At 65.8% G+C, this 55,446-nt stretch carries 55 protein-coding genes (2 of these 55 only partly in view); 30 read left to right on the top strand and 25 right to left on the bottom strand.

The features are described 5' to 3' along the window. The 4 genes from AC07YR_RS12045 to AC07YR_RS12030 all read left to right on the top strand — a co-directional run. A protein-coding gene (locus tag AC07YR_RS12045; RefSeq protein ID WP_494734062.1) for an MFS transporter crosses the window boundary here: on the top strand, window positions 1-648 show its final stretch. It extends 690 nt beyond the left edge of the window; 648 of the gene's 1,338 nt are visible here — the last part of the coding sequence; its start codon lies beyond the left edge, outside the window; it ends in the stop codon at window positions 646-648. 66 nt (window positions 649-714) lie between these two features. Further along, the gene (locus AC07YR_RS12040; RefSeq protein ID WP_494734061.1) at window positions 715-2,427 is read left to right on the top strand and encodes a 5-oxoprolinase subunit B/C family protein; all 1,713 of its coding nucleotides are present in this window, start codon (window positions 715-717) and stop codon (window positions 2,425-2,427) included. Beyond that, complete coding sequence (locus AC07YR_RS12035; RefSeq protein ID WP_494734060.1) at window positions 2,427-4,190, top strand: acetyl/propionyl/methylcrotonyl-CoA carboxylase subunit alpha; 1,764 nt, start codon at window positions 2,427-2,429, stop codon at window positions 4,188-4,190. Before AC07YR_RS12040 ends, AC07YR_RS12035 begins: the two co-directional genes overlap by 1 nt. Before the next feature lie 101 nt (window positions 4,191-4,291). Then, a complete protein-coding gene (locus AC07YR_RS12030; protein WP_055802096.1) occupies window positions 4,292-4,672 on the top strand; it encodes a nuclear transport factor 2 family protein in 381 nt (126 codons plus the stop codon). Window positions 4,673-4,698: 26 nt separating this feature from the next. On the opposite strand, the gene AC07YR_RS12025 is transcribed toward AC07YR_RS12030, so the two are convergent. Continuing rightward, the gene (locus tag AC07YR_RS12025; RefSeq protein ID WP_055802093.1) at window positions 4,699-5,175 is read right to left on the bottom strand and encodes a hypothetical protein; all 477 of its coding nucleotides are present in this window, start codon (window positions 5,173-5,175) and stop codon (window positions 4,699-4,701) included. 145 nt (window positions 5,176-5,320) lie between these two features. Then, window positions 5,321-5,686 carry an ArsR/SmtB family transcription factor gene (locus tag AC07YR_RS12020; protein WP_436056274.1) on the bottom strand — a complete coding sequence of 122 codons (366 nt, stop codon included), beginning with the start codon at window positions 5,684-5,686 and terminating at the stop codon, window positions 5,321-5,323. Window positions 5,687-6,017: 331 nt separating this feature from the next. Between AC07YR_RS12020 and AC07YR_RS12015 the strand changes: the two genes are divergently transcribed. The 3 genes from AC07YR_RS12015 to AC07YR_RS12005 are packed head-to-tail and all read left to right on the top strand — an operon-like array spanning window position 6,018 to window position 7,679. Continuing rightward, a complete protein-coding gene (locus AC07YR_RS12015) occupies window positions 6,018-6,338 on the top strand; it encodes a YegP family protein (RefSeq protein ID WP_055802087.1) in 321 nt (106 codons plus the stop codon). A 5-nt stretch (window positions 6,339-6,343) separates the two neighbouring features. Then, window positions 6,344-7,051, top strand: coding sequence for a PAS and ANTAR domain-containing protein (locus AC07YR_RS12010; RefSeq protein ID WP_494734059.1), 708 nt, complete (start codon window positions 6,344-6,346; stop codon window positions 7,049-7,051). Between the two features lie 13 nt (window positions 7,052-7,064). After that, window positions 7,065-7,679 (top strand): TetR/AcrR family transcriptional regulator, encoded by a 615-nt coding sequence (locus AC07YR_RS12005; protein ID WP_055802081.1) that lies wholly within the window; start codon window positions 7,065-7,067, stop codon window positions 7,677-7,679. Between the two features lie 3 nt (window positions 7,680-7,682). On the opposite strand, the gene AC07YR_RS12000 is transcribed toward AC07YR_RS12005, so the two are convergent. The 4 genes from AC07YR_RS12000 to AC07YR_RS11985 all read right to left on the bottom strand — a co-directional run bounded on the left by AC07YR_RS12000 (window position 7,683) and on the right by AC07YR_RS11985 (window position 11,829). After that, entirely contained in the window at window positions 7,683-8,741 is a 1,059-nt protein-coding gene (locus tag AC07YR_RS12000; protein ID WP_494734058.1) for a bile acid:sodium symporter family protein, read from the bottom strand. A gap of 122 nt (window positions 8,742-8,863) precedes the next feature. Further along, window positions 8,864-9,058, bottom strand: coding sequence for a YegP family protein (locus AC07YR_RS11995; protein WP_494734057.1), 195 nt, complete (start codon window positions 9,056-9,058; stop codon window positions 8,864-8,866). A gap of 155 nt (window positions 9,059-9,213) precedes the next feature. Next, window positions 9,214-10,716, bottom strand: a complete 1,503-nt coding sequence (locus AC07YR_RS11990; protein WP_494734056.1) for a SulP family inorganic anion transporter — start codon at window positions 10,714-10,716, stop codon at window positions 9,214-9,216. Window positions 10,717-10,722: 6 nt separating this feature from the next. Next, entirely contained in the window at window positions 10,723-11,829 is a 1,107-nt protein-coding gene (locus tag AC07YR_RS11985; RefSeq protein ID WP_436056278.1) for a GTP pyrophosphokinase, read from the bottom strand. A gap of 268 nt (window positions 11,830-12,097) precedes the next feature. Between AC07YR_RS11985 and AC07YR_RS11980 the strand changes: the two genes are divergently transcribed. From AC07YR_RS11980 to AC07YR_RS11950, 7 genes are all read left to right on the top strand, one after another. Then, window positions 12,098-12,895, top strand: coding sequence for an alpha/beta hydrolase (locus AC07YR_RS11980; protein ID WP_494734081.1), 798 nt, complete (start codon window positions 12,098-12,100; stop codon window positions 12,893-12,895). Window positions 12,896-13,009: 114 nt separating this feature from the next. Next, window positions 13,010-14,365 carry a Na+/H+ antiporter NhaA gene (gene nhaA, locus AC07YR_RS11975; protein WP_494734055.1) on the top strand — a complete coding sequence of 452 codons (1,356 nt, stop codon included), beginning with the start codon at window positions 13,010-13,012 and terminating at the stop codon, window positions 14,363-14,365. A 101-nt stretch (window positions 14,366-14,466) separates the two neighbouring features. Next, window positions 14,467-15,831, top strand: coding sequence for an MBL fold metallo-hydrolase (locus AC07YR_RS11970; protein ID WP_494734054.1), 1,365 nt, complete (start codon window positions 14,467-14,469; stop codon window positions 15,829-15,831). Window positions 15,832-15,870: 39 nt separating this feature from the next. Continuing rightward, window positions 15,871-16,896, top strand: coding sequence for a carbohydrate kinase family protein (locus AC07YR_RS11965; RefSeq protein WP_494734053.1), 1,026 nt, complete (start codon window positions 15,871-15,873; stop codon window positions 16,894-16,896). Between the two features lie 10 nt (window positions 16,897-16,906). Further along, window positions 16,907-17,416 (top strand): YbhB/YbcL family Raf kinase inhibitor-like protein, encoded by a 510-nt coding sequence (locus AC07YR_RS11960; RefSeq protein WP_494734052.1) that lies wholly within the window; start codon window positions 16,907-16,909, stop codon window positions 17,414-17,416. 178 nt (window positions 17,417-17,594) lie between these two features. Continuing rightward, entirely contained in the window at window positions 17,595-18,413 is an 819-nt protein-coding gene (locus AC07YR_RS11955; RefSeq protein WP_436056283.1) for an HAD family hydrolase, read from the top strand. Window positions 18,414-18,426: 13 nt separating this feature from the next. Further along, window positions 18,427-19,209, top strand: a complete 783-nt coding sequence (locus tag AC07YR_RS11950; protein WP_494734051.1) for a glycerophosphodiester phosphodiesterase family protein — start codon at window positions 18,427-18,429, stop codon at window positions 19,207-19,209. On the opposite strand, the gene AC07YR_RS11945 is transcribed toward AC07YR_RS11950, so the two are convergent. The 3 genes from AC07YR_RS11945 to AC07YR_RS11935 all read right to left on the bottom strand — a co-directional run bounded on the left by AC07YR_RS11945 (window position 19,206) and on the right by AC07YR_RS11935 (window position 22,229). Further along, window positions 19,206-20,744: a putative bifunctional diguanylate cyclase/phosphodiesterase gene (locus AC07YR_RS11945; RefSeq protein WP_494734050.1), complete on the bottom strand. Its 1,539-nt coding sequence runs from the start codon at window positions 20,742-20,744 to the stop codon at window positions 19,206-19,208. The two genes, AC07YR_RS11950 and AC07YR_RS11945, sit on opposite strands and share 4 nt — an antisense overlap. Beyond that, complete coding sequence (locus AC07YR_RS11940) at window positions 20,734-21,072, bottom strand: DUF7793 family protein (protein ID WP_436056286.1); 339 nt, start codon at window positions 21,070-21,072, stop codon at window positions 20,734-20,736. The genes AC07YR_RS11945 and AC07YR_RS11940 overlap by 11 nt, the downstream gene beginning before the upstream one ends. Before the next feature lie 128 nt (window positions 21,073-21,200). Further along, the gene (locus AC07YR_RS11935; RefSeq protein ID WP_494734049.1) at window positions 21,201-22,229 is read right to left on the bottom strand and encodes a hypothetical protein; all 1,029 of its coding nucleotides are present in this window, start codon (window positions 22,227-22,229) and stop codon (window positions 21,201-21,203) included. A 145-nt stretch (window positions 22,230-22,374) separates the two neighbouring features. On the opposite strand from AC07YR_RS11935, the gene AC07YR_RS11930 reads away from it, so the two are divergent. Then, window positions 22,375-22,530 (top strand): hypothetical protein, encoded by a 156-nt coding sequence (locus AC07YR_RS11930; RefSeq protein WP_156037087.1) that lies wholly within the window; start codon window positions 22,375-22,377, stop codon window positions 22,528-22,530. Between the two features lie 51 nt (window positions 22,531-22,581). Here the strand turns inward: AC07YR_RS11930 and AC07YR_RS11925 are convergent, their stop codons facing one another. Beyond that, on the bottom strand, window positions 22,582-24,225 hold the full coding sequence (locus tag AC07YR_RS11925) for an ATP-binding protein (protein ID WP_494734048.1): 1,644 nt from the start codon (window positions 24,223-24,225) through the stop codon (window positions 22,582-22,584). 94 nt (window positions 24,226-24,319) lie between these two features. On the opposite strand from AC07YR_RS11925, the gene AC07YR_RS11920 reads away from it, so the two are divergent. From AC07YR_RS11920 to AC07YR_RS11905, 4 genes are all read left to right on the top strand, one after another. Next, window positions 24,320-24,691, top strand: a complete 372-nt coding sequence (locus AC07YR_RS11920; RefSeq protein ID WP_436056289.1) for a DUF7793 family protein — start codon at window positions 24,320-24,322, stop codon at window positions 24,689-24,691. Window positions 24,692-24,743: 52 nt separating this feature from the next. After that, window positions 24,744-25,565 carry a class I SAM-dependent methyltransferase gene (locus tag AC07YR_RS11915; protein ID WP_494734047.1) on the top strand — a complete coding sequence of 274 codons (822 nt, stop codon included), beginning with the start codon at window positions 24,744-24,746 and terminating at the stop codon, window positions 25,563-25,565. Window positions 25,566-25,609: 44 nt separating this feature from the next. After that, on the top strand, window positions 25,610-26,422 hold the full coding sequence (locus tag AC07YR_RS11910; RefSeq protein WP_494734046.1) for an alpha/beta fold hydrolase: 813 nt from the start codon (window positions 25,610-25,612) through the stop codon (window positions 26,420-26,422). Window positions 26,423-26,518: 96 nt separating this feature from the next. Then, the gene (locus AC07YR_RS11905; protein ID WP_436056292.1) at window positions 26,519-27,643 is read left to right on the top strand and encodes a glycerate kinase; all 1,125 of its coding nucleotides are present in this window, start codon (window positions 26,519-26,521) and stop codon (window positions 27,641-27,643) included. Between the two features lie 9 nt (window positions 27,644-27,652). Here the strand turns inward: AC07YR_RS11905 and AC07YR_RS11900 are convergent, their stop codons facing one another. After that, a complete protein-coding gene (locus AC07YR_RS11900) occupies window positions 27,653-28,315 on the bottom strand; it encodes a DUF6766 family protein (RefSeq protein WP_494734045.1) in 663 nt (220 codons plus the stop codon). A gap of 48 nt (window positions 28,316-28,363) precedes the next feature. Continuing rightward, window positions 28,364-28,855, bottom strand: a complete 492-nt coding sequence (locus tag AC07YR_RS11895) for a DUF6328 family protein (RefSeq protein WP_494734044.1) — start codon at window positions 28,853-28,855, stop codon at window positions 28,364-28,366. Window positions 28,856-29,058: 203 nt separating this feature from the next. Here AC07YR_RS11895 and AC07YR_RS11890 point away from each other — a divergent pair, with 203 nt between their 5' ends. After that, window positions 29,059-29,955: an SDR family oxidoreductase gene (locus AC07YR_RS11890; RefSeq protein ID WP_494734043.1), complete on the top strand. Its 897-nt coding sequence runs from the start codon at window positions 29,059-29,061 to the stop codon at window positions 29,953-29,955. 72 nt (window positions 29,956-30,027) lie between these two features. Beyond that, window positions 30,028-30,531 carry a hypothetical protein gene (locus AC07YR_RS11885; protein ID WP_436056296.1) on the top strand — a complete coding sequence of 168 codons (504 nt, stop codon included), beginning with the start codon at window positions 30,028-30,030 and terminating at the stop codon, window positions 30,529-30,531. A gap of 61 nt (window positions 30,532-30,592) precedes the next feature. Here the strand turns inward: AC07YR_RS11885 and AC07YR_RS11880 are convergent, their stop codons facing one another. After that, entirely contained in the window at window positions 30,593-31,948 is a 1,356-nt protein-coding gene (locus tag AC07YR_RS11880) for a uracil-xanthine permease family protein (protein WP_055802020.1), read from the bottom strand. 265 nt (window positions 31,949-32,213) lie between these two features. Here AC07YR_RS11880 and AC07YR_RS11875 point away from each other — a divergent pair, with 265 nt between their 5' ends. Next, a complete protein-coding gene (locus tag AC07YR_RS11875; RefSeq protein ID WP_494734042.1) occupies window positions 32,214-32,819 on the top strand; it encodes a malonic semialdehyde reductase in 606 nt (201 codons plus the stop codon). 235 nt (window positions 32,820-33,054) lie between these two features. Then, window positions 33,055-33,546: a 2'-5' RNA ligase family protein gene (locus AC07YR_RS11870; protein WP_494734041.1), complete on the top strand. Its 492-nt coding sequence runs from the start codon at window positions 33,055-33,057 to the stop codon at window positions 33,544-33,546. Here the strand turns inward: AC07YR_RS11870 and pgm are convergent. Beyond that, window positions 33,536-35,185, bottom strand: a complete 1,650-nt coding sequence (gene pgm / locus AC07YR_RS11865; protein WP_055802011.1) for a phosphoglucomutase (alpha-D-glucose-1,6-bisphosphate-dependent) — start codon at window positions 35,183-35,185, stop codon at window positions 33,536-33,538. The genes AC07YR_RS11870 and pgm overlap by 11 nt on opposite strands. A gap of 308 nt (window positions 35,186-35,493) precedes the next feature. On the opposite strand from pgm, the gene AC07YR_RS11860 reads away from it, so the two are divergent. After that, window positions 35,494-36,321: a nuclease-related domain-containing protein gene (locus AC07YR_RS11860; RefSeq protein ID WP_494734040.1), complete on the top strand. Its 828-nt coding sequence runs from the start codon at window positions 35,494-35,496 to the stop codon at window positions 36,319-36,321. Window positions 36,322-36,417: 96 nt separating this feature from the next. Beyond that, on the top strand, window positions 36,418-36,810 hold the full coding sequence (locus tag AC07YR_RS11855; protein WP_494734039.1) for a DUF4190 domain-containing protein: 393 nt from the start codon (window positions 36,418-36,420) through the stop codon (window positions 36,808-36,810). Window positions 36,811-36,935: 125 nt separating this feature from the next. Here AC07YR_RS11855 and AC07YR_RS11850 read toward each other — a convergent pair whose 3' ends face one another. From AC07YR_RS11850 to AC07YR_RS11835, 4 genes are all read right to left on the bottom strand, one after another. Further along, window positions 36,936-39,107, bottom strand: coding sequence for a polysaccharide deacetylase family protein (locus AC07YR_RS11850; protein ID WP_436056300.1), 2,172 nt, complete (start codon window positions 39,105-39,107; stop codon window positions 36,936-36,938). 498 nt (window positions 39,108-39,605) lie between these two features. Then, entirely contained in the window at window positions 39,606-41,075 is a 1,470-nt protein-coding gene (locus tag AC07YR_RS11845) for a peptide MFS transporter (protein WP_494734038.1), read from the bottom strand. Window positions 41,076-41,159: 84 nt separating this feature from the next. Beyond that, complete coding sequence (locus AC07YR_RS11840; protein WP_494734037.1) at window positions 41,160-42,569, bottom strand: amidase; 1,410 nt, start codon at window positions 42,567-42,569, stop codon at window positions 41,160-41,162. After that, the gene (locus AC07YR_RS11835) at window positions 42,562-43,299 is read right to left on the bottom strand and encodes a Type 1 glutamine amidotransferase-like domain-containing protein (RefSeq protein WP_494734036.1); all 738 of its coding nucleotides are present in this window, start codon (window positions 43,297-43,299) and stop codon (window positions 42,562-42,564) included. The genes AC07YR_RS11840 and AC07YR_RS11835 overlap by 8 nt, the downstream gene beginning before the upstream one ends. A gap of 115 nt (window positions 43,300-43,414) precedes the next feature. Between AC07YR_RS11835 and AC07YR_RS11830 the strand changes: the two genes are divergently transcribed. The 3 genes from AC07YR_RS11830 to AC07YR_RS11820 all read left to right on the top strand — a co-directional run bounded on the left by AC07YR_RS11830 (window position 43,415) and on the right by AC07YR_RS11820 (window position 45,110). Beyond that, window positions 43,415-43,741 (top strand): rhodanese-like domain-containing protein, encoded by a 327-nt coding sequence (locus AC07YR_RS11830; RefSeq protein ID WP_055801996.1) that lies wholly within the window; start codon window positions 43,415-43,417, stop codon window positions 43,739-43,741. An 82-nt stretch (window positions 43,742-43,823) separates the two neighbouring features. Further along, window positions 43,824-44,807: a prephenate dehydratase gene (gene pheA / locus AC07YR_RS11825; RefSeq protein WP_494734035.1), complete on the top strand. Its 984-nt coding sequence runs from the start codon at window positions 43,824-43,826 to the stop codon at window positions 44,805-44,807. 93 nt (window positions 44,808-44,900) lie between these two features. Beyond that, window positions 44,901-45,110 (top strand): hypothetical protein, encoded by a 210-nt coding sequence (locus AC07YR_RS11820; protein ID WP_055801989.1) that lies wholly within the window; start codon window positions 44,901-44,903, stop codon window positions 45,108-45,110. A 36-nt stretch (window positions 45,111-45,146) separates the two neighbouring features. Here the strand turns inward: AC07YR_RS11820 and AC07YR_RS11815 are convergent, their stop codons facing one another. Next, a complete protein-coding gene (locus AC07YR_RS11815) occupies window positions 45,147-46,241 on the bottom strand; it encodes a diacylglycerol/lipid kinase family protein (RefSeq protein WP_494734034.1) in 1,095 nt (364 codons plus the stop codon). A 77-nt stretch (window positions 46,242-46,318) separates the two neighbouring features. On the opposite strand from AC07YR_RS11815, the gene serS reads away from it, so the two are divergent. Continuing rightward, the gene (gene serS / locus AC07YR_RS11810) at window positions 46,319-47,599 is read left to right on the top strand and encodes a serine--tRNA ligase (protein WP_055801983.1); all 1,281 of its coding nucleotides are present in this window, start codon (window positions 46,319-46,321) and stop codon (window positions 47,597-47,599) included. Between the two features lie 28 nt (window positions 47,600-47,627). Here serS and AC07YR_RS11805 read toward each other — a convergent pair whose 3' ends face one another. Continuing rightward, window positions 47,628-48,572 (bottom strand): hypothetical protein, encoded by a 945-nt coding sequence (locus tag AC07YR_RS11805; RefSeq protein WP_494734033.1) that lies wholly within the window; start codon window positions 48,570-48,572, stop codon window positions 47,628-47,630. Between the two features lie 370 nt (window positions 48,573-48,942). On the opposite strand from AC07YR_RS11805, the gene AC07YR_RS11800 reads away from it, so the two are divergent. Then, the gene (locus tag AC07YR_RS11800) at window positions 48,943-49,803 is read left to right on the top strand and encodes an HAD family hydrolase (RefSeq protein ID WP_436056304.1); all 861 of its coding nucleotides are present in this window, start codon (window positions 48,943-48,945) and stop codon (window positions 49,801-49,803) included. A 37-nt stretch (window positions 49,804-49,840) separates the two neighbouring features. On the opposite strand, the gene AC07YR_RS11795 is transcribed toward AC07YR_RS11800, so the two are convergent. The 5 genes in view from AC07YR_RS11795 to AC07YR_RS11775 are tightly spaced (at most 34 nt apart) and all read right to left on the bottom strand, a layout consistent with a single transcriptional unit that may run on beyond the window. Then, a complete protein-coding gene (locus tag AC07YR_RS11795; RefSeq protein ID WP_494734032.1) occupies window positions 49,841-51,604 on the bottom strand; it encodes a glycoside hydrolase family 35 protein in 1,764 nt (587 codons plus the stop codon). Window positions 51,605-51,638: 34 nt separating this feature from the next. Continuing rightward, window positions 51,639-52,337, bottom strand: coding sequence for a DUF624 domain-containing protein (locus AC07YR_RS11790; protein WP_494734031.1), 699 nt, complete (start codon window positions 52,335-52,337; stop codon window positions 51,639-51,641). Window positions 52,338-52,342: 5 nt separating this feature from the next. Next, window positions 52,343-53,284, bottom strand: coding sequence for a carbohydrate ABC transporter permease (locus AC07YR_RS11785; RefSeq protein ID WP_494734030.1), 942 nt, complete (start codon window positions 53,282-53,284; stop codon window positions 52,343-52,345). Beyond that, entirely contained in the window at window positions 53,284-54,222 is a 939-nt protein-coding gene (locus AC07YR_RS11780; protein ID WP_436056308.1) for a carbohydrate ABC transporter permease, read from the bottom strand. The genes AC07YR_RS11785 and AC07YR_RS11780 overlap by 1 nt, the downstream gene beginning before the upstream one ends. Before the next feature lie 2 nt (window positions 54,223-54,224). Next, window positions 54,225-55,446, bottom strand: partial view of an ABC transporter substrate-binding protein gene (locus tag AC07YR_RS11775; protein ID WP_436056309.1) — the 3' portion only. It continues 56 nt past the right edge of the window; the window shows 1,222 of its 1,278 coding nt (coding positions 57-1,278); the start codon falls outside the window, past its right edge; the stop codon is at window positions 54,225-54,227.

Raw genomic sequence — 55,446 nt, 5'->3', positions numbered from 1 at the left:
GAACAGCCCAAGGCCCCCATCACTGAGGTGTTCCGCAAGGAACCCCGGGCCCTCGTGGCCGCTGCCCTCTCCCGCGTCTGCCCCGACGTCCTCTACGCACTCTTCACGGTTTTCGTGGCCGTCTACGCCACCAAGGAACTCGGCATGACCACGGGCAATGTCCTCACGGCCATCCTGATCGGCTCGGCCTTCCAGCTGTTCCTCATCCCGCTGGCCGGCGCCCTCACCGACCGGTTCAACCGCCGGATGGTCTACGGCATCGCCGCCGTTGGAACGGCACTGTACATTCCGCTCTTCTTCCTCATGATCGACGGTAAGTCCGTGCTCATGCTGACCGTCGGCGTGGTGATCGGCCTGGCGTTCCACGCCTTCATGTACGGACCCCAGGCCGCGTACATCACCGAGCAGTTCCCGGCCCGCCTGCGCTATGCCGGCAGCTCGTTGGCCTACACTCTGGCCGGCGTCATCGGCGGCGCCGTGGCACCGCTGATCTTCACCGCCCTCTACGCGGCGTCCGGTGACTGGTACCTGATCGCGGCCTACCTGCTGGTGGCCTCCGCAGTCACGGTTGTGGGCCTGGCCCTCGGCCGGAACCCGCAGACCGCTGAAGAAGAGCGCCTCCTGGCGGACGCAGCTTCCCTCGCCTAAGCGGCACGGAAACTCCAGCACAGAAACCTGTTCAGTACTTACGGAACCTTTAAGGCATTGGCAACGATGGAAGCGGTAGCAATGGAAACCCTGAGCGTGCACAAGGTCCTCTCGGTGCGGCCCGTGGGAACGCGGGCGGTGCTCGCGGAGCTCTCCGGAACGCAGGACGTCCTCGCCCTGCAGACCCTGCTCCTGGAATCCCCGCTGCCGGGCCAGATGGACGTGCTGGCCGCCGCGCAGACCGTGATGGTCCGCGCGGATTCGCCGGCCGCCGCCCGCCGCATGGGCTCGTTCCTGCTGGAACTGGACCTGACGGCTCCGGTCAAACAGGACGGCGGCCTGGTGTTCATCGATACCGTGTACGACGGCGAGGATCTCGCCGAAGTGGGGCGGCTCACCGGCCTCGGAACGGACGGCGTCATCGAAGCCCATTCCGGCCAGGTGTGGACGGTGGCTTTTGCCGGGTTCGCGCCGGGGTTCGGCTACATGGTGGGGGAGAACCAGATGCTGGAAGTTCCGCGCCGCAGTTCGCCGCGCACTGCCGTGCCCGCCGGTTCGGTGGCTTTGGCGGGCAACTATTCGGCGGTGTATCCGCGCAGGTCCCCGGGCGGCTGGCAGCTGATCGGCCGCACCGGGGCCCGTATGTGGGACCTCAGCCGGCCCGAGCCCGCACTGGCCAGCCCGGGACACCGCGTCCAGTTCCGCGCCGTCCGCGATGTGGTGACCATGGCACCGGAACATGCGGCCTCCGAGGCGGTAGCCGCCACGGAGGCCTCCGCCCGGGAGGCTGCTTCCGGCCTGCGGATCGTGTCACCCGGGCTGCAAAGCCTCATCCAGGACCTCGGCCGGCACGGCCACTCCGCGCTGGGAGTCTCCGCCGCCGGAGCCCTGGACCGGGCCTCGCTGCGCCGGGCCAACCGGCTGGTGGGCAACAACTCCTCGGCCGCAGCCATCGAGAGCGTAGCCGGCGGACTCAAAGTCCAGGCCGTCGGCGACCAGGTCCTGGCCGTCGCCGGGGCGCCGTCGGAACTGACCATCGCGTCGCCGTCGGACGCTGAAGCAGACGCTTACAGCGACGGGACCGGGCGCCAGCGCACGGTTCCCATGGCCACACCGTTTGCGCTGCTCGACGGCGAAACCCTGACCCTCGGCGCGCCGGAGGCCGGCTTCCGCAGCTACATGGCAGTCCGCGGCGGGGTGGACGCCGCGCCCGTTCTGGGCAGCCGTTCCACCGACACCATGTCCGGCATAGGACCGGCCCCGCTTGCCGCCGGACAGTTGCTGGCATCCGGCGACGTCACCGAATCCGGCGTCGTGGGTGATCCCGAACTCCAGCCGGACTTCCCCGGCGAGGGCGTCACGGTGCTGGACATCGTCCCGGGCCCGCGGGCCGACTGGTTCGATGAATCCGCCCTGGCTTCCCTGTGCGGGCAGGACTGGGTGGTCAAGCCGCAGTCCAACCGCGTGGGAATGCGGCTGGACGGAACGCCGCTGGAACGCAGCCGGCAGGGTGAACTGCCCAGCGAAGGCACCGTAGCGGGCGCCATCCAGGTGCCGCCCGAAGGCCTCCCCGTGCTCTTCCTGGCCGACCATCCCATCACGGGCGGCTACCCCGTGATCGGCGTGGTTGTGGACCACCAGCTGGACCTGGCCGCGCAGGTGCCCATAGGCGGCAGCATCCGCTTCCGCCGTGTTCCCGAGCAGACTCCTTCGCCGGAACAGAAAACTTCTGAACAGACTTCGACCGAACAGACGTCCCAAGAAAAAGTGAGTAACTGATGCGCAAGGTCCTGATCGCCAACCGTGGTGAAATCGCCGTCCGGATTGCCCGTGCCTGCGACGACGCCCAGCTGGAATCTGTCGCCGTCTACGCGGACATCGACGCCGATGCCATGCACGTCGGCGCCGCAAGCGAAGCGTTCAGCCTGGACGGAAACTCCCCGGCGGACACCTACCTGAACATCCCCAAGCTGCTCGAGGTGGCTGCCAGATCAGGCGCTGACGCAGTCCACCCCGGCTACGGCTTCCTGTCCGAGAACGCGGATTTTGCCCAGGCCGTCCTGGATGCCGGACTGGCGTGGATCGGCCCCACACCGGAGGCCATCCGGCAGCTTGGCAACAAGATCACCGCCCGCGAGATCGCTGTCCGTGCCGGTGCGCCGCTGGTGGCCGGCAGTGACGGACCCGTGGACACCGCCGCGGAGGCCCGGGCCTTCGCCGAACAGCACGGCCTGCCCATCGCCATCAAGGCGGCCTTCGGCGGCGGCGGCCGCGGGCTGAAAGTGGTCCGCAACATGGACGAGATCGAGGAATCCTTCGACTCCGCCGTCCGCGAAGCCGTGGCAGCCTTCGGCCGCGGCGAATGCTTCGTGGAGCGCTACCTGGACCGTCCGCGCCACGTCGAAGCGCAGGTCCTGGCTGACACGCACGGCAACGTGGTGGTCGTCGGAACCCGCGACTGCTCACTGCAGCGCCGGCACCAGAAGCTGGTGGAGGAAGCACCAGCCCCGTTCCTCAGCGACGAGCAGAGCCAACAGATTTACGACGCCGCCAAGGCAGTCTGCCGGGAAGCCGGCTATTCCGGCGCCGGCACCGTGGAGTTCCTCGTGGCCTCGGACGGCACCGTCGCGTTCCTGGAAGTGAACACGCGGCTGCAGGTGGAGCACCCCATCACCGAGGAAACCACCGGAATCGACCTGGTCCAGGAACAGTTCCGGATTGCCGCCGGGGAAGCCCTGCGCATCGCCGCCGATCCTGAACCCCGCGGCCACTCCTTCGAGTTCCGGCTCAACGCCGAGGACGTGGGGCGCGGCTTCCTGCCCTCACCCGGGACCATCGCCGAATTCCACGGCCCCACCGGCCCCGGCATCCGGCTGGACACCGGCGTCCGCTCCGGGTCCTTCGTGGCGCCGCAATTCGACTCGCTGCTCGCCAAGCTGATCGTCACCGGCGCGGACCGCCAGCAGGCACTGCGGCGCGCCCGCCGCGCACTCGCCGAGATTGAAATCACCGGCGTGGCCACCGTTCTGCCGTTCCACCGCGCTGTACTGGAATCGCCGGACTTCACCTCCGAGACCGGCCTGGGCATCCACACCCGCTGGATCGAAACCGACTTCGCGGACCGGATCCCTGCCGATCCCGGCTACAGCACCACCGCGCCCGACGGCGCACGCCGTACTGTCACCGTCGAGGTGGACGGCCGACGCCTGGCGGTCGGACTACCGGCGGACCTGCTGGACGGCTGGGCACGTTCCGGCGGAGCTCTGCCCGCCGGCGTGTCGGTTGATTCAGCGTCCGACGGCGGTGCTGCCGCCTCCGGAACGGCCGATCCGGGGGAGCTGCGTGCCGACATGGCCGGAACTGTCGTCAAGTGGCTCGTGGAGCCGGGCGCTGAAGTGTCGGCGGGGGACGCCGTCGTCGTTCTTGAAGCGATGAAGATGGAAACGCAGGTGACGGCGCACCGCGACGGAACGGTGACGGGCATCCGCGCCGAAGCCGGCGGTGTGGTCACTGCCGGGGCGGTGCTGGCGTTGATCGGCTAGGCGCCGCGGAGGGGCCCAGAACGGTGGTGCGGCCGGGGTTTCCGGAGGACAATGCAAGGCATTAGTTAGCCCTAGGATCCTCCAGAAAACGGAGCCACGCTGTGGATGAAACCGGCACCAATGAGAAAGTAGTCAACCGGCTGATCGACTGTATCAACGACCGCCGGATCGAGGTCATGGACGAGCTGTTCCACGACGATGCTGTGATGCACTGGCCGCAATCCGGAGAAATTGTGCGCGGTGCAGAGAACCGCCGGGGAATCTACAACGCCTTCCCGCAACTGCCCACCATCACGCTGCGCCGGCTGCTCAGCGGCGGGAACCTGGTAACTGCCGAAGCCCTGCTGGACTACGACGGACCGCAGTACGAAACGGTGTTCATCTTCGAATTCCGCGACGGCCGCATTGCCAAGGAAACGGCCTACTGGAGCGAATCGTTCGAACCACCCGATTGGCGTGCCCAGTGGGTTGAAAAGGCCTAGCTGGGCGGCGACGTAGGCACCTGTTGTCAGAAGCGCTGGACGTGGACGCCAGCCGCCGCCAGGGCCGCAAGGAACCGTTCCTGGCGGTCCGCTGACCCAAGGCTCAGCAGATATCCCCGTCCGACGTCGAGCTGGACTCCCGGCCCTGTGTCCTGGATGATTCCCAGCCCGAAGGGCCCGAACCGCAGCCCGAATCCGTAGCGCAGGCCATGGATTGTTGCCGGAGCGGCCCGTTGGATTGCCGCAACTGGAATCCTGCGGCGGTAGAACGGGAACCACTGCAACCGCACTTCGTTGTCGAGGACTTGGATCCTGGAGAAGCCGAACGCCAGGAAGGTGACGAGCATCAGGGCGCATGCAATGGCGGTCCATGCCACCGGTTCCGACTGCAGCGCGCCGGTGAGGAAGATTGCCAGCAGGATTCCTACCAACAGTAGGGCGCTGCCGCCGATGATGGCCCGGGGCAGGCGGCCGTAGAACATCCGGCCGGAATCAAACAACATGCCGGCGTCCTTGGGGGCGGGAGTCACGTTTCCCGGGGACTGTCGTCGACCGGGGCGCGGTTCTTGGCATCGTGCTGAAACATGGAAGAAGCCTATCCGGCCCAGGCCTTCAGATGCCTTTCGGAGCAACTGGCGAACAAAGTCGCTAGCGGGCTGAGGATTCCCTCGCAGGCTCGTCCAACGTCATGAGCTTCAGGCGGGTCGATTGCAGGACCGTGCCCAGTAGTGACCGGGCCGAAAGGAGGAGGCCGCTTACCTCAGGGCAGGAGAGTTCGTAGAACAGCCGGCCGTCCTGGCGCGAGGGCTTGATCAGTTGCTGGCGGCGGAGCACACCCAGGTGCTGGGAGAGGTTCGATGGCTCAAGGCCTATGTCGTCGCGCAGCCGGCTGACCGCCACGGGGCCTTCTGCAAGCATTTCCAGGACCTGGATCCGCGCAGGGTGGCCCATGGACTTGAAAAGTTCGGCCTTCACATCGCTCAGGACCAGACCTACGGGCAGATCATCCTTCATCGGGGCCTCCCTTCCTACATCCACAATTCGGCGCCAACCATAACGCTTGTTCAACGAATACAGCCTATGACAGACAGAAAGGTCTGTCTCACACCCACGCAATATTGGCGTGGTCTGCATGTATATCGTAGCCCCGGCCGCAAAGGGATGATCGGTGGATTTAGTACGCGGACAGCCCTTGCGCGGACGGCTTGAGTAGTTCAGACTTTCATGAATTCATCAATTCGTCCGGCCGTCACCGCGGTCGGTTATACATGGATGGATTCAGGCTGCTTCCGCTGACAACGGCGTCTTCGGGAGTGGTCCGATCCCGAGTTTCCAGGAGGGCTCAATGGCAGGCATGTTTGAATTATTTTCCGATGCGGATGCTTCCTTTAGATTTCGGCTGACAGCTCCTGATGGAACAGTCATGGCGCTCTCGAAGCCCTTCCCGGACAAGCGGGCCGCCGTGGCCGGAATCGCAGCTGTTCGCGAGTACGCAGGAATGGGCTTTGTCACCGAAGTCCCGGCCCCGAAACCCCAGCATTCCCGCGGACCGTCCGCAGCTCTTGCCTTTAGGAGCCGGGCAGCGAGCCGCAGACGGCAGATTCTGGCCCGGTGGCAGCAATCCCTCAAGCCGGGGGCCGTCGTCGCAGATTTTCCTGCGTGGTAAGTTCCATGGCCGCACGGAAAGTCCCGCAGGTGCACTCCGACGCCTTGGCGGCGGCGGATTGCATCGCCGGGACGTTCAGGTATGACGCGGCAACCGGCAGGCTCGACTGGTCCGAGGAGCTATACCTCATCCACGGCTACGGCCGCGGGGAGATTGTGCCCACTCTGGAACTTTTCCACTCGCACAAGCACCCGGACGACCGTAACCGCAGCCGGGAGATCTTCACGCAGGCCCGCAACGCGGGCGGCAAATTCTTCAGTTTCGACCGGCTGATCGACGCCCGCCTGCGGGAGCACAGGATCCTGACAACAGGGGAGGGCTTCCTCGACCAGGACGCCAGGCTGAGCCACATTGCCGGGTTCGTCGTCGACCTCACCCTGACGCTGCGGCGTGAGACGGAACAGTTCGCCCGGGCCGCCGTCTCGGCGGCCAATGCGAGCCGCAGCACCATCGAGCAGGCCAAGGGGATCCTGATGGGTGCCCTGCACCTCAGCGCGGAGGATGCCTTCAACCTGCTCGTCAGCCACAGCCAGCACAGCAATATCAAGCTGGCCAGGACTGCAGCTGACCTTGTGGACCTGTCCAACAACGCCAAGGACCCCGCACTCCTGGACAGTTTCATCCAGGCCCTTCACCGCGGACCTTTCCGCCGCCGGCCGGAAACGCTTGGCATCCGCGGACATCATGGGAGGCGCCAGCAGCGCTCCATGTAAAATTCCTTCTAAGATGACTGCCGAAGACGCCAACCGTTCCTCGTTGTTGCCCGCCCGGGCACTGGCGGGCCGCGATGACCCAGTGGACCGCATTCTTGCCACCGCTTATGAGCTGTTCTCCCGCCGCGGGATCCGCGATGTGGGGACCAATGAGCTCATCAGCCGTTCCGGCGTTGCCAAGGCCACGTTCTACCGGCATTTCCCGTCAAAAGACGCCCTGGTCCTGGCGTTCCTGGCGCTCCGTGACCAGGTGTGGACCGTGGACCTCATCGTCTCCGAAGCCCGGCGCCGCGGCAGCACCCCCGAGGAGCGGCTGCTCGCTGTTTTCGATGTCTTCGGCGACTGGTTCCACCGCGACGACTTCGAGGCGTGCACGTTCATCAACGTCCTGCTGGAGATGGGACCCGAGCATCCGCTGGGAAAAGCGAGCATCGGCTACCTCAGCCGGATCCGCGGCCACATCGAGGCCCTGGCCGAGGAAGCCGGGCTGAGCCGGACCGAGGAATTTGCGCGGTCCTGGCACATCCTGATGAAGGGCTCCATCATTTCAGCGACCGAGGGGGACTTCCTGGCGTCGAAGCGGGCCCAGCAGATGGCCGGCTGGCTGATCGAACACCACCGCAATTGACGCTTAGGCGTCCTGGGTGGCCGTGGCGGGGAGTGCTGCCGGCGGAACGGCAGTATCGTCGCGCAGCGGCCGGCGGGCCAGCCAGGCGGCCACGATCGCGCCCGAGATGTTGTGCCAGAGCGAGAACACCGCGGACGGCAGCGCGGCCAGCGGGCTGAAGTGTGCCGTTGCCAGCGTGGCGGCCAGTCCGGAGTTCTGCATCCCCACTTCAAAAGCCAGCGCGCGGCGGGCCTTGTCGTCCAAGCGGCCCAGCTTGCCGGCGAGGTATCCGAGTCCCAGGCCGAAACCGTTGTGCAGCACAACGGCAAGGAACACGATGCCGCCTGCGGCAACGATCTTGCTGGCGCTGCCGGCCACCACAATCGCCACAATCAGTGAAATCACGACGGCGGACGCCCACGGGAGTGCCGGCAGCACCTTCGCGACGAGCTTCTTGAGGAACAGCCGGGCCAGGAGTCCGGCAATGACGGGCAGGAGGACGGTCTTGACGATGTCCAGGACCATGGCGCCGGCGTCGATCTGCAGGAAGGACCCCGCCAGGAACAGGACCAGCAGGGGAGTGACGATCGGAGCGATCAGTGTGGAGACGGACGCGACGGCCACGGAGAGTGCCACATCGCCCTTGGCCAGGAAGGCCATCACGTTGGAGGCCGTTCCGGACGGTGCGCAGCCCACCAGGATGAGGCCCACGGCCAGTTCGGGCGGCAGGTTGAGTGCCACGGCAATCAGCCAGCCGGCACCCGGCATGATCACGTAGTGGGCCACGATGCCCAGCACTACGGCCCAGGGGCGCTTGACCACCGAGGCAAAGTCGGGCGGGGTGAGCGTCAGGCCCATGCAGAACATTATGATGCCCAGCAGGTACGGGACGCTGGGGCCCATGGGCTTGAAGGCGCCGGGCACCAGGAATCCGGCAATGCCTGCGGCGACTACCAGCAGCGGGAAGACCGTGACGGCGATACGGGCGATTTTCGCCTCGGCGGCCAGCGCCGGATTCAGCGGGGCGGCGTCGGCTTCGCTGCCAGCGGTGGTGTTTTCGTGGGTTTTTGTTGCCTCAAGCATCCAATAATGCTCACATCCGAACGCCTATTCCAGCCACTTCATGAACAGACGTCTGACATTTGTGTCGGATTCTGGGCTCGTTCGGGCTGACCGGCCACGCGCCGGGCGGTCTGTTGCGGCTGCTACTGCGACGGCGGGGTGCTGTAATCGGCGATATGCGCCGTGGCTGCGTGCTCGCGGATCTCAGTGACACCGGAAGCGGCCGCTGCGCTGTCCCGGTAGATTCCCGAGACCGCCAGGATGTTGCCTGTCCCGTTGACGAGCCGGATGCGGACGCCGCCCTGTTCCGCGGCGACGAGTTCGAATTTTCCTGCCATGCTGGACCTCCCCCAAGGTGGTGCGCCTGCACGGTAGCCGCAGGCTGCTCCCCTCCAACTGTAGATGACAATTCTTGTCACATGTATTAGACAACGATTTGTGTCGGCAGGACGGAGGGTCGGCCGCGTTGGGCGGCATGCCCGCCGAAACGCGGCTAGTTCGCGGCGTTCAGCTTCCCCGCGAGCCGTTCGCGCATCTGGGTGCTGGCGGAGTTGAGACCGATCAGCTCCACTTCCCTGCCGTGCCGGCGGTACTTCTCGGTGACGGCGTCCAGCACCGCGATGGTGGAGGCATCCCACAGGTGGGAGGCATGGAAATCGATGATGACGCGGTCCACCGTGGGTGCCGCATCGCGGGCATATTCGAACTGCGTGTAGAGATCGTTGGAGGAGGCGAAGAAGAGCTCCCCGTCCACCGTGTACGTGGCAACGGTGTCACCGTTGAGCTCGATCTCCGTCCGCTCCACGGTGGCGAAGTGGGCCACGCGCCTGGCGAACATGGCCATGGCCGCCAGTACGCCGACTCCCACCCCGATGGCCAGGTTGTGAGTGGCCACGACGGTGCCCACGGTGATGAGCATGACTGCTGTTTCGGACTTGGGCATCCGCTTGAGCGTCTTCGGGGCGATGGAGTGCCAGTCGAACGTGATGGCGGAGACGAAGATCATCACGGCCACGAGAGCGGCCATGGGGATCAGGCCCACGATGCCACCCAGCGTCACCACCAGGACCAGCAGGAACACGCCGGCCAGGAACGTAGAGACCCGGCTCCGGGCGCCGGAGCCCTTGACGTTGATCATGGTCTGGCCGATCACGGCGCAGCCGCCCATGCCGCCCAGGAAACCGGTGACGATGTTTGCCACGCCCTGGCCCCAGGACTCGCGGGTCTTGTTGGAACGGGTGTCAGTGATGTCGTCAACAAGCTTGGCCGTCATCAGCGATTCCAGCAGGCCCACCAGTGCCATGGACAGGGCGAAGGGCGCAAGGATCTGGAAGGTTTCCAGCGTCAGCGGCACATTGGGAATGAAGAGGGCGGGCAGGCTTTCGGGAAGCTGGCCCTTGTCCCGGACGGCCGGGACGTCGATGTTGGCCAGCACGGCAAACAGCGTGAGGGCCACGATGGCCACGAGCGGGGAGGGCACGGCCGTGGTCAGCCGCGGGAGCGCCACAACAATCACTAGTCCGACGGCCACCAGCGGATAGACCAGCCACGGAACGTTGATCAGCTCGGGCAGCTGTGCCATGAACACAAGGATGGCCAGTGCGTTCACGAACCCCACCATCACTGAACGCGGAATGAAGCGCATGAGCTTGGTGACGCCCAGGAGCGCCAGGAGGATCTGGAAGACGCCCGCCAGGATCACCCCTGCGATCAGGTAGTCCAGGCCGTGGCTCCGCATCAGCGGGGCGATCACCAGCGCAACCGCGCCGGTGGCTGCGGAGATCATGGCGGGCCTGCCGCCCACGAAAGCGATGGTGACAGCCATGGTGAAGGACGCGAACAGCCCGATCCGGGGATCCACGCCGGCGATGACGGAGAAGGCAATGGCCTCGGGGATGAGGGCCAGAGCCACCACCAGTCCGGCGAGGGCTTCGGTCTTGAGGCGGCGCGGGGATCGGAGCGTGGCCCGGACGGACTGGAGTTGTTCGGGCTTCATGTGTTCCTAGGGCTTGGTCTGGCGATAGCGCTCGATCTGCTTCAGTCTCCGCAGGAGGCTGTCGCGCCGGGGGTGCGGAACGACGTCGGGCGCCTCCGCGGTGAGGTCAATGTGTTTGGTGCCGTACTGCCACAGCAGCAGGTCATCCAGCAGCCGGTCCGGGCCGGGGGAGTATCTGTGGTCCAAGGCCTTGCGGACCTCGGTGATCCGGTTCGCGCTGAGCAGCTCTGCCAGCTGCATGGTCTGGTTGAGGCCGTGCGCCGCCATGAGTTCGGCTGCCCAGCCCCAGTCATCATCCACTTTACGGTCAACGTGCGGAAGCAGCGTCCGCCAGACGTCGCGGATCCGGTTCGGAGTGAGCTGGGCGGCGCCTTCACCGTCCGTGTCCCAGTAGCTGCGGACTTCTTCGTACCGTTCGTGCAGGTCCGCGAAGGCGCCTTCCACTGTTTCCAGCATGGCCGCGGTGGCGGTGAACTGGCGGTCGAAATGCGGGGTCCAGGCCCGGGGATCCTCGGCCTTGAAGCGGATGTCATGCTCGATCTCGCTCCAGGCGTGCGCAAAAACAGTGCGGATCTGGCATTCAAAGAAGTAGCTGCCGTTGGGCTGGATGTCCGGGTTGAATACCTGCTGGTACTCCTTCACCGCCTCGTTCTGGATGGTCCGCAGGATCAGGTGGCGGCTGGAGTAGCCGTAGGTGCCGGATTCGATGGAGCCGATGTCCTTTTCGCGGTCGCCGCGGCAGTCAAAGAGCTGGCGCTGGCGCTTGATCAGGTTGGCCACCACCGCATTCTCTGCAGGCAGCTTGGTGATGACGCGGACGCCCACCATGTCATTGAGCGTGCGGAACGGATCAGGGAACTTCAGCAGTGGCGCACCGCCGGGTTCCAGCGGCTCCTCCGTGCGGGAAATCTTCTCCTTGAAGGACTCCACTGTCTTGGTGCGGCCGGTGACGAACAGCGGCGTTACCTCGGTGTCCTTGAGCATGCTCCGGAGCGTCAGCAGGACTTCCCGCGTGACCAGCTTCAGGGCAGGGCGCACCCGTGCATAGAGCTCCACGTTTTCCTGCACGGACTCGCGCAGGCCTGCGTCCAGGCGGTCCCAGTTGGTAGCCATGTTTCCAGCTTACGGGCGGCCTGCGACACCCAGGGGGGTGACACCCCCCGGGCAGTGCGGTCCGTGGGCCCGCGGTGCACGCGGCGAACGGCGCCAGACGCCGCCGTCGAATGCGCTGGCGCAAGCTGTCTGCCTCCCAAGGTAGGCTCGGCACATGGCTGATGTGCGGCGTCGGACCCTGCTTTCCCGCGGGCTTCTTGGCGCCGCCGCAGCAGTGGCACTGGGGGCATTGTCCGCTTCCTGTTCGTCGGGCCAGAAGGAGGACGCAGTGAAGCGGCACAAGTACCAGTACGGCGATGACCCGAGTCAGTGGGGTGAGCTGTTCCTGCCGGACGCGGCTGTAACCCGCGGCGTGGTGGTGGTTATCCATGGCGGGTACTGGCGCTCGCAGTACGGCGCCGAGCTCGGCGAGCCGCTGGCCCGGGACCTTGCCATGCACGGAATGCCCGCCTGGAACCTGGAGTACCGGCGTGCCGGCAACGGCGGCGGCTGGCCGAACACCTTCGAAGATGTTCTGGCGGGAATCGACAAACTCAGGGACGTGGCGGCGATCCACGGACTTGGCCTGGAAAGAGTCGTGGCCCTGGGCCACTCGGCCGGCGGGCACCTGGCGGTCTGGGCTGCCGGCCGGACCCGGCTCGGGCAGCTGGGCGCGCCGGACGCCGACCGCCAGCTGAAGCGGAGGAACGACGACGACGGCGCCGTGCAGCTCACCGGGGTGGTCAGCCAGGCCGGCCTCCTGAACCTGGCCGATGCCGAAAAGCTGAACCTCAGCAACGGCGCAGTCAGCAACCTGCTGGGCGGTTCGTCAGCGAAGTATCCGAAGCGCCACAAGTACGTGGACCCCATGAGCGCTATTCCGTTGCGGGTCCCTGTTTACGCCGTCCACGGCAGCGACGACGACGACGTTCCCGCCAGCCAGTCCGTGTCCTACGCCGGCGCGGCGAAGGCTGCCGGCGGACCCGTTCAGCTGCTGAACGTCCCCGGAGACCATTTCGCATTGATTGACCCCAAGGCCCCGGCCTACCGGAAGTGCCGGGACCTGGTGCAGGAACTCCTGGGCTGAACATCTACCCGGCTTCTGTCCGCCCGGCGGCAGGGTCCGTCCCCTAGACTGGAGGAAGGTGCGCCGGGAAGTCTGGTCGGCATAGTCTTGTCGACTCAACGTTTAGGACGCTTCATGAGCCAAACACCTACGCCCGCACCTGACGCCAAACCGCGCTTCACCATCCTTGGCTACGGCAGCTACGCGGAATCGCTGCGCATTGGCGAGATCCTGCGCAAGGAAACAGTGGGCGGTGCACTCCTTGTGGCCGCTGCGGTCATCGCGCTGATCTGGGCGAATTCGCCGGTCTCTGACAGTTACTTCGCACTGCGGGATTTCCGGATCGGGTACGAGCCCTGGCACCTCGAGCTGAGCCTGGGCTCCTGGGCAGCCGACGGTCTGCTGGCCATCTTCTTCTTCCTGGTGGGCCTGGAACTCAAGCGGGAGTTCGTGGCCGGGGACCTGCGCCAGCTCAGCAAATCGATCGTGCCCGTGGCTGCCGCGGCCGGCGGCGTGATTGTCCCGGCCCTGATATATGCCGCCGTGAACATATACAGCCCGGAAACCCTGCGCGGCTGGGCCATCCCCACCGCAACGGACATCGCGTTCGCCGTGGCAGTGCTGGCGATCATCGGATCCCACCTGCCCAGTGCCCTGCGCATCTTCCTGCTCACCCTGGCGGTGGTGGACGACCTCATTGCCATCAGCATCATCGCGTTCTTCTATTCAAGAGACATCCAGGCCGCCCCGCTGCTGCTCGCACTCATCCCGCTGGCGCTCTACGCCTTCCTTGCCCAGAGGTACCGCCGCTTCTTCGGCGTCCACTTCATGGCAGCCTGGGGCATCCTCCTGCCGCTCGGCGTCGCCACCTGGGCCCTGGTGCACGCCTCCGGCATCCACGCCACGGTGGCCGGTGTGATGCTGGGGTTCGCCGTGCCGGTGCTCCGGTCCAAGGCCAGCGGTGGTCCTGACGCCGGCCCCGGCCTCGCGGAAATCTTCGAACACCGCTTCCGTCCCATCTCGGCCGGGGTGGCCGTTCCGGTCTTCGCCTTCTTCTCTGCCGGCGTGGCCGTCGGCGGCTGGGAAGGCCTGGGTTCGGCGCTGGCCGACCCCGTGGCCATCGGCATCATCATGGCCCTCGTCCTGGGCAAACCCCTCGGCATCATGGGCACCACGTGGATCCTTACCAAGGCCACCCGGGCGCGGCTGGACGGGTCCTTCAAATGGATCGACGTGTTTGGAGTTTCCCTCCTGGCCGGTATCGGCTTCACCGTGTCCCTGCTGGTCGCGGAACTCAGCTTCGGCCACGGCAGCCTGCACGATGATCACGCGAAGGTTGGCATCCTGGCGGCGTCGCTCCTCGCTGCAATACTGGCAGCCGTGGTGCTGCGGACCAGGAACCGCCAGTACCGTGAGGCGGAAGAACGCGAGAAGGTGGACTCGGATCGGGACGGCATCCCGGACGTCTACGAACACGGAAACCAGGCCTGACGGACCTCGTTGGCCTCTTGCTGCTTCATACCCCTAGGGGTATGGTTTGAGTACGGCCGGAAGCCACGCCAGAGGCAAATGCGGCCGTCGAGGAGGATGCCATGGATGTCATTATCATCGATACGCCGCCGCTGGGAGACCGGAGCTACCTGGTGCACGACGGCACGGTGGGCCTGGTGATCGATCCGCAACGGGACACGGACCGCGTGGAAGCCGCCGCGCGTGAAGCGGGCGTGACCATCACCCACGTCGCTGAAACCCACCTCCACAACGACTACGTCACCGGTGGCCTGGAGCTCGCCAGAACCCATGGTGCGAGGTACCTGGTCAACGCCGCGGACCAGGTCCAGTTCGAGCGCGAAGCCATCACCGACGGCCAGACCGTCCGCGTGGGATCCCTGACAGTCAGGGCCGTCGCCACTCCGGGACACACCCATAACCACTTGTCCTTCATCGTGGACGACGGCGACAAGCAGGCGGTGTTCTCCGGCGGCAGCCTGCTGTACGGCTCCGTCGGCCGGACAGACCTGGTCGCGGCGTCCGACACCGTGGGCCTGGCGCACGACCAGTACGCATCCGTACGCCGGCTCGTGGCCGAGGCGCGGCCCGATGCCGCACTGTTCCCCACCCACGGCTTCGGATCCTTCTGTTCGTCCGGTCCGGCCAGCAAGGCGCGCTCCTCCACTCTTGGTGAGCAGCTCGCTGCCAACCACGCCCTCATCGATCCGGACGAGGACCACTTCGTCCAGGAACTCATCGCCAACCTCTCCGCATATCCCTCGTACTACGCGCACATGGGCGCCCTGAACGCCAAGGGACCCGGTCCGGCGGACCTCGCCGTCCCGGAGTCAGTGGACCCCGCAGAGCTCACCCGCCGCCTGGAAGACGGCGAATGGGTGGTTGACCTTCGCCGCCGCGTGGCGTTCGCCAGCAACCATCTCAAGGGCAGCGTCAGCTTTGAATACGGCAGCGGCTCCAACTTCACCACCTACCTGGGCTGGGTCCTGCCCTGGGACGAGAAGCTCACCCTCGTGGGTTCCCGCGAGGACGTGGAAAAGGCCATCCGCGACCTCTCCCGCATCGGCATCGATTCGCCGGATGCCGCCGTCGGAACCGAACCGCAGGCGCTGGCGCCGGATGCCGCCGTCGCCTCCTACCCGCGGCTCGGCTGGGACGGCCTGCTGGCCGGCCGCGCGGATGGGGATACGGTCCTTGACGTGCGGCGGACGGACGAGTTTGCAGCGTCCCATGTGGCCGGTGCCGTCAACGTTCCCGTCCACCAGCTCCTGACCCGCCTGGACGAAGTGCCGGCGGGGCGGCTGTGGGTCCACTGCGGAACCGGCTACCGGGCCGGAGTGGCCGCCAGCCTTCTGCAGCGCGCGGGCAGGGACGTGATCTACCTGGATGCCAGGTTCGGCGACGCAGAGGCAGCCGGGGTGGCCCTGGACAACGCCCCGCCAGCGTAATCAGGAGCGCGCGCGTCCCTTCTCTGGCAGAGTATGACCATGCTCACAGTTATTGGCGAAGGCCTGGTCGACGTTGTCCAACGATCCTCGGGAATCGAGGCCCACGTGGGCGGCAGCCCGCTCAACGTGGCAGTGGGATTGGCGCGCCTGGACCACCCCGTGCAGTTCATCGGCAGGTTCGGGCGCGACGCCTACGGCGAGTCCGTGGCCGCCCACCTGAAATCCAGCTCGGTGATGGTCCCGCAGGGCCCGGATGCCCTGCCCACCAGCGTGGCCACCGCGTTGATCGACGACGACGGCGCCGCCACCTACACGTTCGACCTCGCCTGGGAACTTCCCGGCCTCGCGGACCGGCTGCCGTTGATGCTGCAGGGCACCACGTTGGTGCACACCGGCTCCATTGCCACCATGCTGGAGCCGGGGGCTGCCGAGGTGCTCGCCGCCGTCGAGCACGCGCACCCCTCCGCCACCATCAGCTTCGACCCCAACTGCCGCCCCAGCATCATCACCGATGTGGACTATGCCCGCCGGCAGGCGGAAAAGTTCGTCACCCTCGCGGACATCGTGAAGGCATCCGACGAGGACCTCGAATGGCTCTACCCCGGTGTGGACGTCCTGGAGTCGGCCCGGCGGTGGCTGTCCCTGGGCGGTCCCGAGGGGCCCGCCCTGGTGGTGGTGACCCGCGGCGCGGCCGGCCCGTGGGGAATCACCGCCGCCGGCGAAGCGGAGTTCCCCGCACCCAAGGTAGAGGTGGCGGACACGGTGGGCGCAGGCGATTCCTTCATGGCCGCGCTGATCTCCGGGCTGGTGGACCGCGGCCTGGACGGTGCCCAGAACCGCAAGGAGCTGCGTGAGCTACCGGCCGAGTCGCTCCGTGAACTGCTGGCCCATGCGGCGTGGGCAGCCGCCGTCACCGTGTCCCGGCCGGGGGCCAACCCGCCCACGAGGGCGGAACTCAACCACCTCGAGCTCGAAAGTCTGGAACGCGAGGCGGAGTCCGCCGTCGAACGGGACGCCGCGCTCGCCGGCGACGACCGCAGGAATGCCGATTCCGCCAGCAACTGAAAGGCAGCACATGTCCAGCCACCATTCCCCTTCCCTGCACGTCAGCAGCGAGTCCTTCCAGGACGGCCAAACCTTGCCGCCCGCCCAGCGCAGCGGCAAGATGCGCGCCGGGGGCAAGGACGAATCGCCGCAACTGAGCTGGAGCGGTGCGCCGGCGGCGACCAAGGGTTATGCGGTCACGATGTTCGATCCCGATGCCCCGGGCCGCGGCGGCTTCTGGCACTGGGCGGTGCTGGATCTCCCGGCAGGCGTCACGTCGCTTCCCGCCGGTGCCGGTGCCGAGGGCGGTGGGCACCTTCCGGCCGGTGCACTGCAGTTGAAGAACGACGGCGGTTTCCACGGCTACCTGGGCGCCGCGCCACCGCCCGGCCACGGCCCGCATCGGTACATCGTCACGGTCTACGCCCTCGATGTGGAGCACCTCGGTGTGGACTCCGGGGTCAGCCCGGGCAAGCTGGAATCCAGGCTGGCCCCGCACGTGCTGGGCCGCGGGACGCTCACGGGCATCTTCGAACGCTGAGCCCGGTCCACCCCGCCGCGCGAGATTGCCGCGCCGAGATCGCCGGAAACCTGCGAGATCGCCGGAAACTTACGGCGATCTGGCAGCATTCCGGCGAATTCGCGCTCCAGGATCCGGGGCGGACGGCCCTGAGCCCGCCCCGGAGGGGCCCGCCGCCGGGCCAACGTAGACTGGCTGTATGCGGCTGGTAGCAAGTGATATTGACGGAACGATCCTCGGGCATGATGGAAAGATCAGTGACCGGACCGTCCGCGCCTTCCACGCCTGCCGCGATGCCGGCGTCGAACTGGTGTTCGTGACCGGACGCCCGCCCCGCTGGCTGCACCCCCTGGAAGACCAGCTGGGGCACGCCGGAACCGTGATCTGCTCGAACGGTGCCGTGGTGTGGGACCTTGAGGAAGGCCGCCTGGTCTCCGCGCGGGCGCTCGCCCTGGAAGCGGTCTTCGAGGCGCGCCGCATCATCAAGCAGCTCCGGCCGTCCGCGCTGTTCGCCGCGGAAACGCTCACCGGCTTCCACCTGGAGCCGGGCTTCATCGAAAACGACTCCAGCGAACTCCTGACCGAATTCACCCCCGCTCCGCTGGCCAGCACACTCACCGCTGACGACGCCGTGGTGAAGTTCCTGGCCATCGTCCGCGAAGGCACGGCGGACGACTTCCTTGCCGAAGTGTCGCCCGCAGTCGCCCACCTCGCCTCCGCCACCCACTCGGCACCCACCGTGGCCATGCTGGAACTTGCCCTCCCGGGTGTCAACAAGGCGGTGACCCTCGCGGAATACGCCGCCACCCTGGGGATTGACGCAGCGGACGTGGTGGCGTTCGGGGACATGCCCAACGACATCGAGATGCTGCGCTGGGCCGGGGACGGCTACGCGATGGCCAGCGGCCACCCGGAGGCCATCCGTGCCGCGGGGCAGCAGGCGCCGCATTTCGACGACGACGGCGTGGCCCAGATCCTCGAAGCCAAACTGGCCGAATTTGGCGTGAAGCGCGTCTAGGCAGGCGCCTGGAATGACTGAGCCCCAGCCTTTCTTCACCGCCGGAAGCGCGTCCGCGCGGATCGCGATGGCGCACCGCGGGTTCTCGCCGGACGGGCTGGAAAATTCGATGGCGGCGTTCCGCGCGGCCGTCGAACTCGGCTACCGGTACCTGGAAATGGACGTCCACACCACTGCCGACGGCGTGCTGCTGGTGTTCCATGACCCCGCACTCGACCGTGTCACGGACGGACAGGGACGCATTTCCAGGCTCCCTGCCGGGACAGTGGCCCAGGCGAGGATCGGGGGCCTGGAACCCATCCCGCTGTTCGAGGAAATGGTGCGGGCCTTCCCCGGCGTCCGGCTGAACCTGGACGTCAAGGACTGGAACTCCGTCCCCGGGCTTGCGGCCGCGATTGAGAAGTACGGCGTTCACGACCAGGTACTGATTACGAGTTTCTCGGACCGCCGCCGCCGGGCGGTCCTTCGGCGGTTAAGCCGGCCGGTCGCGGCGTCGGCCGGCGTCGTGTCCAACGCGATCTTCACAATGCTGGGGCCGGTGCTTCCGGCGCCGGTCATCCGACGGGTGGTGAGGGGCATCCACGCGCTGCAGGTTCCGGTCAGCTATGGTGCCGTCCGGGTGGTGACACCGGCGTTTGTCCGCCGCGCCCACCGGCACGGCCTCCAGGTCCATGTGTGGACCATCAACGATCCCGCGGAGATGCACCGGCTCCTGGACCTTGGTGTTGACGGCATCGTGACGGACCGGGCCGATCTCCTCAAGACAGTGCTCCAGGACCGGGGGCAGTGGGACTAGCTGCCGTGGTGCGAAGCCCGCTGCGCTTCCAGCACCGCTGCGAATTCGTCCGCAGGAACCGGCCGGCCGAAGTAATACCCTTGGGCGCTGACGCACCCGATGCTGGCCAGGTGCTGGGCCTGTTCCGCCGTCTCCACCCCTTCCCAGACTGCTTCGAGGCCGCACGCCCGGATCAGCTGGAGAATGGCGGCGATCAGGTCCGGCTGGGCCGGGTCCGTTCCGAGGTCCTTCAGCAGCGAGCGGTCCACTTTGACCTTGTCCACCGGAAGCTTGCGCAGGTAGCTGATGGAGGAATAGCCCGTACCGAAGTCATCGATTTCCAGCCCTACCCCCAGCTTCCGCAGGCTGCTCAGGGAGTACCGGTCCAGCTCATTGCCGCTGACAATCGCGCCCTCGGTCAGCTCCAGCACGAGCAGCTCCGGGCTGATTCCGGCCCCGCTGAGGGCATCCCGGACCTCTTCGATGAACTCGAGGCGCTGAAGGTCGGTCGGTGAGATGTTGATCCGCATGGAGAAGTCGTCCCCGGCGCGGCCCTCGGCCCGCCAGTCCTGTAGCTGCCTGACGGCAGTGCGGAGCACCCAGCCGCCCAGCTCGGAAATGAGTCCGGCATCTTCAGCGAGGGGAATGAACTCGTCCGGCATCACCATGCCGCGGGAAGGATGCTGCCAGCGGACCAAGGCTTCCGCACCCTCGATCCGCCCGGACGCCAGCGCGACCACAGGCTGGTAGAAAAGCACCAGCTCTGACTCGGAAATGGCCGTCCGAAGGTCATCGATAAGCTGGCTCCGCAATTGGCGCGCGTGCAGCATGGCCGGTTCGAATACTTTGAGCCTGTTGCGCCCGCCGGCCTTGGAAGCGTACATAGCCACGTCGGCTTCCATGAGTAGCTGTTCCGCGCTTTGTCCGGCTCCGCCGATGCACAGCCCCATGCTGGCCCCGCACTGGACGGAGTCGTTCTCGAGCTCCACCTGGCTGTCCAGGGCAGCGAGGATGCGGTTACCCACGCTCGCGGCGCGGGCGAGGGTGGTGGCGGGCATCAGGACGGCGAATTCGTCACCGCCCAGGCGGGCCACCGTGTCAGTGTCCCGGACTGATCCCTTGATCCGCTCCCCGACGGCGGTCAGAACCTGATCCCCGGCAGCGTGGCCGAGGGAGTCGTTGATGCCTTTGAAGGCGTCAAGGTCCAGCAACAGGACGGCGGGCGGAAGGTCGCCCCGCTCAGCCTCCGCCAGGGTGTCGTTGAGGGCACTGACCAGGGCCGCACGGTTCGCCAGGCCGGTCAGCGAGTCCGTCAGCGCCATCTTCTGCATTTCCAGGTGCGCTTCGTTGAGCAGCCGGGTGCGCAGTTCCACCCGCTGCTCCAGCTCCTGGTACATGATCTGCAGGTCTTCGGCCAGGAGGTTGGTGCCCATGATGACGGCATCCAGCTCATCCCTGGCGGGGGATACTTCGATCCGGGAGTGAAGCTCCCCTGCGGCAAGGCGGACGATTCCGTCCAGCAGCTTGCCCAGGCGCGGGTCGCCCTCAGTGAACATGGGCGTTTTCCTTCAACCACTTGAGGGCCTCGGGCTCGGACGTGAAGTAACTGGCAGGCCCGGACTTAAAGTCGCCGCCAAGGATGAAATGCGCCAGGATCCGGTCCACCGGAGTCCGTCCGAGCAGCGCCCAGGCGGCCACTGTGCTCACATTGCTGAACACCGCCCTCGCCGCCCTGCTCACGGACGCAACGCCTGTCACATCCAGGAGTACGGCCAGCGGAGAACCCGAGTGCGGGCGTTGAAGGCCGGCAGCCAGCACGCGCGCTGAATGCTCATCCAAGTGTTCGTCCCGGGGAAGCACGATCCTGACAATTTGCTCTTGCATCAATCCAAGCGGCTTAGACATTAATCCCCCGAACATGTGAGAGGAGCCGTTTGGCCTCCCTTGCGCCACTCAGCCTTCCACGAGGCTCTGAGACTAAAAATACACTGTCCTTCGCCGTCCGGGGTGCGTTAGCTTACACCTGCTGCAAACGCGCGAACCTGGGCGCTCCGTTCGGAGGCGGCCGCATCGTCAAAGAGTTCGGCTGCATCAGCCAAGCGTTGGAGTGCTTCCTCGTGGTCACCGTTGGCAAGGAGCGATTTGCCCAGCAGGAAAGAGGCCTCTCCCGCTGTTTGGGTGGCCAGGATTCCTGCTTCGGTGCACAGCGGCCGGAGCATGTTGATTGCCGTTGCCATATCGCCGGTCAGGAAATGCCAGTGCGCGCGCACAAACGACATTTCCAGGAGGTCGCGGTCACTTCCGCCGACCACTTCGGTGGCGAGCTCGGCCCGCTCGATGCAGCGAAGGGTTGCGGGGTCGGTGAGCTCGGCCTCGAGGCGCATCACCGCCGACGCGCGGTTGAACCTGGCCCAGAGGTCCACGTCCTTCGACGGTGACAGGCTCTCTGCGGCCATGTCGTGGTAGCGGCCGCCGTCCTTCACCCGGCCGGTGAGGAACGCGACGTTTCCTATCACCCAGTAGGCCTTCCCGGCAGTGTCCTCGTCCACGAGGTCCGTCAGCAGGCCCTCCAGCAGGAGGCACTGGTCCCACGCCTCATCCAGCCGGCGACTTTCTGCGAGGGCGGCGATGAGCGCACGCTGGGCCTGGATGTGGAGGTAGACGTACTCGGGGTTGCCGGCAACGAGATCGGCGGCGGAGGTGGCTGCGGCGACGGCGTCGGGTAGCCGCCCCAGCCCCTGTTGCGACAGCGCCAGCAGGACGAAGGCCCGTGCTCCCAGGGCCGGTTCCGCAGTGGAGAGCGGGTGGCTGGCCAGGTACGTGATCAGTTCCATGCACTCGTGGATCTGACCCAGGTCCTTGAGGCATTCAGCCTGGAAGAGCGTCATGTTCCACCAGGCGGTCTGGTCCCCCTCCAGCAGAGCGAGCTCCGCTGCTCTGCGCGCCTCGTCCCGCGCCCTTGAGTACTCGCGGCTTTTCCAGCTTTCGCGGGCCTGCAGCTCCGCAACCACATGCGGCAACAATTTCCGGGGAATCGGCATTTTCCAATTATCCCCCGGAAAGGTTCTACATCGACCACCCGAGTCATAATTTTGCTGGTGTTACCAGAGTTAAATATTGATCTTGTGACCGTATACTGACGCTCGTAATGAGTTTTTGCGCCCAATTGATTGAAAGGACCCGCGGATGAAGAAAATAGCCGCTACATTCTTGCTCACCGGCGTCCTGGCTGTCGCAGGTTTCGCTGCGCCCGCCACGGCCGCTCCCAAGTCGGATACCACCGTCAGCACGTCAAGCAAGGCGCCCACCACGCAGGCACACATCGGCTGGTGGCCAGACTAAGCTCCATGCGCCAAGGCTGCCCCCGGATCTCAAATCCGGGGGCAGTTCCGTTTAAGGCCCGGAAACGGGCAGTTTCACGGTGATCGTGGTGCCCTCGCCCAGCTGCGAACTGACCGCCACGTCCCCCCGATGCGCCTTGACGATGTCGTACGCAATGGCGAGCCCCAGGCCGCTGCCGGGGACGGCGGCTGACGTCGCGTTGGATGCACGGAAGAAGCGGGTGAAAAGATGCGGGATTTCTTCCTCCGGGATTCCAACCCCAGTATCACGCACGTGGACATTAATGCCGGACTCTCCGTCCGTCATTGCTTCGAGGCGGCAGCTAACAACAATCCCGCCTCCGCGAGGCGTGAATTTGATGGCATTTGAAACAAGGTTCGTAAACACCTGCTCCAGCTGAACTTCATCGGCGATTATCTCTGAATCGCCGTCGCAGAGCTCCAGCGAGATGGAAACGTCGCCCAACTCAGCCAGCGGGCGCAGCGCCACTGTCACGATTTGGAGAGTGTGTCCCAGCTGGACGGGCCCCAGATGGAGGTTGGCGCCGTCGTAATCCTGACGAGAAACAGTGAGCATATCCTCGATCAGGCGCCGCAGCCGCTCTGAGTTCCTGACAATGATGTCCAGCATCCTCTCCACTTCCGCGGGCACCGGCCCTCCCACGCCGTCCTGGATCATGTCCAGGTAAGCGGAGATGGACGTCAGCGGAGTACGGAGCTCGTGGTTGACGGTGGCAAGGAAATCGGTCTTCGCCTGGTCTAGCTGCCGCAGCTGCTTGACCACACGCTGCTGGGCGCTCATCAAATGGCTTTGGATGAGCCCGTACGCGACGTTTCCGGCCACGTGCTGGATCAGTGAAATTTCGGTTCGCGTCCAGACCCGCGGCTCGTCCAGCTGCGCAATCCAGATGACGCCGAGCGATGACTTGCCCTCACCCACAGGAACGAAGGCGGAGGCCCAGGGGCCCATATGCTCAGACCATGCCGCCAGCTCCTGGTCCTCGGGGGACCATTCGTGCAACCGGTGGTCCTCCACGGTGAGCACTTCCGCCTCTGACCACAGCCGGTCCGCAACGCGGTGCGCGGACGATTCCTGGATTCCCAGTCCGTCCGCCACCGGGGCAAGGCCAGGCCGGTGCCATTGGGCAGCTATCCGCGGGACGCGGTCGTCGTCGAAAGTAGTGAACAGGACGCGGTCGGCGCCGAACGTCTCCCCGAATCCTGTCACCAGATAATCCGAAATCAGGAGGGGATCATGGGTGGCGCGAACGGCAGAGGACACCCCGCGGAGCTTTTCGCGCAGCCGTTCAGCGCTTTGCCGCGCATCGGAGCGCTGCGCAGCGCGGCTGACCAAGACGTCCGCCCGGTGGGCAAGTTCGGCGGGGGCGGGGGGTTTCGCGATGTAGTCCGCCATGGGGAGCGACCGCACGCTCTCCGCCGCGGACTCGTCGTCCAGATCGATCAGGAGAAGGAGCGGTGCATCCACCGGAGGGCCGGCAAGCGAGTGATCCGCGACGACGATGCTGGGATGGTGCCCGTCCAGCAGCCCGGCCAGGCTTTCGTGGCTGGAGGCCGTGGAGACCTCGAACCCTGCGGCCGCTAAAACGGCCGCTGTAGCGGACAAGCGCCCGCTGTCCGGATCGGCCACGATAGCCGTGCGTGGTACAAGTGATTTCTGCGCCGCCTGGATTACCACGCTGCCCCCTTCGGTCCCCGGTTGACTACATTGTAGGGTGACTTAGGTCGCACGCATTCCTTGCGGGCTTACCCTGGCGGGAGGAAGGGTGGATATGTCCGGAAATCGCGAGATGGGCACGGAAGCGGGACTGACGCTGGGAGCCGACGGAGTGCTCCGGCTGACGTGGCCGCGCGGCGCCGTGATCACAGCCGAGGACGCGGAGCGCGCCATGCTCAGGGTGAACCAGTTGTGTGGCGACGAACGGCATCCCATGCTGGTTGACATGGCCACCACCGCCGATGTGAGCCGGGGCGCACGCGCCGTTTTTGGCCGCCCGTGCCAGGCCTCCCGGATCGCCTTGCTGGGGGCCTCGCCGGTTGACCGCGTCCTGGCCAATTTCTTTTTGGGAATCAATGCCGTGCCGTGTCCCACGAAGTTCTTCACCTCCGAGCGGGACGCCATCACGTGGCTGTCTGTGACCTGATTTCCGTGCCTGACTAGCCGGGCATCAACGGTGGTGCCCTTATATTTGGACCATGCTCGCCGCCCTAAAGAAATACCTGATGATCCCCAGGCTTGTGCGGTTGTCCGCCGGCGCACCGCGGGACCACCATATTGCCTGGGACCGGTTTTGGTCCTCCGTGAAAAGCACAGGGGCCACCGGCGACGTGCTGTGGGACTCCGGCAGCGACCACGAGATGCAGGGTTACGTGGACAGGCTGCACCTGCACCTGGACCCCGGGCTGCCGGTGGTGGACATCGGCTGCGGCAACGGCAGCTTCACCCGGCAACTGGCCGCTCATTTCCCGCACGCCATGGGTGTTGATGTCTCCGCCCATGCAGTACGGCGGGCGGTCAGCGAGTCGTCCGGGCTGGCGAACGTTTCGTACGTCGTCCGTGACATGACAGCTCCCGACGCCGGCGGCGGACTCGGGGAAGAGCTTCGGCTGCTTGGCGGGGGAGGCCGCGCTGGCGCAGGGGCGAATGTCTTTATCCGGGGCGTATTGCACGTCCTGGGAGAACGTGACCGGCAGGCCCTGGCCGAAAACGTTCGTGCCATCACGGGAATGAACGGGCGCGTTTTCCTGGCCGAAACCGACTTCCAGGGAAACGCCGTCGAGTATGTGTCCCACCTCGGAGCAACGCTCCGGTCCATCCCGTCGCCTCTCGAAGGAGCCATCCGCGGGCTGCCCATGCCGGGGCGCTTCGGTCCGAAGGAGCGGAGCCTGGCCTTCCCCGCGGGCCGCTGGGAGCTGATCGAGGACGGTCCCACGACGATCGAGACGATGCCCTTGTCCGACCCGACGCGGGCTGACCTCATCCCCGGCTACTTTGCGGTGCTGCGGGCAAGGAATTAGGAGCCTTTCCCTGAATCCGCGCCGCGGGAAGCTATTCTCGACGGATGAAGGGGACCGAAGCAACAGTCGTCGAGGCCGGAGGGCTCCGTGGACGGATGCACGCCTCGCGCGCCACGCCCAGCGGCCTGCCGGGCGCCGCCGCGGAGGCCCCCACCATCGTCCTCATTCACGGGATCGGCGTCTCCCACCGGTACCTTGCACGGCTGCACCACGTCCTGGCCAGGACCGCGGACACGATTTCGATCGACCTTCCCGGCTTTGGATCCGCACCCCGCCCGGAACGCCTGCTTACCGTTGCGGACCACGGGGCGTTTATCCACGAGGTGCTGGATCAGGCGGGAGTAGGGCCGCGCATCCTCGTGGGCCATTCCATGGGCGCACAGTTCGTTCTGGAAGCGGCCCTTCAGCGCCCCGGCCAGGTGCCGCATGTTGTGCTGATGGGACCCGTGGTGGACGTCCGGCGCCGCACAGTGCTCCGCCAGATGCTTGCGCTGGCCAGGGATGCGATCCGCTATGAAACATTGGGGTCCAATGCCGTGGTCTTCAGCGATTACCTGCGCTGCGGCCCGGGCTGGTACCTCAAGCAACTGCGGGTCATGATGAACTACAGGACCGAGGACCGGATTCGCGGGCTGGGGGCGCCCGTACTGGTCCTCCGCGGGGCCTCGGACCCCATCGCGACAGGGGAGTGGTGCCGGATCCTTGCCCGCCGCGCTCCGGCCGGCAGGCTGGTGGAGGTGCCCGGCTGCGGACATGTGGTCCAGTACACCGGCACGGCCCAGGTCGCTGACGCCATCAGTGGTTTCGCCGGGCTCCCGGATTCCGGCGCCGCGGAACAGACCCGGAAGCGCCGCTAGGCCCGTCGCGGCCGCCCATCGGGGTCAGTGCTCCAATAGTCCCGGTTCATTACACGCAGGCAAGCGCTTTCCTGCGGATGCTGGCAGGATAGACCCATGCGCATTCTCATCGCTCCGGACAAGTTCAAAGGGTCACTGACTGCCGCGGAAGCTGCCAGTGCCATCGCCGAGGGGGCGCTGCGCGTCTATCCGGACGCGGTCGCCACGCAGTTTCCCGTTGCCGACGGCGGAGAAGGCACCCTTGAAGCCGCCGTTGCCGCCGGCTACGAGGAACGGCTGAACGCCGTCGTCGGTCCCATCCTGGCGCCCATTGGTGCGGCCTGGGCTCTCCGCAAGGATGCTTTCGGCGGTGCCACCGCCGTGATTGAAACGGCCCAGGCCTCGGGGCTGGCGCACATGGAGCCGACGCCGGCCAACGCGCTGCGCGCGCACAGCTACGGCTGCGGCCAGCTGATCGCTGCCGCGCTGGACGCCGGGGCTACCGAAATCGTACTGGGCGTGGGAGGCTCTGCCATGACCGACGGCGGCAGCGGCGCCCTGCGCGCACTGGGCCTGAAGCCGCTGGACGCCAGCGGAAACGTGGTTCCGCTGGGCGGCGGTTCCCTTGGGGACGTTGTCGGTGTTGACGTTTCCGGCCTGGACCCGCGGCTGGCTGCCGTGAAGTTCCGGATCGCCGTGGACGTTCAGAACCCGCTGTTCGGAAGCGACGGAGCGGCTCACGTCTTCGGTCCGCAGAAGGGTGCCGACGCGGACGCCGTGGAGCTGCTGGATGCGGGGCTCCGCAACTGGGCGTCCGTTCTGCGGCAGTCCACGGGGCGCGACGTCAACGTTCCCGGAGCGGGCGCGGCTGGCGGGTTCCCGGCGTCGTTCCTGGCTTTCAGCAATGCCGCTCTCGAAGGCGGCTTTGCCTTGGTGGCGGGCCTCACGGGCCTGGCGGTCCAGCTGGCCGAGGCGGACCTGGTGATCACCGGCGAGGGATCCATGGATTCGCAGTCGCTGGAGGGCAAGGCGCCCATTGCGCTGGCCGATGCAGCGCGCGAGCGGGGCATCCCGGTGATTGTGGTGGCCGGCCGAATCCTGGTCACGCCGGAGGACCTGGCGAGGCACGGCGTGGTGGCCGCTGCGCAGCTGCTGGACGTCGCGTCCAGCCCGGAAGACGCCGTCGCCAATGCCGCCAAGTACCTCACGTGGGCCACCAGCCAGGTCCTTGAGGGGGCCTGACTCGGGCCGCTAAGCCCCGGTCTCGTAATGCGGTTCGGCCACGGGTTTGGACTCGGGTGAGCCCCGTTCGCGCAGGTAGACGGACGCACCAACCAGCACGGCGACCGCAAGGAATTCGCTCTGCCAGTTCTGGAACGACTCGAACCAGAACCGGCTGGTGCCGAGGTAGCCGAGCAGCGTCACGCCCGGCTGCCCGTGGCTTTGTTGTTCCTGGCTGTACTCCTCGCTGCCGCCTACCGCATGGAGGGTGAAAGATGCGAGGAACAGAAACAGGAACATGATGGAGAGGGAGTGCTCATAGAGCTTGAGGACCCAGCCGCCGCGCCGTACGGGCCACGGCGTGGCGGCCTTCATGGCTGCCTCACGCGGATCCTGGTCCTGCGGCGCTACCTTTCCCATCGGCTTCGATTCCGAGGAGCCTTTTTGGAAAAGGAAAACCGTCAGGATGACATACATGCCCATCTGCAGGAACTCCGATTCCCAGTTCTCGAAGGTGGCTTCGAGGAACGCCCCGGTGGCGAGGTAGCCCGCAATGCCTACGGCCGGTTGGCCGTGGGCGAGCTGGTCTTCGCTGTAGTCGCTGGCTCCGCTGATCACCATTCCGCCGAAAAACACCGCGAATAGCCCGATGTTGGCCAGCATCAGCCCGTGTTCCTTAACCCACTTCTTCATGGTGCCTTCCGATTTTGACTGGCGAACTTCGCTGGGAAAGACGTTGTCCTATCCACGCCTGGCCCGTTTGTTGAGCTGGATCGGGACGATGACCAGCAGGATCAGCAGGACTGCCAGCAGCAATCCGCCTGCCGTGAGGCCCGCGTTGCGTCCGGCGGTTACGTCGAAAACCAGGGCTGAGGTTCCCGCACTCAGGAGTGCCACCCCGCCGAGGGCAACCTTCGTGATGCTGTCCGCGCTCGAAACGAGGGTGGATTTCAGCCGTTGCCGGAACAACCTGCGGTGGACGCTGACAGGCAGGAGGATCAGCGCGGTGGTCAGGGCAGCCAGCACCACGTTGGTCAGGTAGAGGCCCACCTGGAAGGCGTCGAGGTCCTCGAACCGGGACTGGAAGGGAAGCGTGAGTAGGAAACCGGCAAGGATCTGGACTCCGGTTTGTAACACGCGCAGTTCCTGGATGAGCTCCATCCAGTTACGGTCCATCTGCTGCTCGACCGTTTCGTTTCTACCGTTGCCCGGCGTCACCTCCGGGTCAGACAATTGCCCACCTCCGGTCGCCGCGAGCGGCCGCGAATGGCCGCAACTATGTCTCAACCTAGGCTTGAAGATGCCCATTATCAAGCACTACTAAGTTTGCTGACTAATTTTGCCAAAACCGTGGACTTGCCTTGTGCGCTGGGATAGTTTCGAAGAGCCGGCCACGCACCGGAGGCAGTACAAACTCAGACGTTAGCGAGGTGGACATGACCGACGAAAAGCAGGACCACCAGCCGCAGGACCCCAGGGCGGGCTACCATGACGGGCCGTTCCCCGAGCAAGTCCAGAAGCAGCCGGGGCTCACGGCGCCCATGGAGCCGCAGCCGGACCACGGCGAGGAAAGCTACGAGGGAAACAACGCGCTCCCGGGCAAGGCAGCGCTCATCACCGGGGGAGACTCCGGCATCGGAAGGGCAGTGGCCATTGCCTTCGCCCGCGAGGGGGCCGACGTCGCCATCTCGTACCTTCCCGAAGAGGAAACCGACGCCCAGGATACCGCCGCGTGGATCCGGAAGGCCGGTCAACGGGCCCTGTTGCTGCCGGGCGACGGCCGCAGTGAAGAGTTCAGCACCAGGATCGTGGCGGACACGCTCGCGGAGTTCGGGCGCTTGGACGTGGTGGTGTTGAACGCCGCCTACCAAAAGAACCGCGACAGCTTTGAGGCGCTGCCCACCGATGAATTCGACCGTGTGTTCAAGACGAACCTGTATTCCCTGCTCTGGACGGCAAGGGCCGCGGTGCCCCATCTCAAGGCAGGCGCCTCCATCATCACCACTGCCTCCATCCAGGCCTTCAATCCTTCACCGGAACTCATCGACTACGCCATGACGAAGGGCGCCCAAGTGGCGTTCACCAAGGCGCTGGCCCAGGAGCTCGGGCCCAAGGGCATCCGGGTCAATGCCGTGGCTCCGGGCCCCATCTGGACGCCGCTCATTCCAGCCACGGAATGGCCCGAAAAGCTGCCGACGTTCGGTCAGGACACTCCTCTCGGGCGCGCGGGACAGCCTGCAGAACTCGCGGCCGCCTACGTCCTGCTCGCCTCGGACTCCGGCTCCTACATTTCCGGGGCCGTGCTTCCGGTGACAGGCGGCAAGGGGCTCTGAGCCCCGCCCGGACTTGCATCCAGGTCCGCGTATCCAGCTAACCAACCAGCCCTACCACCCAGGAGGAATGACATGACGCAGGAGAACCAAGGAACACCCATTGAGGAAGAGGGCGGGTACGGTACGCCCACGGTCGAGCAGGAAATGGGTGGCGCTGACACGAAGAAGTTCGCCCAGCCACGTGAGGAAGAGGCGTTCGACGCGGCGGGCCTGAGCCAGGACAGCCCGGACGGCGAAACCTACCCTGCCGGGGCGCCTGACCTTAGCCAGTTCGGCGAAGAAGACCAGGACAGCGCAGGCGAACCCGGAGCGGGTCGTTTCGGAGGAACGGAGGATCAGTTGCACGCAGAGAGCGAAAGTACGGACCCCGGCTTTGAGCCGGCCGAAAGCGATGCCGCGGTACCGTCCGCGGAGGCGGAAATGGACGAATCCAACACGGAGGATCCGGACGCCGGACGGCCCTTCTCGTCAGAACCGAAGCAGGACGCTGCCGGGATCCCCGATGGCAGTGGCACGGACCTGCCGGACAGCAAGGCCCCCAAGGACCGCGAGGACGATACGTTCGACGCCGGATAAACCCGGCGCTGGTTAACAGCCCGTGCGGGCGGCTGCCGAGGCGGCCGCCCGTCAGTGCCGCCTAAGGCCGCTTTTTCGGAGTCCGCTTGGCGGCGGCGTTGATCGCGGCCTTGACTGCAGGGGGCAGGCCGGCCTGTTCGGTCTCCGGTTCAGCGACGCTGCCGCGGGCCTTCGCGATCGCTTTCATGCCGTGGTAGATCACCAGTGCGGCGGCGGAGCCCAGGGCGATGCCGGTGAACGTCAGTTCGCCGATGGTCCAGGTGTAGTCGGCGATGCCGATGATCAGTGCCACCGCCGCGGTGGTCAAATTGACCGGGTTGGAGAAGTTGACCTTGTTCTGGACCCAGATCTTGACGCCCAGGATGCCGATCATGCCGTAAAGCATGGTGGCAGCGCCGCCCAGCACGCCCGCGGGAACCGTGGCAATCAGTTCGCCGAACTTGGGGGAGAAGCTGAGGATGATGGCGAAGGTGCCAGCCACCCAGTAGGCTGCCGTCGAGTAGACCTTCGTGGCCGCCATCACGCCGATGTTTTCGGCATACGTGGTGGTTCCGGAACCGCCGCCGAAGCCGGCCAGTACGGTGGCGGCGCCGTCGGCCATCAGGGCGCGGCCGGAGACGCCGTCGAGGTTCTGGCCCGTCATGGCGGACACGGATTTCACGTGGCCGATGTTCTCGGCAACCAGCACCAGCACCACGGGAACGAAGAGACCCACCACGCCCAGGTGGAATTCGGGGGTCTGGAAGTGCGGCAGCCCCACCCACGCGGCGGCGTCCATCTTGCTGTAGTTCACTTCGCCGCGGAGCATGGCCACAAAGTATCCCACCACTACGCCCACCAGGATGCTGAGGCGGCCGAGGATGCCCTTGAATAGCACGCTCACCAGGATGATGGTGGCCAGGGTAATCACCGCGGTGACGGGGGCGGCGTCGAAGTTGTGCTTCGCGGCCGGGGCGAGGTTCAGTCCGATCAGGGCTACGATGGCGCCCGTGACGATCGGCGGCATGAGCCGGTTGATCCAGCCGGCCCCGAATTTCTGGACCACGGCGCCGATGACGGCCAGGCCCGCGCCGGCGAGCACGACCCCGCCCAGGGCCCCGGGAATTCCGAACTGCTGCTGGGAGGCCATGATCGGGGCAATGAACGCAAAGCTCGAACCGAGGTAGCTGGGCACCCTGCCCTGGGTGATCACCAGGAAGAGCAGGGTTCCGATGCCGGAGAAGAACAGTGTGGTGGCCGGCGGCATGCCCGTGATGATGGGCACCAGGAAAGTCGCACCGAACATGGCCACGACGTGCTGCATTCCCACCCCGATGGTCAGCGGCCAGGTCAGCCGTTCGCCGGGGGCCACCACCTCGCCCGGGCGGACCGACTTACCGTTGCCGTGGAGCTTCCATTTGGTACCAAGCATGCTCATGGCCGGGAGCCTTTCAAAGGAGTATGTGTCGGGAGCGGGGAAGGAATCTTCCGGAGCAACATTACCGCGCAGGCCCCGCAATTCGCCCCGCAATTCGCACGGCCGTGCGTCCGGCCGCTGTGGAGCCCTGCCGCTCGGCAGCCCGCCACTGTGGGGAAGGTCACGCGGGGTCACGGGAAGAGGAACGATTCGCTTGAAGTTGCAACTATGGATAGCAGAACCGCCGGCCGCCTTCGGGTGAGCAGGCCCAGCGAAAGGTATGCAGATGACAATTGCCCATGAAGAAGCAGTGATCGACGCAGCCGCAGTGGACGCGATTTTCGCCGAAGCCCGTACGGCCAACGCATTCACCGGAGAGGTCACGGATGAGCAGGCCCGCGCCATCTACGAGCTGACCAAGTTCGGCCCGACGGCGTTCAATTCCCAGCCGCTGCGCGTGACCTACGTCCGCTCCGACGAGGCCCGCGCACAGCTCGTGGACACCCTGGCCAACGGCAACAAGGCCAAGACGGCGTCCGCGCCGCTCGTCGCCATCCTCAGCTACGACACCGACTGGGCCGGACAGTGGGACAACTTCCTCCCCGGCTACAACGCCCCCAAGGCCATGTACGACGCCTCCCCGGATCTCGCCGCCAGCACGGGCAACAACAACGCCCACATGCAGGCCGGATACTTCATCCTTGCGGTCCGCTCGCTCGGTTTGGCTGCCGGCCCCATGACCGGTGCCGACTTCTCCGCCATTGATGCGGCATTCTTCCCGGCCGGGGACCAGAAGAGCTTCCTGGTGGTCAACATTGGCCAGCCCGGGCCCGACGCCTGGGGCGAAGCCAAGCCGAAGTTCGCCTACGAGGATGTAGTCCGCACCGTCTAGGTCCGTACTGTCCCCGGGTGCAGCACGCCGGACACGAAGACGCGCCCTGACACGCAGAGAGGCCCCCGGCACGATGGGGGACACGCCGGAGGCACTCTAGACACATTTTTGCAGTTGAATGCACGGCATGTGTCCTGGGCCACTTCCCATTTTAGTCGAAATCGCCACGCTGGCTACTGTGCCCGTCCGCGCCCGGACGGGCACAGCCGGCCCTGCGCAGTGGCACACTGGCCCTATGCAGAACCTGATTCTGGTGGCCTTCACCGAGCCCGTCACTGACGGGCTCGTTTTTCCCCGCGACGACTGGCCCCTGCACATCACCCTGGTCAAGTTCGACGTCGACCCGACGTTGGGCGAGGACCTCACCGAACGGATCGCCGCACTTATCGACCAGCCCGTACGGGCGGCCCTTGGCGCGCGGCTGACGATCGGTGCGGACGCCGGCTTCGGCCGGCGGGAGTCCATCCCGGTGAGCCTCGTGGAGCCCAGCCAACCACTCCAGGAACTTCACGAGTCACTGGTTGGGGTCGTGGCGGGGCTGCCCGGCCGGGTGCCCACGCCGGACCACACCCTGGCGAACTATCGTCCGCACGTGTCACACCACGGTGACAAGCGCACCCGCCCGGGAGACGACGTCGTGCTGGACCGCGTGGCCCTGGTGGACATGGCGCCGGACGGAAACCATTCCGTCCGGCGCATCCTCCGCCTGTGGGAACTTACGAAATAACCCCGTCAACCAAGGCCTTGGCTTCGGCCTGGACCTGCTTGAGGTGGTCGGCGCCCTTGAACGACTCGGCGTAGATCTTGTAGACGTCCTCGGTGCCGGACGGGCGGGCGGCGAACCAGGCGTTCTCGGTGACCACCTTCAGGCCGCCGATCGAGGCGCCGTTGCCGGGAGCCTCGGTAAGTTTGGCCGTGATCGTTTCGCCGGCGAGCTCGGTGGCGGTGACGTCCGACGGCGACAGCTTGCCGAGGGCGGCCTTCTGCTCGCGCGTGGCGGCGGCGTCGATCCGGGCATAGACGGGATCGCCGAACTGGTCGGTGAGGCCCTTGTACAGCTGCGACGGAGACTTGCCCGTGACGGCGGTGATTTCCGAAGCCAGCAGCGCCAGCAGGATGCCGTCCTTGTCGGTGGTCCACACGCTGCCGTCCATCTTGTTGAACGAAGCGCCGGCGGATTCCTCGCCGCCGAACGCGCCCTCGCCGGACAGCAGCCCGGGAACGAACCATTTGAAGCCCACGGGCACCTCGACGAGCTTCCTGCCCAGGCTTTCGGCCACGCGGTCGATGATGGACGAGGAAACCAGGGTCTTGCCGATTACCGACTCCGGGTTCCAGCCGGTGCGGTGCCGGTAGAGGTAGTCGATGGCCACGGCGAGGTAGTGGTTCGGGTTCATCAGCCCGCCGTCCGGCGTAACGATGCCGTGGCGGTCGGCGTCGGCGTCATTGCCGGTGGCGACGTCAAAGTTTGCGCCGCTGGACATGCGGTTGATCAGCGAGGCCATGGCCGACGGGGAGGAGCAGTCCATCCGGATCTTCTCGTCCCAGTCCAGGGTCATGAAGGCCCACTGCGGGTCGACGGTGGGGTTCACCACGGTGAGGTTCAGGTGGTGGCGCTCGCCGATCTCGCCCCAGTAGTCCACCGAGGCGCCGCCCATGGGGTCGGCGCCGATCCGGACGCCGGAATCGCGGATGGCGTTCAGGTCCAGCACGGACGGGAGGTCGTCCACGTAGCTGCTGAGGAAGTCGAACTTGCCGGTCGTCTCGGCGGCCAGTGCATCGGCCACCGGGATGCGCTTGACGCCGCGGAGTCCGTTTTCAAGGAGTTCGTTGGCGCGGTTGGCGATCCAGCCGGTGGCGTCCGTGTCCGCGGGGCCGCCGTGCGGCGGGTTGTACTTGAACCCGCCGTCACCGGGCGGGTTGTGGCTGGGGGTGACCACGATGCCGTCAGCCTGCGGTGCGCCGGCGGGGGCGTTCCGGTTGTGCGTGAGGATGGCGTGGCTCAGCGCCGGAGTGGGGGTGTAGCCGTGGCGGGCGTCGATCAGGACGTTCACGCCGTTGGCTGCCAGCACCTCCAGAGCCGAGTTCTGCGCCGGTTCGCTGAGGCCATGGGTGTCTTTTGCCATATACAGCGGGCCGGTAATGCCCTGCCCGGCACGGTATTCCACGATCGCCTGGGTGATGGCCACAATATGGCCTTCGTTAAAGGATGCCTTCAGGCTGGATCCCCGGTGCCCGGACGTGCCGAACGCAACGCGCTGGCCCGGGTCGCTTAGATCGGGAGAAACATCGTAGTACGCATCCAGGAGCGCAGTGAGGTCAACAAGGTCTTGGGGTTGGGCAACTGTGCCCGCGCGGCTAGCCATGGCACCAGCATGCCAGACGACGGCGGGACGCAACACGGTTTGTCCGGAATCCGGCCCCTGTGACGCCGAATTTCATCCGGCATTTACCAAATTCATTCCCTTTGTATTTATTGAGGGGCAGTAATTGGCTGCGGAAAAGCGAGTAGTGGCGCCAAAAGTACCTATATACCGGCTGTCCCGCGGCTGCTAATTTCTAAACAAATTACGACGGCGGGCTCTCCGCCGCCGTCAGCGTTGCGGTGAATCCTGGATGGATTGATCCAGGTCGGGATGATCCAGGGTGCGGCGAATCAAAGGGAGGACAGCCAATGGCGGCAGGCGACGAAGCATCGGAACAGGCCCGGCTGGCTGCCGAGCGGATTGCGCGGCTGAAGCGCCAGCTGGAGCATGCCGAACACGCTGCGGAATCGTGGGGTTCCGGTGCGGACGGAGAGCGCCGCACCGCCACCCGGCTCGGCCAGCTGACCCCGCACGGCTGGTTCCTGCTGCACGACGTGCACTGGCCCGGACGGCCGCTGGCCAACCTCGACCACGTTCTGGTGGGGCCGGGCGGAATAGTCGTGGTGGATGCCAAGAACTGGTCAGGCGCCGTTGAGGTCAGGGCAGGCGTCCTGAGGCAGAACGGCTACTCCCGGAACCCCGCCGTGGACGGCTCCCTGGGGCAGGCTGCCGCCGTGGCTGCCCTGCTCGACGCGCCGCACCGGCACCTGGTCCGCTCGATCATCTGCCTGACCGGCCAGCCCGACCTTGTAGAGGTGACAGGTTCCGGGGTCGAGGTGCTGGGCATCAACCGCGTGGTTGCGAGGGTGGCGGCCCTCCCGGCAGTGCTGGATTCGCAAACGGTGGTTGGAATTTACTCCCACCTGGGACAGCAACTGACGCAGCCTCAGTCGCCCGCAGCATCGGACGTCCGCGGGAGCGCGGGCCGTCATCCCCCGGTCCGCCAGTATCAGGGCGCCTATCCGGCGCCGGTTCCGGCCCGCACCGGATACCGGTCCGTCGCGGGTCCCCCGCACATGGGAAGCCGGTCCGTGGGAAGCCAGCCCCACAGAGGCTGGCTGGTAGCCGGTTTATGGAGCCTGCTGGTCCTGGGGATCGTGGCGTTCGCACTTTCTGCGCCGCTCTGGAACCTGTAGGTCCTGCCCGCTGGCGTATCACGGGTATATCACGGCCGCGCACCTCCGGGCCGTGCGTTGGTAGGCTGGTTCCAGCCTTTCAAAAGGGGAATTCCCATGTCGAACCAGCCTGCCCCCGGCGACGAGGGGATGCCACAGGGCTACCCCCCGCCGTCGTACATTCCACCGCAAGGGTCACAGCCGGCCGGACCCTACGGCGCCGTCTACGGGCAGCCGTCCTACTACGGCATGCCACCCGAGCCCAAGGGCCTGAGTATCGCCAGCCTGTGCTGCGGCATCGCCGTCTTCCTTGGCCTGGGTCTCATCATCCTGCCGCAGATTGCGGCCGTGGTGCTGGGCCACCTGGCCCTGCTCCGGGAACCCGCCGGGCGGGGACTCGCCATCGCCGGACTGGTCCTTGGCTACCTCGGCCTGGCGTTGACCGCGATTGTGCTCACGTTCGCCGTGGCGGCGATTTTCGCTGCGGCCAACGCGGGGTACGGCTACTAAACCGGGCCGGGCGCAACAAGGGAGTGCCCCGGTGAAGATGCGGTCACCGGGGCACTCCCTTGTTGGATCTGTGTCTTGTCAGCCGCTGTTAGGAGTGTGACTTCCTGCCAGCGTCCAGCCCGTGCTCACCTGTACGTGATGGAGGTGCCGGACGTGGGCGACCAGGTGATGCGTCCGCCCTGGTAGTCCTGGGCCACTGCCCCGCCACCAATGGCGAACTCATTTGTGGTCGGGTACCCAAGCCGTCCGTTTTCCCAGCCCTGCGAAGCGTAGGCCACGCGGATGGCGCCCGCGTTGGGGTGGGCTCCGGTAGCAGCCGACCAGTAGATGACGCCGCCCTGGAAGTTCTGGTAGACGCCTCCATTCTTCAGGCCGGTGATCTCATTGCTGGTCGGGTATCCGAGGAAGCCGTTCTCCCAGTTGAAGAACGCCCAGGTGGCCCTGACGGCGCCCTTAGTGATGCGGGCCCCGGTTGCCGGTGACCAGTGGATGACGCCGCCCTGGAAGTTCTGGTAGACGCCTCCGTTCTTGAGTCCGCCGATTTCATTGCTGGTGGGGTAGCCCAGTCCGCCGTTTTCCCAGCCCTGCGCTGCCCATGCGGCGTCGATGGCGCCCTTGGTGATGCGGGCCCCGGTTGCCGGTGACCAGTGAATGACGCCGCCCTGGAAGTTCTGGTAGACGCCCCCGTCCTTGAGTCCGCCGATTTCATTGCTGGTGGGGTAGCCCAGCCCGCCGTTTTCCCAGCCCTGCGCTGCCCATGCGGCGTCGATGGCGCCCTTGGTGATGCGGGCCCCGGTTACCGATGACCAGTGGATGACGCCGGCCTGGTAGTTCTGGTAGCACCCGCCGGCAGCCAGCCCGCAAACTACGGTGCCCGTTGCCGTGCCGAGGCTTGAGGCAGTAGCTGCCGCCAGAATAGCGGCCGTTGCCTCAGCAGGGGCGGCCGACGCTGTGTCTGTCAGTTCGAAGTCATCGGTCAGCAGGGTACCTATGCTTATCAGGTTCATGCCCATACTGATGGCCGAGGCGCCGGCTGGTACGGGAGGCGTCGTATAGGTGACTTGGGTCCAATTCGCAGCGGCGTTGTACAGGGGGCTCGCTGCCAGATTCCAGTAGCTCCAGGTACCCAAGCCTGTTCGGTAATACAGCTCGAACTGGGTGGGAGCTGTGGATTTGTACCACGCCTTTATCTGGTAAATGTGGCCCGGAACGGCGCTCGGGGCGCACTCGCCCAGGTCGAGTGAGGGAAGGAGCTTCCCGTCGCCGTTCGTGTACGCGGACATCACCATCTGTCCGGCTGCTGTTCCTGTGTGGCCTGGCGTTGCGACGCTGAAAGCGCGCGTATTGGTCCCCCAGCCGCCGGCGGCCCAGCACTGCGGGAGCCCGCCCGCCACAAGGGGCGCTGTTTCCAGGCCAGGGTTCTTGATCAGATTGCCCGTGGTCTGGGGAGCCGGAGCGGCCGGGCCGTTGACCAAAGCCTTGACCGTCCCGCCAATGACCTGATCAACCGTCTTGACAGTGGCGCGTCCGGCGGCCTGCTCGCCTGCGAGCCAGGTTACGAATTCTTGGAAGAGAGGAGTGGAAACGGTCAGCGGGTCCGCGGTATTGGTCGTCGGGTCGATCCCGTCGCCGATGTGGTGGAACGTCAGCTGAACCCATCCGCCCGCCGGTTGTGCCTTCGTGACCAGGTTCTTCAGGTCCAAGATGGTCCATGTGTTGTCGATCTGATCAGGGGCCTTTGTCAGCATCGGCTCAAGGGGCGGGATTGCCTCCGCAAAACCGAAGCCCACCGATTCCGGAACTTTGCTTTCCAAATCACCAAGGCCCCGGGCGCTGTTGTAACCACAGTCCCGGACAACCTGCAGGACGGCGTCGGATGTTGATGCAAACGGATACGCGAAGCTGGTGATTCGGAATCCCTTGTTGGCTAGATTGACTCGGTCGTTGCAGATCTGGCGCTTAGCCTCATCGGCCCCCATCTGCACAAGGTCGGGGTGGGTCACGGTGTGCCCCCCGATCTCATGGCCGGCCGTTTGGAGCGCGAGGGCCTGGGCCGTGGTCATGTAGCCGGTCGCATCCAGATAGCCAGACGGCGTAAAGAACGTCCCCTTCAAACCTGCCTGATTGAGAATCTGCGCGGCTGCGACCTGGTCCCCGTCCGCATCGTCAAATGTCAGCGTTATGACCGGAGGGTCTGCCGCCTGGGCGGGCGCCGCAAATACTGCACCGCCTAGGAGGCTGGCAGCGACTGCCACAACGCTTCCGGCGGCAGTCCAGCGGGCGTGTGTCTTGGCCACGGAGGTATCCTCAGGGCCGGGATTAGTCCGGCGCCGAAGATGAGGCCGGTGCTGCAAAAGTTTCATGTCTGCATCCCATAGCTAGGTCTAGAGGCGACTAGCTATGCACAGGCTTTCCCCCCGCATCGCCGTTCCAAGGAACCCTCAGTCGCCCTGGTACTTTTCTGCATCTCGGCAGCTCAATGCTGAGAGCCGTGGGCACTATCCAGCCCACTTCGGATACTATTCGTTACCTTCCCAAGGGGGCTTGAGTGATCACTACTGGACTGCAGAAGGCAAAATGCGAGTAGGGTGACTGAACCTACTCAGGACTACTTGAATCCGCGGGGTTACGGCTACCAAACCGGGCCGGGCAACTCGCACCACGCCTTCGGCGACGTCGCCCGCGGGCATGAGTTCGACGTCGGACGCCCCACCGGGTGCCTCGACGGCGGCGGGGCGCAGGCGCCGGACTCAGCCGGCCCCTACGACACCACCGGACGCTGGATGCTCAGCGGGTCAGCGTACGCCGCCCATGAGCTTTTTGATGGCCGGCGAGGCCGCCGCAAGGCCGACGGCCAGCACCATGGCCGTGCCGCCGATGCCGATGAAGTACGGCAGTTCGTCGGCCGGGTTGTACAGCCCGGACAGGATGCCGGCCAGGGTGGTGCCCAGCGAGACCGACAGGAAGAACAACGCCACCATCTGGGTGTGGAAGGCCTGGGGCGCCAGCTTGGTGGTCACCGACAGGCCGATTGGGGAGAGGAAGAGCTCCGCCAGGGTGAACAGGAACAGGATGCCCACCAGGGCCAGGAGGGGCGTTTTCCCGTCGCCGGCCAGCGGGATGAAGGCCAGGAAGGCCAGGCCCATCACGAACAAACCGATGGAGAATTTCACGGCCGAGCCGGGCTGCTTCTGGCCGAGGCGCGTCCACAGTGCCGCCATGACGCCGGCGAAAATGATGATGAACACCGGGTTGATGGACTGCACCCAGGCGGCCGGCATTTCCCAGCCGAACAGGTTCCGGTCCAGCTTCTCTTCCGAGTACACGGCAATGAACGTGAACTGCTGCTGGAAGAGAGCCCAGAACGCCGCTGAAGCGATGTACAGCGGGATGAAGGCCACCACCCGCTTGCGTTCGGTGCCGTTGACCTTGTTGCTGCTGAAGATCAGGGCGAAGTAGAGCACGGAGGCCCCGATTGCCGCGTAGGCCATGGACATGGCCAGGTTTTCGGCATTGACGGTGCCGGTGGCCAGAAGGACCGCCACCACCAGGGCGATGCCCACGAAGATCAGGCCGTACCTGGTGCGCCGGGCAGCCGGCAGCGGATTGGGCACGTGATGGGCTTCGTCGGGAAGCCTCCGGCGTCCCATGGCGTAGATGCCCAGGCCAAGGGCCATGCCGACGGCCGCGGCGCCGAAGCCCCAGTGGAACCCCTGGCTTTCCTGCAGCCAGCCGGTCACCAGCGGGCCGATCAGCGCGCCGGCGTTGATACCCATGTAGAAGATGGAGAAGCCGGCGTCGCGGCGTTCGTCCTTCTCCTCGTACAGGGTGCCCACCAGCGCGGTGGCGTTGGCTTTCAAGCCGCCGGAGCCGACGCCCACCAGCACCAGGCCGGCGATGAGGCCGGGAATTCCGGGCACGAGCGCCAGGGCGATGTGGCCGGCCATAATCAGGACGGCCGAGCCGAACAGGACCCGTTCCGAACCGAAGAGCCGGTCGGCCAGCCAGGCGCCCAGAATGGTAGAGAGATAGACTCCGCCGCCGTAGGCTCCGACCAGGCTGGCAGCCAGGCCCTGCTCAATTTCAAGGCCGCCCTGCGCAGCCGTGAAGTACATGTAGTAGAGGAGGATGCCCTGCATGCCGTAGAAGGAGAAGCGCTCCCACATCTCTACGGAGAAGAGGCTGGCCAGCATCTTTGGGTGGCCAAAAAATGACGTATCGCCCGGCGTTGTAGCGGGACGATCAGATAAATGAGTAGTGCTCATTTACTTAAGGGTGACACCGGAGGGCGGGATTGTCACATTCGCGGCGCGAGGAAGCAAGGCGGACACGCTGGGTGGACGCCCCGTCTAAAATCCGATCTGGGCGGCCACCTGCAGCAGCAGTTCCTCGGATCCCGTGGGCCCCACCAGCTGGATACCCATGGGCAGACCGGCACCGGCTGAGCCGCCGGTCCAGTGCACGGGAATGCTGATGGCGGGCAGTCCGCACACATTCACCATGCTGGACCACGGCGCGTATTCGCATTGCTTCCGGTAGTCGCCGTCGGCGTCGCCGGCCCATTCCGAGGCTGGCCAGTAACCGTCGCCGTGGGACGCCCCCGTGAACCAGCCCACGGGCCGGGGTGTCTGGGCCAGTGCCGGCATCAGCATGAGGTCCCACCGGGAGTACTGGGACACGGTGTCCCTCTCAAACTGCCGCAGGAAGCCCAGCGCCTCATTAAGTTTTGACGCACTCCGCTGCTGTGCGCGCCGGCGGAATGTGCGGGTGAGCGGGGTCAGCAAGGCTTCGCGCTGCGGTGCAATCCGGGCGCTCCCGACACCGGCCGTCCACGCCGTGGTGAACGCGTCCGGGTAGCGGTTGTCGTACCCGACGGCGGCTTCGGCCGTGGAATGGCCCGCTGCTTCGAGCAGGCGGACGCCCTCGTTGAGGGCATCCATTGCTTCCGGGTCCGGCGTAAACGGAAAAATGGCCTGCCAGGGGCTGTCCAGGCTCACGCCGATCCGCAGCCGCCCCGGCGCCCGCGTCAGCGACTCGAGGTACCGGCCGGCGCCGTCTGCCACCATGGCGTCAAGCATCAGGGCGGCATCCCCTGCTGAACGGGCCAGCGGCCCGGCCACCACCAGCCGGGCCGGATCGCCGGTGCTTTCACCGGCCGGGACGAGTCCGCGCCCCGGTTTCAGGCCCACCAGTCCGCAGGCGGCCGCCGGGATCCGGACGGAACCGCCGCCGTCGGACCCCGGAGCGAACGGCACAAGACCGGCGGCGACCGCGGCGGCGCTGCCGCCCGAGGATCCGCCCGAGCTCCGGCTCAGCGCATGCGGATTGCGCGACGGCGGCGCGATCAGGTTTTCGCTGTAGGCCGTCAGGCCGAACTCCGGAACCTGGGTCTTGCCCAGCGAGATGGCGCCGGCGCCCTTCAACGTCGCCGCGAGTGCGCCGTCCGCGGGGGCTGGCTTGTGCTCCAGGGCCGCGCTGCCGTGGGTGGTCACCACGCCCGCCACATCTGTGAGGTCCTTGAAGGCCACCGGCATGCCATGCAGCAGCGGAAGTTGCCCGGGCGACTCTGCGTAGAGCGCGTCGGCACGGGCGGCGTCGGCCAGTGCCTGTTCCCCGGTCACCGTGATGAAGGCGCCGAGGCCGGGATTCCGCGCCGCTATCCGGGCCAGGAAATGCCCCGTCACCTCCCGGGCGGAGAGCACGCCCGAGCGCAGCGCGTCGCGGAGCCCCACCGCGGAGAGCTCGTGGATCTCAGCCAAGGAAACGGGCCTCCAGCCGCTCTTCAGCGGCGTCTGTCCCGCCGTCGGCCTGGCGGGTGACGCGGTACGCCGCCTTGCCTTGCACTTCGGTGACCACGTCCACCAGTTCCGTGCCGAAGTAAACCAGCCCCGCGCCGTCGTCCGTGCAGTGGGTTTCGCCGAGTGTGCCGTCGGCCACCAGCCGGTGCACCAGCGGGCGGCGCTGGTCCTCGGAGTCGTAGTGGACACCGTTGGCGTAGGGCAGGAAGCCGAGCGCGTTGGTCACCGGGCGCAGCTGCGGTCCGAACGAATCCGTGGTGCCGCCCTGGTACCAGCAGATGGACCCGGCCGAGACGCCGGCGAGGACCACGCCGCCTTCCCACACGCGCCGCAGGATCCCGTCGAGGCCGTGCGCCCGCCACACGGCCAGCAGGTTCACCACCGACCCGCCGTTGACCCACACCACGTCCTGCTCCATGAGGTGCGCTTCCGGATCGTCGATGCTGGGCATGGTGAACAGGTTGAGGTGGCTGAAATCGAAGCCGGCGATCTTCGCGGCCTGGTCCAGCTCCGCATTGAACCAGCGCTGGTCGCCGGCGGCAGTGCCGATATGCGTCACGCGGGGGGCGCGCCCCGTGACGCCGGAAAGTTCGACGGCGTGGTGCAGCAGGGCGTCAAACTCCAGCCGTGAACGCCGGCCGGCTTTATATCCGCCGGACGTTGCCAGGATGGTTGGCTGTTGGGCTGTCATCGACGATTCCCTCCTTTGCGGTCACCTTGAAGCGTAACGTGCTCCGGATTCGGGGTGCCTGCCTCCGGCGGCGGCTACGCTGGAGGCAGACCTTCATTTTCCGGAGAGGATTTCCATGAGCGACTTCGAAACCGTGACCGTGACCGACGTTCCCGCCGACGCCAAGATCCTTGATGTGCGGGAGGACTACGAGTGGTCGGCCGGGCACGCCGAAGGTGCCCTGCACATACCGCTGGACCAGCTGCCGGGCCGGCTCGGAGAACTGGATCCGGACGAGGACCTGTACGTTATTTGCCGCACAGGCGGCCGCTCGTTGCGGGCTGCCAAATGGCTCGTGGGGCAGGGCTATACCGCCATCAACGTGGCCGGCGGGATGGACCAATGGCTTGAATCGGGCCTGCCGCTCGTTTCGGACAACGGCCTCAAGCCGGTCATCCTCTAGCGCTTCTGCCAGTACCTGCGGCACCGCAGTTGCCGCCAGGCCGCCCGCCGGGCGGCGCTTAGATTATCGAGAAGGACAGTCCATGCCCGCGTCGCCCGTCACCTACACCTTCCTCGGCCCGGAGGGGACGTTCACTGAGGCGGCACTGATGCAGGTGCCGGGCGCCGTCGAGGCCGTCCGCATTCCCTCCTCCAATGTGAACACTGCGCTGGACAAGGTCCGTGACGGATCAGCCGATGCCGCCATGGTGCCCATCGAAAATTCCGTGGAGGGCGGCGTCACGGCAACCCTGGATGCCATCGCGTCCGGCCAGGAGCTGAGGATCGTCCGCGAGGCTTTGGTTCCCATCAGCTTTGTCCTGGTGGCCCGCCCCGGCGTGGAAATCCGGGATATCCGCCGGATATCCACCCATGGACACGCCTGGGCCCAGTGCAGGCTCTGGGTCGAAGCGAACATGCCGAGTGTGGAATACATTCCCGCATCCTCAACGGCCGCGGGGGCAATGGGGCTGCTGGACGAGGACGGGGTCCACTATGACGCCGCCATCTGCGCCCCGATCGTGGCCACCGAGCAGCCCGGGCTGCATGTGCTCGCGGAGAACATCGGCGACAACCCCGGCGCCGTGACGCGCTTTGTCCTGGTCAGCCGGCCCGGGGCACTTCCACACCGCACCGGCGCTGACAAGACGACGGTGGTAGTACCGCTGCCGGAGGACCGGCCGGGTGCCCTGATGGAGATCCTGGACCAATTCGCCACCCGCGGCGTGAACCTTAGCCGCATCGAGTCGCGCCCCACCGGCCAGTACCTCGGTCACTATTTCTTCAGCATCGACGCCGACGGCCATGTGGAGGACGCCCGCGTTGCCGACGCCCTGGCCGGTTTGCACCGGATCAGCCCGGCCACACGATTCCTCGGTTCCTACCCGCGGGCCGACGCACAGAGCCCGGACGTGGCACCGCACACCTCAGACCAAGCATTCCAGGCCGCACATGAATGGGTGGCAGGGATTCTCCGAGGGGCATCGGTCGCTCCCGTCCATGCCCCGCAAGGTTCGCCCACAGCTTAGGCAAATGCCCCTCGGGGTACTTCCCCGCCCGCACAGCAGTGCGTATGCTTGCCTGATCCATTGGGGAAGACCTCTACCGGAAGGAGCGGGTCAGTGTCAGGAACCAGCAGCGACAATGACGGCCAGGGAATGATTGTCAATCCCAAGCCGACTGCCGAAAACCAGGACTGGGACGGCGACGATGCAGACAGGGCGGATCGCCTGCGCTTCGAAGAGGAGCAAGCCATGATCCGTGAACAGTCCGAAGCCCGCGCGGCGGCAAAGGCCGCAGCCGAGGCGGAGGAGAAGAAGGCCAGCGCCTGATTCCGGCGTCCCCGCAGGAAGCGTCCTTCCGGAGGCCTACTGCGGGGTGGAAGCTTCCCCTGCGGACGGTTCGCCGCCCTTGCTTTCCGTAACCCGCACCAACAGTGATCCCGGCGCCACCTGGACGGTAACGTCTGTCGCTTCGCCGGAGGGATCGCCGTCGACCTGCGTGGCAACTGGCTCCGCACATTTGATCACGATCTTGCCGGAGCGGTAGTAGCTCATCACCGGCAAGTTCCTCTTGTGCTTGAACATAATCTTTGTGTACATCGCAATCCACCCGATGGCGCTGCGCGGGCTCATCACCACCACATCCAGCATGCCGTCGTCGATCATCGCCTGCGGGATGAAGTCGATGCCACCCGGAATCAGGCCACAGTTGGCGAACAGCACGCTGCGGATCTTCCGGGACTGTTCCGGCTGGTCGTCCAGGGCAATGGAGACCTTCTTCCGCCGACCGGGCAGGTGCCTGACTCCGGCCTCGGTGTAGGCCAGCCAGCCCACTGCCTTCTTCAGCCCGTCGTTGGTGTCCCCGACGACTTCGGCGTCCATGCCCATGCCGGCAATCACCAGGAACACATGCTCCGACGAGGCGCCCGTCCGCGAATTGCGGATGGCCATGCGCGCCGTGTCGATGTGCCGCTGGTGTCCGAAGAGCGCCGTCTGGATGCTGCCGTGGAGGTCGTTGACGTCCAGGTGGATGTTCCGGGCCAGCAGGTTTCCGGTGCCGAGCGGGATGATGCCCATCGGCACGTTCGTGTGGGCCAGCTTCTCGGCCACAACGCGTACCGTGCCGTCCCCGCCGCCCACAAGGACGACGTCGGCCCCGCTTTTGAGTGCCGCGTCGGCCTGCGAATACCCGGGGTCTTCTGCGGTTGTTTCGAAAAAGACTGGGGCGTCCCAGCCGTCCGAGAGGCAGGCGCGCTGGATGAGGGCGCGGGCTTCGGCCGATTTGGCCTTGACCGGGTTCATCACCACGGCCACCTTCTGCTGCACCAGGCCCGGATGGTACGTGTCCTCTTGGACCGCACTCCGTGTGTGCAGCGCCTTGAGCCTCCGGACGCCCCACCAGCTGGAGACCGCGAAAGCCAGGGCCGCAGCAATGATGAGGTAGAGCAGCCAATCGTTCATGGTGCTCCAACACTATCCCGCACGGACCTCGGCACGGCCCACCGCGCCATCCCAGGCGGATTCGATACTCTTGTCTGGTGATCGACGTAAAAGACCTCAGCGAAAATCCGGACAAGTTCCGTGCCAGCCAGCGCGCCCGCGGCGCCGACGAATCCGTGGTGGATGCGATCATCTCAGCAGACGCGGCCAGGCGCGCGGCATTGATCCGCTTCGAAAACCTCCGCGCCGAGCAGAATGTCTTCGGCAAGAAGGTGGCGCAGGCCAAGGGCGAGGAAAAGCAGGCCCTGCTGGCGGAGGTCAAGGTCCTGGCCGCCTCGGTCAAGGCCGCCTCGGCCGAGGCCGACGTTGCCCAGGCCCAGCAGGAGGAACTGCTCCGCGCCATCCCCAACCTGATTGTGGACGGCGTTCCGGAAGGCGGTGAGGACGACTACATTGTGGTCAAGACCGTCGGCGAACCCCGCGAATTCCCGGATTTCGAGCCGAAGGACCACCTGGAAATCGGTGAGCTGATCGGCGCCATCGACATGGAGCGCGGCGCCAAGGTATCCGGTTCGCGCTTCTACTTCCTCCGCGGCGTCGGCGCCCGGCTGGAGATGGCGCTCCTGCAGATGGCCATGGAACAGGCCATCGATGCAGGTTTCGTCCCCATGATCACCCCCACGCTGGTCCGTCCGGAAACGATGCAGGGCACCGGATTCGACGTCAAGCACGACGCCGAGATCTACCGCCTCGCCGAGGACGACCTCTACCTGGTGGGCACCTCGGAGGTGGCCCTCGCCGGCTACCACGCGGACGAGATCCTGGACCTCTCCGCCGGCCCCATCCGTTACGCGGGCCAGAGCTCCTGCTACCGCCGCGAGGCAGGGTCGCACGGCAAGGACACCCGCGGAATCATCCGGGTCCACCAGTTCAACAAGGTGGAAATGTTCATCTACACCACGGTGGAAGAGGCAGCCGCCGAGCACGAGCGCCTGCTCGCATGGGAAGAGGAGATGCTGGCCAAGTGCGAGCTGCCGTACCGCGTGATCGACACCGCCGCCGGCGACCTCGGCAACTCTGCGGCCCGCAAGTTCGACTGCGAAGCCTGGGTGCCCACGCAGGGCGCCTACCGCGAACTGACGTCCACCTCCAACTGCACCACGTTCCAGGCCCGCCGCCTGAACATCCGTGAGCGGGTGCTGAACGAGGACGGTGCGCCCAAGGGAACCCGCGCCGTCGCCACCCTCAACGGCACGCTGGCCACCACGCGCTGGATTGTGGCCATCCTTGAGCACCACCAGAACGAGGACGGCTCCGTAAACGTCCCCCGCGCGCTTCAGAAGTACCTCGGTGGCCTGGAAGTGCTGCCGGTCCTGTAGTTTCGGGTTCTCCAACGAAGAATCCCCGTCACGTGGTCGACTCCCCGGGTAACGCCAGGGGGATTTGGCCACGCGGCGGGGATTTTCGCGCTGTGATCCCTGCGGCTGCGAGCTTGCGACTCAGCAGCCGTGCGTTGGTTGCGGTTTTCCAGTCCCAGCGGACAACTTTGCAGCCGAGCGCCCGAAGCCGGTCCTCCCGTTTCTTCTCGGCCAGAATGGCTTCGCGGGTGTTCCTGTCGCCGAGAAGGGCGTCGTCGAGATACTTTGCGTCGCCGTCGAATTCCCCGATGACGCGTTGTTCGGGCCAGTATAAATCCGTCCGCCCGATGAGGCCATCGTCGTCGTAGAAACAGTGTTGCAGGACGGGCGCGGGGAGTCCAAGGACGTGGATGAGCGCCCTGCTCCGGGATTCACCGACGGATTCGGATGCCTCGTCGGCCAGCGCGAGTACCTCCAGGACCCGGCGGCGTTTGGCCGCTGAACTGAGTCGGGCCGATTCGTCCAGCAATTCCTGCCGTGTGAGGCCCTCGCCGGTAGTGCGGCGGCTTCCCAGCACCGCATCCGTAACGGCCACAGCCTCCGGCAGCTCCATTCGGACGATGCAGTCAACAACCGTCTGGACGAGCGAAGTGACTGCTACGCCCCGGTGTTCCACGATGTCAGCGGCCCAGTGATGCCGGTAAATTCCGTAGCTTCGCGTGTGCTCCAGCCCGGTGAGGCCTGTCTTCGGATCCCTGGCAGCCCGGGTGGTTGGCGGAAGCCGACCAGCTTTGTGGGGTGACTGAGTGACGATGTGAATGTGCTCCGGCACCCGGGGGAGGGGCAATCGCCAGAGCCGAAGCGCCGTCAGGTAGCAGAAGGCCGCCGACGGGTCACAGCATGCAACTGCAGCAATCGTGGCCGAATATCGTTGCCACGCTTTGAGCGCGGGCCAGGCCGGCTTGTTGTAGTAGACGCCGAATCTGACCCTCACCAATTCGCCATTGTTGTAGGCGCGGCTCAGGCTCCGGCTGCTTCCTGTGAGGGCACGCCTTCGGCTGGCAAGTAAGAGCGTTGGGGAAGTGGAGTCCATGCTCCCATGCTGGGCTGGCCTTCCCGACGCAGCCAGAAGCACCCGACCGGATGTGGATAAGTCCCCGCAACTCCCCTCGAAGTGGGCCAATCCCCCTGGAACGCCGCGGGGAGTTGACTGCCCCGCGGGGATTTCGCGCCCGCACACGGCGTTGGGTGACACGCAGGCAAACACTCACAGTGTGGACAAGCTGTGGGTGTTTACCACAAGTTAACACTGGCTGTGGCGTGCGTCCTAGCGGCTGTCCGGGGGCGTCTGCTGTACTAGGTGAATGACAACACTGACTGAAACCTCAGTCGCTGGCAACGATGACCAGCGAAACAACGGCAAGAACAACTCAACCAGGCTCATGGTGGCCCTGGACGTGGACGGCACCCTGGTCAACCACGACGGCCACATGTCGGCTCCCGTGCGTGAAGCGGCCCAGGCGGTTGTGGCTGCGGGCCACGAGGTCATGATCGCCACCGGCCGGTCCCTGAATGCCACCCTGCCCATCATCGAGCAGATCGGGATCGAGACGGGCTACGCGGTGTGCTGCAACGGCGGTGTGACCCTCCGGCTGGATCCGGCCCACCCGGACGGCTACGAAGTCATCCGCAAGGCCACGTTTGATCCGGGTCCGGCGCTCCGCGCCCTCCGCAAGCGGCTTCCCATGGCCAAGTACGCGCTGGAGGACGAGCACGGCAACTTCCTCTCCACCGAACGCTTCCAGGACGCGAGCTTCGGCGTGGAGGCCATCGGTGTGGATTTCCAGACCATGCTCGACGCCACCGCAGTGCGCGTGGTGGTCTTTAGCTCTGAAAATACGTCCGAGGAGTTCAACGAGGCCATCAAGCACATCGGCCTGTCCGGCGTCACGTATTCCGTCGGCTGGACCGCGTGGCTGGACATTGCCGCGGAAGGCGTCACCAAGGCCAGCGCCCTGGAACACCTCCGGGGGCACCTGAGCATCGAGTCGCACCTCACGGTGGCAATCGGCGACGGCCGCAACGACATCGAGATGCTCACGTGGGCTGGCCGCGGGGTCGCCATGGGCCAGGCTCCCGACGAAGTGGTTGCCGCCGCGGACGAGGTCACCATGTCCGTCCACGACGACGGCGCCGCGCACGTTCTGCGCAGCCTGCTGTCCTAGGCAACTGCTTCCCGGGCGCCGCCAGGTAGTGTCGCTTTCATTTCTCGTCCGGTCCCAGGTCGGGCCCGACGGCGAACCGCACCTCCCGCGTCGCGCTTCCGTGCAGTTCCAGGACGGCGAGCTCGTTGGCGCCTTTGCGGATCAAAGGTCCCGGGATGTATAGGGTGCGCTGGGGGCCGCGGCTCCAGTAGCGGCCGAGGTTGAACCCGTTGATGAACGCAACACCCTTGGTCCAGCCGTCGAGGCGCAGGAACCGGTCGCCCGGGCCGTCGGCCTCGAACCTGGCAAACGACAGTGACGGGCCCGGCACACCTGCCTCAGCGCCGCCCACCGGCGGCAGTTCCTTGGCCGCATCCCGGAAGCGCTCCAAGTCGCCCACATCGGCATTCCGGATCTCCCAGTCCTGCACTTCGGTGCCGTTCAGCAGCGCCGGTCCGATCAGTCCCTTGGGCTCGCCGATCCGCTCCCCGTAATTGACCCTGCCTTGGTCCTCCAGGAGGACCCGCAGGCGTCCTCCGCCGGGCAGCGTGATGGCGCGCTCGCCGAGGTCGCGGCTCAGGACGCCCACGGGAACGCCGTCCAGGAAGAACTGGGCGCGGTCCCGGACCTCGGCGAAGGACAGGACGCCTCCGCGGGCAATGTCCACCTCGTAAAGATAGAAACCGCGATAGCGCCCGGTGGCCTCGGTAGTGGGCACCGGACCCGGCGCGAAGGACGGGGAACCGAGGAGGGGCGCAAAGTCCAGGAGCGGCACGGACGTCTCCACGGAAACAACCGACGCAGGCGCCTCCTTCCGCGCAGCCGGCGCCTCGTCCGGCACGGGGAAATGCTTGGCGATGACATCCCGGAATGCAAAGTACTTGGCGGCCGGATGGCCATCCTCGGCGAGCGGCGCGTCGTAGTCATACGAGGTGATGGTGGGCTCGTAGATGCCTTTGTCGTTGGCGCCGTTGGTGAAGCCGAAGTTGGTGCCGCCGTGGAACATGTAGATGTTCACCGAAGCCCCTGCGGTGAGGAGCGCATCCAGCTCGGCGGCGGAAGCAGCGGCGTCGGTGGTGTGGTGATGCGTGCCCCAGTTGTCGAACCAGCCGTTCCAGAATTCCGCGCACATGAGCGGCCCGGCGGGCTGCCGCTCGCGCAGGAACCCCAAGCGTTCCACGGCACGCGAACCGAACGTGCCGGTCTTGTGCAGCGCGGGCAGCGAGCCGTCCTCGATCATGGTGCCAAAGGGCTGGTCGCACGTGAACAGGGGAACGTCCACACCCTCCCGCTTTACGAGGTCCACCAGGTGCTGCAGGTACACCTTGTCCTTGCCGTAGGCGCCGTACTCGTTCTCGATCTGCAGGAGGATCACCGGCCCGCCGCCGCTGATCTGCCGCTCCACCACAATCGGCAGGAGCGCTTCGAAATAGGATTCGACGGCGGCAAGGTAGCCGGGTTCGCTGCTACGGACACCCACGGTGGGGTCCGTGTAGAGCCACGCCGGCAATCCGCCGTTGTCCCACTCGGCGCAAATGAACGGACCGGGACGGACGATCGCCCGCATACCCTCGGCCGCGACCAAATCAAGGAACCGGCCCAGGTTCAGCGGCCCCTCCGTCAGGAATGTGCCCGGGACAGGCGAATGCTCATTCCACGGCACATACGTCTCAATGGTGTTCAGCCCCATGAGCCGGGCCTTGTGGATCCGGTCCGCCCACAGGTCGGGGTGGACCCGGAAGTAGTGGATGGCTCCGGAGAGGACGCGGAAGGGTTCGTCGTTCAGAAGGAAGTCCCGATCGCCGATGGCAAAGGTGTCCAAGAAGGGTCCTAACAATGGTGCTGCACCGGCGGTGCTAAGCGGAGTGCAGGGCGGCGTGGAAAGCGTAAGACGCATTGCTCCAGACCACGAACAGCAGCGGCGCTGGCGCCAGTGCAATGCCGAGCACGGGCTGGAGGATAGCGGCCGAGACAATGATGCCCAGCAGGATCAGCATGGCCAGGCTCAGGTACCAGCGCTGGACGCTGAGGTAGAGGGACGCTTTGAGAATGCTCTTCAGGCTCGCCTCGGGCAAAAGTACGACGCCGGCAATCGCCGTCACCGTCAGGCTCACCGTCACGGCGGCTGCGACGACGATCAGCGGCACCAGCGCGGCCGCAGCCGGCATGGACTGGACGATCGCCAGGTCCACGCCGAGGAACAGCAGCATGGCCACCGCACCCAATCCAATGGGTGCGGTCCGCCGGAAACTGCGCTTGTATCCGCGAAGGAAGGCGGCAACAGGCTTGACCGCGCCGCCGTCGTCGTTCAATGAGCGGAAGGCAGCGAAGATGCCGGCGAGCGACGGAGCCACGGTGACCGTGAGCGCCAGGAAGAACGGCCAGGCGGCCGCGGGATCGGCCACCAGGGCGAGGCAGAGCACCAACGGTGCGTTGGCCACGGCCAGCAGGACGTTCCCGGCCAGGAAGGTGTAAATAAACCCGAAGATGCTCCCGAAGGTTTCGAATCCCGGTCCCGCCCACCGGCGTCGCCCCGACGCAGGCTGTTCAAGCACAGCTGTCATCCCTTCATTCCGCTCGTCGCGATGCCCTGGATGAAGTAGCGCTGGCCAAGCAGGAAGATGATGAGGATCGGGATCACGGAGATCACGGAGCCGGTCATGATCATGGCGTACTCGGCGTCGAACTGGCCCACGAAGGAGCGCAGGCCCAGCTGGACGGTCCAGAGGCGGTTGCTGGTGAGGTAGATGAACGGGCCCATGTAGTCGTTCCACGTGTTGACGAAGGTCAACAGCGCCAGGCTGGCAAGGGCCGGCTTGGACAAGGGCAGGATCACCCGGGCCCAGATGCCGTACTCGCTCAGGCCGTCGATGCGGGCAGCCTCGCACAGTTCATCCGGGATGGTCATGTAGTACTGGCGCATCAGGAATACCCCGAACGCACCGAACGCCTGAAGGAGGATGAGGGCGTTAAAGCTGTTGGTCAGTCCCAGCTGCTGCATCATGATGTACTGCGGCACCATGTAGGCCTGCCACGGTACGGCGATAGTGCCGATGTACGCCAGGAACAGGACATCCCGGCCCGGGAAGCGGACCTTGGAGAAACCATAGGCGGCCAGCGACCCCGTCAGCACCTGCAGGCAGGTGATGATCACGGCAAGGTACAGGGAGTTCTGCAGGTAGCCCATCATGGGGATGCGGGTCCAGATGTCCGTGTAGTTGCTCCACACGAACTCGCTGGGGATCCACTGGATGGGGACCGTGAGGACCTGGTTGTTTTCCTTCAGCGAGGAGGAAATCATCCAGATGAACGGCACCAACAGGGCCACCACCAGCACCACGAGCACGCCGTAGATGATGACGTTGGTGGTCCGCTTCTTCTGTTCGCGCGTGGAGCGTTTGCGCTGTGAGCCACGGCGATCTTCCGGACTAATCGCGCCGCCCCTCAACGGTACTCCGCCTGTGAGTTCAGGGGCCTTGAGGTCTTCGGCCATGTTGGTCATCAGCGTTCCCTCCGCTGTTGGATCTTGAATTGCAGGACGGTAACCGACAGGACGATGAGGAACAGGACCAGGGAGATCGCCGATGAGTAGCCGAACTTCCCTTCCCCGATGCCTTCCTGGTAGATGAGCTGGGACAGCACCGTGGTGGAACGTCCGGGACCGCCGTTGGTCATGACCACGATCAGGTCGAACACCTTGAAGCTGGAGACAGTCAGCATGACCACCACGAAGAAGGTGGTGGGCCGCAACGAGGGGATCGTGACGTTCCAGAAGCGCTGCCAGGCGCTGGCGCCGTCAACTTCGGCGGCTTCGTAGAGTTCCGTGGGGATGGCCTGCAGGCCGGCCAAATACAGAACCATGTAGTAGCCCATGTCGCGCCACACGCTGGTGATAATGACGGCCGGAAGGGCCCAGTCGGAGCTGGACGTCCAGCCCGGCGCCTCGGCGATTCCGATGGCGTGCAGGAGCTGGTTGATGGGGCCGCTGTCCGGACTGAACAGCATGTTCCAGACGACGGCGACAGCCACCAGCGAGGTGATGTAGGGGAAGAAGATGGCTACGCGGAAGAATCCGATGCCTTTGAGCTTGCGGTTCAGCAGCATCGCCAGGACCAGGGCGAGGGCCATGGTGAGCGGGACGTGGCCGAGTGCGTAGACAACGGTGTTGCGCAGGGCCACCCAGAACGAGTCGCTGGCGAACATCCGCTGGAAGTTGGCCAGGCCCACCCATTTCGGTGCGGTGAACGAGGTCCATTCCATGAAGGAGAGGGCGAAAGCGGCCAGGACGGGGATGAGGGTGAAGGCCAGGAAGCCGAGGAAGTTCGGAAGGATGAATGTCCAGCCGATCAGCGTGTTGCGCCTGGCCTGCTTCCTGTTGCCGCGGCTGTGCGGTGCAGTCCGTGCCGGGATAGGAGCCTGGGTGATTGTCTCTGTAGTCATGGTTACTTCAGGACTTCGTCCTTGACGCGCTTGCCCATCTCGGCGATGCCGTCGGCGACGGAGCGCTCGCCGACCATGATGAGGTCGTGCTCCTGGTTGAGGATTTTGTCCGTCGCTGCCGACTTGTCGCTCACCGGCATTTCAAGGGCTGTCTCGTCCGGCGTGAAGGCCTTCTTCGAGAGCTCGTCGGTGGGCAGGCCGTCCAGCTTGAAGTACTCCGCCGTGACGGCGTCGTTCTTCAGGGCTGGCACAACACCGATCTTGGAGATGGCCTTGGCGCCTTCCTCTCCGGCTGCCCACTGGATGAACTTCTTGGCTTCATCGGAGTGCGCTGCGTTCTTGTTCACAGCAAAGGCGGTGGGGGAACCGAACGTGGTGACCTTGCCGTTGGCGTCCTTCTGCGGCAGCGGAGCCAGGCCCCAGTTGACGTTGGTCTTGCCGTCCTTCTTGGCCTGGAGGATGCCGGCGATGTACCAGGTTCCCATGGGCATCATGGCAGCCTGGCCGGATTCAAACATGGTGCGGTAGCTGGTCTTCTGGCTCTTCGCGGTGCCGAAGTCCAGGGTGGCGCCGGCCTTCTGGAGGTCCAGCGCAGTGTTGTACTGGTCCTGGAAGAAGCCGTAGTCGCCGCTGACCTGGTCGCCGTCGTTCTGGGCAGCCGCGATTGCCTGAACCACTGAACGCCAGATGTGGTGGTACGTGCCGTAGACCTTCTTGCCGTCGGCGGTGGTGGTGAGCTTCTTGGCGAGCTCGGAGTACTTCTCCCACGTGAGGTCTTTGGGCTCGTCCACTCCCGCGGCCTTCAACAGGTCCTTGTTGTAATAGAGCAGCCAGAAGTCCTGCCGGTACGGGGCTGCAAAGTACTTGCCGTCCAGGTTGAAGGCGTCCAGGCCTGCAAGGTTGTCCTTGCCCACCTTGTCCACCACGCTGTTGATCTCCTGAAGCTGACCGTTGCTGGCGTACCGGGAGTAGTCGATGACGTTCTTCATGGTGAGGACGTCGGTGGTGTCGCCACCGGCCAGCATGGTGGTGACCTTCTGCGGGTAGTCGTCCGCCAGGATGTCCACGGGTTCAATGTCGACGTCGGGGTGGGCCGCTTCGTAGCCGTCGAAGAGTGCCTTGAACTCCGGGGTGCCCTCGTAGTTCCAGACTGAGACCGTCAGCCGGGTCTTGCCTTCGGCCGCCTGCGGTTCCGCGGGTCCGGCGGCGCCGGCGCAGCCTGTA

The organism is Arthrobacter sp. GW460-12-1-14-TSB2 (assembly GCF_059423525.1).
Note: the sequence above shows the minus strand (reverse complement) of the source record. Positions and strands in the feature narration are given on the sequence as shown.

What these genes read in the sequence shown, in the direction of transcription:
- AC07YR_RS12025 (WP_055802093.1), bottom strand. Translation starts at nt 5,175, where the DNA reads ATGTTGTTTGATTCCGGCCGGATGTTCTACGGCCGCCTGCCCCGGGCC.
- AC07YR_RS11955 (WP_436056283.1), top strand. Translation starts at nt 17,595, where the DNA reads ATGCGGCTGGTAGCAAGTGATATTGACGGAACGATCCTCGGGCATGAT.
- AC07YR_RS12000 (WP_494734058.1), bottom strand. Translation starts at nt 8,741, where the DNA reads ATGCTTGAGGCAACAAAAACCCACGAAAACACCACCGCTGGCAGCGAA.
- AC07YR_RS12020 (WP_436056274.1), bottom strand. Translation starts at nt 5,686, where the DNA reads ATGAAGGATGATCTGCCCGTAGGTCTGGTCCTGAGCGATGTGAAGGCC.
- AC07YR_RS11985 (WP_436056278.1), bottom strand. Translation starts at nt 11,829, where the DNA reads ATGGCTACCAACTGGGACCGCCTGGACGCAGGCCTGCGCGAGTCCGTG.
- AC07YR_RS11920 (WP_436056289.1), top strand. Translation starts at nt 24,320, where the DNA reads ATGTCCGGAAATCGCGAGATGGGCACGGAAGCGGGACTGACGCTGGGA.
- AC07YR_RS11855 (WP_494734039.1), top strand. Translation starts at nt 36,418, where the DNA reads ATGTCGAACCAGCCTGCCCCCGGCGACGAGGGGATGCCACAGGGCTAC.
- AC07YR_RS11830 (WP_055801996.1), top strand. Translation starts at nt 43,415, where the DNA reads ATGAGCGACTTCGAAACCGTGACCGTGACCGACGTTCCCGCCGACGCC.
- AC07YR_RS11860 (WP_494734040.1), top strand. Translation starts at nt 35,494, where the DNA reads ATGGCGGCAGGCGACGAAGCATCGGAACAGGCCCGGCTGGCTGCCGAG.
- AC07YR_RS11945 (WP_494734050.1), bottom strand. Translation starts at nt 20,744, where the DNA reads ATGTTCACTGAGGGCGACCCGCGCCTGGGCAAGCTGCTGGACGGAATC.
- AC07YR_RS11885 (WP_436056296.1), top strand. Translation starts at nt 30,028, where the DNA reads ATGACGCAGGAGAACCAAGGAACACCCATTGAGGAAGAGGGCGGGTAC.
- AC07YR_RS11910 (WP_494734046.1), top strand. Translation starts at nt 25,610, where the DNA reads ATGAAGGGGACCGAAGCAACAGTCGTCGAGGCCGGAGGGCTCCGTGGA.
- AC07YR_RS11780 (WP_436056308.1), bottom strand. Translation starts at nt 54,222, where the DNA reads ATGACTACAGAGACAATCACCCAGGCTCCTATCCCGGCACGGACTGCA.
- AC07YR_RS12040 (WP_494734061.1), top strand. Translation starts at nt 715, where the DNA reads ATGGAAGCGGTAGCAATGGAAACCCTGAGCGTGCACAAGGTCCTCTCG.
- AC07YR_RS12035 (WP_494734060.1), top strand. Translation starts at nt 2,427, where the DNA reads ATGCGCAAGGTCCTGATCGCCAACCGTGGTGAAATCGCCGTCCGGATT.
- AC07YR_RS11875 (WP_494734042.1), top strand. Translation starts at nt 32,214, where the DNA reads ATGACAATTGCCCATGAAGAAGCAGTGATCGACGCAGCCGCAGTGGAC.
- pheA (WP_494734035.1), top strand. Translation starts at nt 43,824, where the DNA reads ATGCCCGCGTCGCCCGTCACCTACACCTTCCTCGGCCCGGAGGGGACG.
- AC07YR_RS11970 (WP_494734054.1), top strand. Translation starts at nt 14,467, where the DNA reads ATGGATGTCATTATCATCGATACGCCGCCGCTGGGAGACCGGAGCTAC.
- nhaA (WP_494734055.1), top strand. Translation starts at nt 13,010, where the DNA reads ATGAGCCAAACACCTACGCCCGCACCTGACGCCAAACCGCGCTTCACC.
- AC07YR_RS11990 (WP_494734056.1), bottom strand. Translation starts at nt 10,716, where the DNA reads ATGAAGCCCGAACAACTCCAGTCCGTCCGGGCCACGCTCCGATCCCCG.
- AC07YR_RS12010 (WP_494734059.1), top strand. Translation starts at nt 6,344, where the DNA reads ATGGCCGCACGGAAAGTCCCGCAGGTGCACTCCGACGCCTTGGCGGCG.
- pgm (WP_055802011.1), bottom strand. Translation starts at nt 35,185, where the DNA reads ATGGCTAGCCGCGCGGGCACAGTTGCCCAACCCCAAGACCTTGTTGAC.
- AC07YR_RS12005 (WP_055802081.1), top strand. Translation starts at nt 7,065, where the DNA reads ATGACTGCCGAAGACGCCAACCGTTCCTCGTTGTTGCCCGCCCGGGCA.
- AC07YR_RS11940 (WP_436056286.1), bottom strand. Translation starts at nt 21,072, where the DNA reads ATGCAAGAGCAAATTGTCAGGATCGTGCTTCCCCGGGACGAACACTTG.
- AC07YR_RS11905 (WP_436056292.1), top strand. Translation starts at nt 26,519, where the DNA reads ATGCGCATTCTCATCGCTCCGGACAAGTTCAAAGGGTCACTGACTGCC.
- AC07YR_RS11835 (WP_494734036.1), bottom strand. Translation starts at nt 43,299, where the DNA reads ATGACAGCCCAACAGCCAACCATCCTGGCAACGTCCGGCGGATATAAA.
- AC07YR_RS11950 (WP_494734051.1), top strand. Translation starts at nt 18,427, where the DNA reads ATGACTGAGCCCCAGCCTTTCTTCACCGCCGGAAGCGCGTCCGCGCGG.
- AC07YR_RS11965 (WP_494734053.1), top strand. Translation starts at nt 15,871, where the DNA reads ATGCTCACAGTTATTGGCGAAGGCCTGGTCGACGTTGTCCAACGATCC.
- AC07YR_RS11845 (WP_494734038.1), bottom strand. Translation starts at nt 41,075, where the DNA reads ATGAGCACTACTCATTTATCTGATCGTCCCGCTACAACGCCGGGCGAT.
- AC07YR_RS12015 (WP_055802087.1), top strand. Translation starts at nt 6,018, where the DNA reads ATGGCAGGCATGTTTGAATTATTTTCCGATGCGGATGCTTCCTTTAGA.
- AC07YR_RS11935 (WP_494734049.1), bottom strand. Translation starts at nt 22,229, where the DNA reads ATGCCGATTCCCCGGAAATTGTTGCCGCATGTGGTTGCGGAGCTGCAG.
- AC07YR_RS11880 (WP_055802020.1), bottom strand. Translation starts at nt 31,948, where the DNA reads ATGAGCATGCTTGGTACCAAATGGAAGCTCCACGGCAACGGTAAGTCG.
- AC07YR_RS11890 (WP_494734043.1), top strand. Translation starts at nt 29,059, where the DNA reads ATGACCGACGAAAAGCAGGACCACCAGCCGCAGGACCCCAGGGCGGGC.
- AC07YR_RS11900 (WP_494734045.1), bottom strand. Translation starts at nt 28,315, where the DNA reads ATGAAGAAGTGGGTTAAGGAACACGGGCTGATGCTGGCCAACATCGGG.
- AC07YR_RS11915 (WP_494734047.1), top strand. Translation starts at nt 24,744, where the DNA reads ATGCTCGCCGCCCTAAAGAAATACCTGATGATCCCCAGGCTTGTGCGG.
- AC07YR_RS11995 (WP_494734057.1), bottom strand. Translation starts at nt 9,058, where the DNA reads ATGGCAGGAAAATTCGAACTCGTCGCCGCGGAACAGGGCGGCGTCCGC.
- AC07YR_RS11930 (WP_156037087.1), top strand. Translation starts at nt 22,375, where the DNA reads ATGAAGAAAATAGCCGCTACATTCTTGCTCACCGGCGTCCTGGCTGTC.
- AC07YR_RS11870 (WP_494734041.1), top strand. Translation starts at nt 33,055, where the DNA reads ATGCAGAACCTGATTCTGGTGGCCTTCACCGAGCCCGTCACTGACGGG.
- AC07YR_RS11815 (WP_494734034.1), bottom strand. Translation starts at nt 46,241, where the DNA reads ATGAACGATTGGCTGCTCTACCTCATCATTGCTGCGGCCCTGGCTTTC.
- AC07YR_RS11785 (WP_494734030.1), bottom strand. Translation starts at nt 53,284, where the DNA reads ATGACCAACATGGCCGAAGACCTCAAGGCCCCTGAACTCACAGGCGGA.
- AC07YR_RS11800 (WP_436056304.1), top strand. Translation starts at nt 48,943, where the DNA reads ATGACAACACTGACTGAAACCTCAGTCGCTGGCAACGATGACCAGCGA.
- AC07YR_RS11960 (WP_494734052.1), top strand. Translation starts at nt 16,907, where the DNA reads ATGTCCAGCCACCATTCCCCTTCCCTGCACGTCAGCAGCGAGTCCTTC.